Here is a 56182-nt window from a genome sequence, read left to right on the forward strand (position 1 = left end):
ATGCGCGAGCGCCGCGTCCAGCGTCTCGACGTCCGCCGGCGAGGCGCCCTTCTGGGGCCCGTACACCGCGGGCGCGCCCGTGGGCCCGGTCAGGGGGTTGTCGACGTCGCTGGCGAGCACGAACTCCACCGACGACAGCCGCGGGTCCAGTCCGGACAGATCGGCGGACGCCAGCTCGGCGAGCCCCCCGCCTCCCGGCGGCACCGGCTCCCCCTCGGCCGTCAGGAACCGCGCGCCCAGCGCCGAGAGCATCCCGGCCCCGCCGTCCGTGGTGGCACTGCCGCCCACCCCGAACACGATGCTGCGCGCCCCCGCGTCGAGCGCGGCCCGCAGCAGCTCCCCGGAGCCGTACGTCGACGCGGTGAGCGGGGCGAAGACCCCGTCCGGGAGCCGTTGCAGCCCGCTGGCCTCGGCCATCTCCACCACGGCGGTGCCCTCGCGCAGCGCGTACGCCGCGGTCACCGTGTCGCCGAGCGGGCCGGTGACCCGTACCTTCCGCCGCTCGAACCCGGCCGCCACCGCCGCGGCGACGGTGCCGTCACCGCCGTCGGCCACCGGCAGCGCCTCGACGGCCAGGCCCGGTACGACCCGGCGCAGCCCGGCCATCACCCGCTCGGCGACCTCCACGGCCGTCAGCGACCCCTTGAACTTGTCCGCGGCGACGAGCACCCGCTGTGCCGACCGCGTGGTACCCGTGCCGCTCCCTGCAGCGTCCGCCACTTGCATTCCCCTCGCTCTCCGGGCCTCGCGCACGTGTCAAGGCCAGTCGCGCCGCTGCGACCCTAAACCGGCGGGCACCGCCGCCGCCATGCCCGCCCAGCCCGTGGAACGGCGCGGATCCGCCCGGAATCCGGGTACACCGGTCCCATGACCGCCATGAGCGCTGTGGACACGGAGCCAGGACTCGCCGACCGCATCCTCGGAGGCTGGCTGGGCCGGATCGCGGGCAACATGCTGGGCAAGCCGGTCGAGCAGGGCGAGGTGTGGACGCGGGACCGCATCGACCGCTACCTCCGGCGGACGGGCGCGCTCCCCCTCACCGACTACCTGCCCGAGCCGCTGACCGAGAGCGAGAGCCTGGAGCTGCGCCCCGAGTGGCGGTCCTGCGTGCGCGGGCGCATCCACGGCAGCTGCCGCGACGACGACATCGACTACGCGATCCTCGGCCTCGATCTGCTGGAGACCCACGGTTTCGCGTTCACCACCGAGCAGGTCGGCGACCTGTGGCTGCTGCGGCTGCCGTACCTGCAGACGTTCACGGCGGAGCGGGCGGCGTACCGGAACCTCGCGAACGGTCTCCGGCCGCCGCTGACGGCCACGTACGACAACCCGTACCAGGAGTGGATCGGCGCCCTGATCCGTGCCGACATCCACGGCTGGACCTCCCCCGGCGCCCCGCGCCGCGCCGCCTCGCTGGCCCGCCGGGACGCGGTGCTGTCGCACACGGGCAACGGCGTGTACGGGGCGATGTGGGCGGCGGCGCTGATCTCGGCGGCGTTCACGGCGTCCACCGTGCGGCGGGCGGTGGAGGAGGCGCTGACGGTGATCCCGGCGAGCAGCCGTCTCGCCCGGACCGTGCGCCGGGTGGCCTCCCTGCACGAGGCGGGGCTCGCCTGGGAGGACACCCTCACCACGCTCACCGAGGAGACGGCGGGCCTCGGCTGGATCCACACGGTGCCGAACGCGGCCGTGCTCACCGCGGGTCTGCTGTACGGCGACGGCGACTTCACCCGCACCATCGCCCTGACGGTGCGCGGCGGCCTGGACACGGACTCGAACGGGGCGACGGCCGGTTCGGTGGCCGGTGTGCTGTGCGGCGCCGCGGCCGTCCCGGACCAGTGGAAGGACCCGCTTCAGGACACGGTGCGCAGCGCCGTCTTCGGGTTCGACGGGGTGCGGATCAGCGAGCTGGCGGAACGGACGCTGCGGCTGGCCCAGACGGAGCTCTGACGCGCGGCCCCGTCGCCGGTCCTAGGACGGACGGGGTAGGGCGTCCCTGCCTTCCGCCTGAGGCGGCGACGGGGCGTGGCGCCCTACCGTCGGTGCCATGAAGATCACGATTCTCGGGACGGGAACAGTGGGCCGGACCCTGGCCACGGCCTGGGCGCGCGCGGGACACACGGTCGTGCTCGGGTCCCGGCGGTCGGGCGAGGCGCTGTCGCGGACGGACCTGTCCGCCGCACTGGCCGCGGGGGTGGGGGTCACGGACCCGGCCTCCGCCGTCACGGACGCGGACGTGGTGGTGAACGCGACGCCGGGCACCGTCTCGGTCTCCGCGCTCGCCGCGGTCGGCGCGGCCGCGCTGGAGGGGAAGGTGCTGCTCGACGTGGGGGTCGGCTTCGACGAGGAGGGCGGGCTGTCGCACCCCCGGGAGAGCCTGGGCGAGGAGATCCAGCGGACGTTCCCCGGCACACGCGTGGTCAAGACGCTCGTCACCGTCGACCGGGAACTGATGGTCGCGCCGGACTCCCTGGAGGGCCCGAGCACCGTCTTCCTCTCCGGCGAGGACGCGGACGCCAAGCACACGGTCCTCGGGCTGCTGGCCGACCTGGGCTGGCCCAAGGACTCGGTGCTCGACCTCGGGGGCATCTCCACGGCGCGGGGGCAGGAGCACTACGCGCTGCTGTTCATGGGCATCGCCGAGGCCATCGGCTCCTACGGCTTCGGGATCCGGGTGGTGCCGCCGGCCCGTGCCTGACGGGCCATGTCCCGTGCACCCGGCGCGTGCGCCGCCATGTGTCGGTCACGGGACCGGCGTGTGCTGTGGTGCGCCCCGTGAGCCGGTCGCCGTCCCCCGTGGGAGGCCCCGCCCCGCCGTTACCCTTCCCGCATGACCACCACCCAGGACGCCCAGGACTTCGCCGCCTACCTCGCCTCGCTCCCCCGTGTCCTCGCCGGCGCCGCCGCTCTCTTCCGGGACGAGGAGGGCCGGGTGCTGCTCGTCGAGCCGAACTACCGGGAGGGATGGGCGCTGCCCGGCGGGACGATCGAGTCGGACGACGGGGAGAGCCCGCGCGAGGGGGCACGGCGCGAGACGGCCGAGGAGATCGGGCTGGACCGGGAGCTGGGACGGCTGCTGGCGGTGGACTGGGTGCAGGGGGAGGGCCGGCCGCCGCTGGTGGCGTATCTGTACGACGGCGGCGTGCTCGGTGCGGGCGACCTCGCGGCGATCCGGCTGCAGGAGTCGGAGCTGCTGTCGTGGCGGTTCGTGCCGCGCGAGGACCTGGACGGGTACCTCCAGGGCTCGCTTCGACGCCGGGTGTCGGCCGCCCTGGACGTCCTGGCGGACGGTTCGGGCACCGCCGAGCTGGAGGACGGGCGCCGGGTGCACTGAGCCCGCGCACGACGTCGTCACCACGCAAATCCGTTCGCCGGGCGGACGCTTCGCGACCTACCCTCGCCCCATGAGCAAGCCCCTCGTCGCCCTTCTCACCGGTGCCGGTGTCAGCACGGACTCCGGCATCCCGGACTACCGCGGGCCGAACGGACTGTGGCGCCGCGATCCCGAGGCCGAGAAGCTCGTGACGTACGAGTACTACATGGGCGACCCGGAGATCCGCCGCCGGTCGTGGCAGATGCGGCGGGGAACCTTCGCGCTCGCCGCGGAGCCCAACGCCGCACACCGCGCCGTGACCGAGCTGGAGCGGTCCGGAGTGGCGGTGCGGGTGATCACCCAGAACGTGGACGGGCTGCACCAGCTCGCCGGAATGCCGGACCGCAAGGTGCTGGAACTGCACGGCACGGTACGGCACGTGGTGTGCACCGAGTGCCACACGCGCAGCGCGATGGAGGACGCGCTCGCCCGGGTCGAGGCCGGTGAGGACGATCCGCCGTGTACGGACTGCGGCGGCGTCCTCAAGCCGGCGACGGTGATGTTCGGCGAGCGGCTCGATCCCGTGGTGCTCGGCGAGGCGGCGGCGATCAGCAAGGCCTGCACCGTCTTCGTCGCCGTCGGGACCAGTCTGCAGGTGCACCCCGCCGCAGGCCTCGCGGACGTGGCCGCCGACCACGGCGCCCGTCTGATCATCGTCAACGCCGAGCCGACCCCGTACGACGAGCGTGCGGACGAGGTGATCCGGGAACCGATCGGCACCGCGCTGCCCGGACTGCTGCGCCGGATCGCCGCCTAGAACAGGGAAGCTCCCCGCTCGAAGTCGAGCAGGCGCTGCTTGCGGTCCAGGCCGCCGCCGTAGCCGGTGAGGCCGCCGCTCGCGCCGATGACCCGGTGGCAGGGGACGATGATGCCGATCGGGTTGCGGCCGTTGGCGAGACCGACGGCGCGGGAGGCCTTGACGTTGCCGAGTGCGTCGGCGAGCTGGCCGTAGGTGCGGGTCTCGCCGTAGGGGATGCGCGCCAGCTGCTCCCAGACCCGGCGCTGGAACGGGGTGCCGTGCAGGCGCAGTTCGAGCGTGAACTCCTTCAGCTCGCCCGCGAAGTACGCCGCCAGCTGCTCCTCCGTCCCGGCGAAGGGGGTGTCGTCCGGTGCGCCGAAGGTCTCCTCCGGTGGGCGGTGGCGCTGGTCGGTCATGTAGAGGCCGCACAGGACGCCGTCGTCGGCGACGAGCGTCAGCGGGCCGTAAGGGCTGTCGATCACGGTGTGCTGCTTCATCGGCTGGGTGTCCTTGGCTGCTCAGACCGGCAGGAAGTTGATCGGGTGGCTGTCCGTCGCCCAGAGGTACTGCACCGCATACGCCCGCCAGGGCCGCCAGGCCGCCGCGCGTGCGGTGAGGGCCGCCGGGGTGGAGGGCAGGCCGAGGTCGCGGGCGGCGCGGCGGATGCCGAGGTCGGTGGGGAGGAACGCGTCGGGGTCGCCCAGGGCGCGCATGGCGATGACGTCCACCGTCCAGGGGCCGAAGCCCGGGAGGGCGAGGAGCCGGGCCCGGGTCTCGGGCCAGTCGCTCTCGGCCCCGAGGCGGAGGTCGCCTTCGGCCAGGCGGCTGACCAGGGTGGTGAAGGTGGTGCGGCGGGTGCGGGGCATGGCGAGGGTCCCGGGGTCGAGCGCGGCCAGCGCCTCGGGTGCGGGGAAGAGGTGGGTGAGGCCGCCCTCGGGGTCGTCCACCGGTGTGCCGTGCGCCGCGACCAGGCGGGCCGCGTGGGTGCGGGCGGCGGCCGTGGACACCTGCTGGCCGAGGACGGCGCGTACGGCGAACTCGGCCTCGTCGACCGTGCGCGGCACGCGGCGGCCGGGTGCCTTGTCGACCAGGGGCGCGAGCACCGGGTCCGTGCGCAGATGGTCGTCGACGGCGACAGGGTCGGCGTCCAGGTCGAGCAGGCGGCGGCAGCGGCTGATGGCGACGGTGAGGTCGCGGGGGTCGCTGAGGCCGAGACGGCAGGCGATGTGGTCCGGACGGGGGGTCAGCGCCACGATGCCGTGCCCGTACGGCAGCCGCAGCGTGCGTCGGTAGGCGCCGTCCCTCCATTCCTCCACGCCGGGTACGGCGGTGGCGGCGAGGTGGCCGAAGAGGTTGTCGGGGTTGAGCGGGGCGCGGAACGGCAGGCGGAGGCAGAGCACGCCCGGGGTGGCGCGGGCGGCGTTCCTCGGTGCCCGGGTGCGCAGGTCGCTCGGAGAGAGCGCGAAGACCTCGCGCACGGTGTCGTTGAAGGTGCGGACGGAGGAGAAGCCGGCCGCGAAGGCGATCTCCGCCATCGGCAGCTCCGTCGTCTCGACGAGGAGCCGCGCGGTCTGTGCGCGCTGGGCGCGGGCGAGGGCCAGGGGGCCGGCGCCCAGCTCGGCGAGCAGCTGGCGTTCGACCTGCCGGGTGCTGTAGCCGAGGCGGGCGGCGAGTCCGGGGACGCCCTCACGGTCCACGACGCCGTCGGCGATCAGCCGCATGGCGCGGGCCACGAGGTCGGCCCGGTGGTTCCATTCCGGTGAGCCGGGGCTGGTGTCGGGGCGGCAGCGTTTGCAGGCCCGGAACCCGGCCTGCTGGCACGCGGCGGCGCTCGGATGGAAGACCATGTTCTCCGGTCTGGGCGGCACCACCGGACAGCTGGGCCGGCAGTAGATGCCGGTGGTGAGGACGGCGGTGAAGAACCAGCCGTCGAAGCGCGCGTCCTTCGACCGCACGGCGCGCACGCAGCGCTCGGTGTCGGTGTGCATCCCCTTTTGCATGTCTCAAGGATCGGGCACGTCCGGCGCCCCGGTCTGGCGGGAATCCGACATCGACGTCACCTGTCCTGCGGCTGCCCGGATCGCCATGCCGATGGCCGTGCCGGCGATGACGAGGTTCTGCGCCACGAGCCGACGGGCGGTGCGGCAGAGCCGGACGAACACGGGTACGGCGGCCAGTTCGTCGCGTACGACGACCACGTCCGCCGTCTCCAGGGCGAGATCGGAGCGCGCGCCGCCCATCGCGACGCCGGAGTGGCCGCCGGCGAGGGCGGGCGCGTCGTTGACGCCGTTGCCGACGAACAGCACCTTGCGCCCGGTGGCCTGGAGGTCCCGTACGGCGTTCACCTTGTCCTCGGGCAGGGGAGCCCGGCGCGGACGTCCGTGAGGCCGGTGGCGGCCGCGACGCGGGGGCCGCCCGGTGGTGGTCGCCGGTGAGGAGGACGGGGGCGGGGGCGGTGAGGGGATCAGCGACACGGCCGGGTGAGCAGCCCCCGCATGGTCTCGGCCGCGCGTACGGCGGCGTCCGCGCAGCAGTTGTTGAACAGCATGTGCAGTTCGTCGGTCTGCCGGGCCGCGCGACGCAACCGGGGCACCCAGGCGGCGAGTTCGGTCACGTCGTAGTCGTGGCGGAAGCGGTCCTCCTTGCTTCCCCTCCCCCAGGCCGTGTTGCGGCCGTGGAACCGTACGACGGCCGGCGCGCGGCGGGTGACGGGCACGACGCGCGGCAGGGACCCGGTGAGCCCCTGGGCCATGTCCACGCCGACCGCCGCGGCTCCCAGCCCGGACAGCAACGCATGTGTCTCCTCCGCCCGTTCGGGGGCCCACCAGGCCGGGTGCCGGAACTCGACGGCGAGCGGCCAGCCCGCCGTGCGCCGCGCGCAGTCCTCCAGCACCCGCTCGGCGGCGGCTCCCGGCGCGAACCGGGGCGGGAACTGGAACAGCACGGTTCCCAGCCGGCCGGCCCTGCGCAGCGGTTCGACCGCCTCCGCGAACCTTCCCCACACCTCGTCCAGCAGCGTGCCGTCCACCGTCCGGTTCCGCAGGTCGGCGGGGAGCGCCTGCTGCCGGGTGGGGTGGCCGGTCAGCAGCGAGAACGCCTTGACGTCGAAGCGGAATCCGTCCGGTGTGCGCTCCACCCACAGCTCGCTGTTGCGGCGGCTGGGCAACGCGTAGTAGGCGGAGTCCACTTCGACGACGGGCAGCCTGGTGGCGTAGTGCCGCAGCCTGCCCTCGGCGTCCCGCCGCCCGCGCGGATACCAGCCGCTCGTCACGAGCTGACGGTCCGTCCACGAACATGCCCCGACCAGAATGTCACCCATGGAGCCCGGTTACCCCGGGCTCCCGTGCGTGTGTCCCGCTACCGGGTCGCCGTGGGCCGGCGTGAGGCGGCCATGGCCTCGTCCACGTCGGTGAGCGGACGCAGCCGGTAGGTGTACGCGTAGTCCCGGTCGGCGAAGAGCTTGAACTCGTCGTGGGTGTGCGCGCCCCAGCTGTTGTCGCCGCCCACGCCCATCTGGCGGTGGTTGACCCGGAGCACGACCGCGTCCCGCGGGGTCAGCTGGTAGTCGTGCCGCACCCCGGCCGACAGGTCCTCCGGGGTGAAGTGCGAGGCGTTGATCTCCAGGAGGGGTTCGCCCGACACCAGCAGACCGCGCCCGCCGCGATCGGTCAGGGCAGCCCAGCGGACGTCGGTCTTGTTGCCGTTCTCCTGCGGGCGGATGTACGGGGTCCACTGGTCGGCGACGGTGGAGGAGTAAAGGCCCACGTCGGTACCGGTGTTGCGGTCCCAGTGGTTCTCCTCCGGGCCGCGGCCGTAGTAGTGCAGGCGGTCCAGGCGGCGCGGCAGGAACAGCAGCGTGCCCACCTCGGGGATGTACGGCAGGTCCGGGGCACCCGGGTGGAGGGTGTTGTCGACCCTGATCTCGCCGTTGCCGAAGACGGTGTAGGTGGTGGACCAGGTGGATTCCACGGTGGTGGGCAGGGTGCCGGTGACCTTGATCTCGACGGCGCGGTCGTCGAGGGTCCGCACGGTGACGTCCGTGACCTTCCGGCGGGCGCCCGCGTCGCGCCAGGTCTGGTTGCGGAGGTGCTGGCCGTTGCCCTTGTCGTTGTCGGTGGGCGCCCGCCAGAAGTTGGGCACGGGTCCGGAGGTGATCAGGCGAGTACCCCGCGCCTCGTAGGAGGTGATGGTGCCGCTCCTCCTGTCGACGGTGACCGAGAAGCTCGGGCCGGTGATCCTGATGTCCTCGTCGTGGTCCTCATGGCGCAGCGCCGGGACGCGTGCGAGAGGAACGGGGATCACGGCCGGGCTCGCGGCGTCGAGCGGGAACTGGTGCCGGGCCACCTCGAAGCCGGCCTTCGCCCACTTCGTGGACTCCCTGGTGGTGAAGGAGAGCTGGAGGAAGTACTCCGTCCCCGGGTCCGGGTCCTCGGGCAGCCGTACGGGGAGGCTGATCTCCTTGCCGGACCGCGGCGGCACGTCCAGCTGGTCCCGGGTGAGCCGTCCGCGCCGTACGACCTCGCCGTCCGCGACGAGTTCCCACCGGCCGTCGAACGCGCGCAGGCCGGTGAACAGGTACTCGTTGGTGAGGGTGACGTCGCCGGGGCCGCCACCGGGGGTGCGGGCGGCGCCGATGGCCTGGTGGACGCGCTTGACCTCGACGGCCTTGCCGGTGTGCCCGCGGTCGGCGGTGACGATGCCGTCCGCGACGAAGGCGCCGTCGTTGGGGTTGTCGCCCCAGTCGCCGCCGTAGGCGAGGAACGACTTCTCCCGCGGCCGCTTCGTCTCCGTCCGGACGGTGGCCGCGTCGAACCAGAACCGCACGCCGTCGTCGCCGGGCCCCCGGGCGTCGGAGGCCAGTTCGGCGGCGGTGAGGGGGCGGGCGTAGACGCGGGCGCGGCGGATGGTGCCGCTGAACTCCCTGATCTGGTTGTCGGCGTCGGAGGCGAGCGCGAGCGGCGCGGTGTTGCTGCTGGGCCGCCGGTCGGTGGTGCGGGTGGCCCTGACCGCGCCGTCGGCGTACAGGGTCAGGGTGCCGGCGCCGGCGTCGAAGACGCCCGCGACGTGGTGCTCGCGTCCGGTCCAGTCGTCCGGGACCTCCCAGTTCACGGCGATCCACTGCCCCGCGGAGTGGATGAAGAACTCGAGCCTGCGGTCGGTCTGCTTCAGTGCGTACTGGGTGTCGCCCTTGGCGATGATGGGCTGGTGGTATCCCGTCACGTCCGGGGTGATCCAGGCCTCCAGGGTCAGTGAACCCGTGAGGTCGAGGCTGTCGGCGCGTTCGAAGACCGTGATGCCGGACAGGCCCCGGTCGCGGTCGAGGCGGCCGCGGGTGGCGAGGATCTCGCCGCGCAGGCCGGACGGTCCCGACTCGGTGAGCAGGGTGCGGGCGGGGACGGGCGTGTAGAGGGACTGGTCGACGAAGTCCCAGATCCAGCCGCCCTGGAGGACGTCGTGACGGCGGACGATGTCCCAGTATTTCTTGAAGTTGCCGTTGGAGTTCCCCATCGCGTGCGAGTACTCGATCATGACGTACGGCCGGGTGTCGGCGGTGTCCCGGGCGCGCTGTTCGATGCGTGCGGGGCTCTCGTACATCCGGGAGCGGATGTCGCTGATGCCGGGCCGGTCGTCTCCCTCGTACTGGATGACGCGGGTGGGGTCGTAGGAGCGGATCCAGGCGTGCATGGCGGTGAACGTGGAGCCGCCGCCCGCCTCGTTGCCGAGCGACCAGATGACCACCGAGGGGTGGTTCTTGTCGCGGTGGACCATGTTCTGGGCGCGGGCGACGCAGGCCGCCGTCCACTCGGGGTGGTCGCCCGGGTACGAGGAACGGATGCCGTGGGTCTCCAGGTTGGTCTCGTCGACGAGGTAGAGGCCGTACTCGTCGGCGAGTTCGTACCACAGCGGGTTGTTGGGGTAGTGCGAGGTGCGGACGGAGTTGATGTTCAGCCGTTTGATGAGGGTGATGTCCTCGACCAGGTCCTCGCGGGTGAGGGCGGTGCCGCGGGCCGGGTGCATCTCGTGGCGGTTGGTGCCGCGGAAGGAGACGGGTTCGCCGTTGATGCGCATCAGCCCGTCCTTGATCGCGAACTCGCGGAAGCCGACGCGGTGGGACAGCGTCTCGATCACTTCTCCGGCCGGGTCGCGGAGCCTGAGGACGGCCGTGTAGAGGTTCGGCTGCTCGGCCGACCACAGCCGGGGCCGCTTCACGGCCTTCGACGCCCGTACGGTGACGTCCTCGCCGGCGCCGGCCGTGCCGAGGTCGGCGGTCTGCTCCAGCGGCCGGGACCAGACCGCGTGTCCGCGCGCGTCGTAGAGCTGGGTCTCGACGGTGTACCGGCCGCTCGCGCCGTCGCCGTACGCGCGCACGCTCGCGGTGACGGCCAGCTCAGCGTCCGTGTACGTGTCGTCCAGGGGCGTGTCCAGCTTGAAGTCGCGCAGGTGCACGGCCGGGGTGGAGTACAGGTGGACCGAGCGGAAGATGCCGCTCAGCCGGATCATGTCCTGGTCCTCCAGCCAGTCGCCGTCGGCGTAGCGGTACACCTCCACGGCGATCCGGTTGGTGCCGGGCTTCAGCAGGTCGGTGATGTCGTACTCGGACGGTGTGCAGGAGTCCTCGTCGTAGCCGACGAGTTCGCCGTTGATCCACACGTAGTGGGCGGACTTGACGCCCTCGAAGTGGAGGAAGGTGCGGCGGCCCCGCCAGTCGCGCGGGACGGTGAAGGTGCGCCGGTACTGGCCGACGGGGTTGTAGCGGGTGGGGGCGGCGGGCGGCTGCGGGTCCTCGCCGCGGCCGTTGGGGCCCCAGTACGGGTAGGTGATGTTCAGGTAGATGGGGAAGTCGTGGCCGTGCAGCTGCCACACGGACGGGACGGGGATGGTCTCCCAGTCGCTGTCGTCGGTGTCGGTGCGGTAAAAGTCGGGGTCGCGGTCCTCGGGGCGGTCCGCGTAGGCGAACTTCCAGGTGCCGTCGAGGCTCAGCCGGTAGGGCGAGCGGGTGCGGTCCCCGTCGAGGGCCTGTCTCACGTCGGCGTACGGCGTGAGCGTGGTGTGCGGCGGCTGGGTGCCGAGCCGGAAGACACCGAAGTCGTTCCACTCGGGGGGTGCCGCGGCGGCAGCCCGTCGGCCGGCCGCGTGCGCGGCGCCGGTCGGCGCGGACAGGGCGAGGGCGCCGAGCACGGCGGTACCCGACTCCAGGAGACGGCGGCGGCTGACGACGGGCCGGGCGGGGTGGGCGGGCCGGTCGGCGGGGAACTCGTGGGGGTGCGGCATGACCGTGGCCTTCCTCGGTTCGACAGGGCGCTGCACGGACTGAGGGCACGCGGGATTCCCCCTCGGCGCCTCGTTCGTGACGGGGACGTTGCGCCAGGGAAGAACCACAACGGTTGGTGACGGAGTAGCTACTGAGCCAGCCACACCCTAGGACTCGAACACAACCGAAGCAATGATGCCGTCGGACTCTGTGCGGTCCTGATGGTTCCGCCCTTCCCGTCGGCTTCCTCGCGCACGCCTCTCGGAACTCGGCCTACTCGTGGGTAAAATGGGGGCAAAGGTGTCGGTTGTCGTCCGTAGCAGCCGACACCGCGGTTCATGCCCTCGAAACCCGCACCGGTGAGAAGAGGCGCGTCATGGATCCATGGCTGATCTGGCTGATCGTCGCGGCCGTCCTGGTGGTGGCGGAGATCTTCACCCTCACGGCCGCCCTGGGGATGCTGGGCGTGGCCGCGCTGGTCACCGCGGGAGCAGCGGCCGTCGGGCTGCCCGTGGGACTGCAGTTCCTGGTGTACGCGCTCCTCTCCGCCGGCACGCTGCTGTTCGTACGCCCGCTCGCCCTGCGCCACATGCGCCGGCCGCAGACCGCTCGCTTCGGGACGGACGCCCTGATCGGCAAGCCCGCCTACGTCGTCTCCGACGTGACGGGCACCGGCGGCAGGGTCCGTATCGGCGGAGAGGAATGGACGGCCCGCAGCTACGACGAAACCCTCGTGATCGCCTCCGGAACAACCGTCGACGTCATAGAGATCAGCGGCGCCACCGCGCTCGTCTACCCACGGGACTGAAGCCATGGACATCACCGCCTCTCTCATCGCCGGCCTGATCATCGCGCTCTTCGCGATCTTCACCGTCGTGCGGGCCGTCCGCATCGTGCCGCAGGCACGCGCTCGCAACGTCGAGCGACTCGGCCGCTACCATCGGACCCTCACCCCCGGACTCAGCCTCGTCATCCCCTACATCGACCGGGTGCACCCCCTGATCGACCTGCGGGAACAGGTGGTCTCCTTCAAACCGCAGCCGGTCATCACCGAGGACAACCTGGTCGTCGAGATCGACACCGTGCTCTACTTCCAGGTCACCGACCCGCGTGCGGCCTTCTACGAGATCGCCAACTTCCTGCAGGCCGTCGAGCAGCTCACCGTCACGACGCTGCGCAACGTGGTGGGCTCCATGGACCTGGAGAAGACCCTCACCTCGCGGGACACCATCAACAGCCAGCTCCGCGGGGTGCTGGACGAGGCCACCGGCAAGTGGGGGCTGCGGGTCAACCGCGTCGAGATCAAGGCCATCGACCCGCCGCAGTCCATCAAGGAGGCCATGCAGAAGCAGATGCGGGCCGAGCGCGACAAGCGGGCCGCGATCCTCGGGGCCGAGGGGCAGCGGCAGTCGCAGATCCTCACCGCCGAAGGCGACAAGCAGGCGGCCGTGCTGCGCGCGGAGGGCAACCGGACCGCCGCCATCCTCCAGGCCGAGGGCCAGTCCCGGGCCATCGACGAGGTGTTCCAGGCCGTGCACCGCAACGACCCCGACCCCAAACTCCTCGCCTACCAGTACCTCCAGGCACTCCCCCAGCTCGCACAGGGCTCGGGCAACAACTTCTGGGTCATTCCCAGCGAGATCACGTCCGCGCTCCAGGGCGTGTCCAAGGCCTTCACCGAAGTGCTGCCCCCGTCGCCCGCCACCCGGGAGAAGCCGTCGGCCGACGACAGCGCCGCCAAGGCCGCCGACGACACCGCACAGGCGGCCCAGGCGGCGGCGGAGGCCGTGGCGGACGCCGCGGAGGCCGACGCCCCCGGGCGCCTCCGGCACCGGAGCCTGGCCGAGGGGGGCGGGACCGGCGGCGCGTGAGAGACGCCGCGCGGGACGCTTGTCACGCTCACGCCGCCTGTCCGGCGGCCGCGACGAGGGAGGTACGGCTGCCGAGTGCGTCGGCCGTGTCCTGAGTCTCCGTCAGGGTGCCGTCGCCGCCCACTGCACTCCCGCGGTGGCCTGACCCGACCGCGACGGGCGTCAGCGCAGCTGCGCGGCGAACGCCTCGTGGGCGCGGTCGTCGAAGAGGACGAAGACGACCTCTTCGACGGCCGTGTCGGTGGCCCGGACCGTCTCGACGGCGATGCGGGCCGCGTCCTCCATCGGCCAGCGGTAGACGCCCGTGGAGACGGCGGGGAACGCGACGGTGCGGGCGCCGAGTTCGTCGGCGACGCGCAGGGACTCGCGGTAGCAGGAGGCGAGGAGCGCGGAGCGGTCCTCCGTCGCGCTGAACACGGGGCCCACGGTGTGGATCACCCAGCGGGCGTCCAGGTTCCCCGCGGTGGTGGCGACCGCCTGGCCGGTGGGCAGGCCCTTGCCGTACCTCGAGGCGCGGAGTCTGCGGCACTCCTCCAGGATCGCCGGGCCGCCCCGGCGGTGGATGGCACCGTCGACGCCTCCCCCGCCCAGCAGGGAGGAGTTGGCGGCGTTGACGATCGCGTCGGCGCTCTGGCGGGTGATGTCGCCCTGGACGAGCGTGATCGTGGTGGTCATGTCCGGCGGAGCCTCCTCCAGACCGCCTTCGCCGCGTTGTGTCCGGACATGCCGTGCACGCCGGGACCGGGCGGGGTGGCGGACGAGCAGATGAAGACGGCGGGGTGCGGGGTCTGGTAGGGGAACGCGGACAGCTTCGGGCGCAGCAGCAGCTGGAGTCCGGACACCGCGCCGGTGGCGATGTCGCCGCCGACGTAGTTGGCGTTGCCGGCGGCGAGTTCCGGGGGGCCGGCCGTGGCGCGGGCCAGGACGCGGTCGCGGAAGCCGGGGGCGTACCGCTCCAGTTGGCGCTCCATGGCGTCGGTCAGGTCGCCGGTCCAGCCGTTCGGCACATGACCGTAGGCCCAGAAGACGTGCCGGCCGGCCGGGGCACGGGTGGGGTCGACGACTGTGGGCTGCACGGTGATCAGGAAGGGGGTGTCGGGGGCGCGGCCCTCCCGGGACGCGGCACGCAGGGCGGCACCGATCTCGGTGCTGTCCGCGCCGATCTGCACGGTGCCGGCGGCGCGGGCCTCGGGGGCGGTCCACGGCACGGGGCCGTCCAGCGCGTAGTCGATCTTGAAGACGCCTGGGCCGTAGCGGTAGTTCGCGTAGTGGCCGCCGAATCCGGCGATGCGGGCCAGGGCCGTCGGCGAGGTGTCGAAGACGTACGCGCGGGCGGGCGGCAGGTCGTCGAGCCGCTTGACCTCGTAGTCGGTGTGGACGGCGCCGCCGAGGTCCTGGAGATACGCGGCGAGGGCGTCGGAGATCGCCTGGGAGCCCCCGCGGGCGACGGGCCAGCCGCGGGCGTGTGCGGCGAGGGCGAAGACCAGGCCGACGGCGCCGGTGGCGAGGCCGTTCAAGGGGGCCATGACATGGGCGACGAGGCCGGCGAACAGGGTGCGGGCCCGCTCGTCGCGGAAGCGGCGGGTGAGCCAGGTCGAGGGCGGCAGGCCGGTCAGACCGAAGCGGGCGAGGGTCACCGGGTCGCGCGGCAGCGCGGTCAGGGGGAGGGACATGAAGTCGCGGACCAGGGTGTCCCACTTGGGCAGGAAGGGTGCGACGAGGCGGCGGTAGGCGCCGGCGTCGCGCGGGCCGAAGGAGGCGGCGGTCTCGCCCACCGACCGGGACAGCACGGCGGCGGTGCCGTCGGGGAAGGGGTGTGCCATGGGGAGGGCGGGGTGCAGCCATTCCAGGCCGTAGCGGTCCAGCGGGAGCTCGCGGAACGCGGGCGAGTTGACGGCGAGGGGGTGCGCGGCGGAGCACGGGTCGTGACGGAAGCCGGGAAGCGTGAGTTCCTCGGTGCGGGCGCCGCCGCCGACGGTGTCCCTCGCCTCGAACAGGGCCACCGAGAAGCCGCGCCTGGCCAGTTCCACGGCCGCGGTCAGCCCGTTCGGCCCCGCACCCACCACGACCGCATCGAGCATCGACGGCACCTTGGGACTCCTTTGTCAGCCGGCGGCCACTGGGGGATCAGGATATGCCGGGCGCGGAACGAACTTCCGGGGCCTCGTGCCCGGGGTGGGTCACGCCGTCTCCGACAGCAGGGAGACCACCCGCCGCGCGGTGGCCGCGTCCCGGGCCGCCGTGAAGGGCAGGGTGTTGCCTCCCCTGATGTCGAAGGGCCTGCCCGCGCGGGTGAGGTGGGTGCCTCCGGCCTCCGTCACGAGGAGCAGCCCGGCCGCATGGTCCCAGGCGGCCTCCCAGGAGAAGGCGGTGGCGTCCGACGCGCCGCGGGCGACGGCCAGGTACTCCAGCCCGGCCGAGCCGCAGGGGCGCGGGGCCACGCCGTCGGTCCGCAGGCCGAGCAGGGCGCGCTTCTGCTCGTCCGTGGTGTAGTCCGGGTGGGAGGTGGCGACGCGGAGATCGCCGCCGGGGTCCGGGGAGCCGGCGCGCAGCGGCTCGCCGTCGAGTCGGGCGCCCTGTCCCCGGACGGCCGTGGCGAGTTGGTCGTGGACGGGGGCGTAGGTCCACGAGGCGTGCACGACGCCGCGAACGGCGAGGGCGACCAGGGTGCAGAAGCCGGTGTCGCCGTGCACGAACTGGCGGGTGCCGTCGACGGGGTCGACGATCCAGACCGGGGCCTCGCCCCGTATCGCCTCGTAGGACGTGGGATTGGCGTGCACCGCCTCCTCGCCCACGACGGCGGAGCCGGGCAGGAGGGCGGCGAGCGCCTCGGTGAGGTACCGCTCGGCGTTGCGGTCGGCGTCCGTCACCAGGTCGTGCGGGCCGGTCTTGCGGTCCACCTCGTGCTCGGCGAGACGGCGCCAGCGCGGCATGATCTCCTGCGCGGCGGCCTTGCGGACGGCCTCCTCCACGTCACAGGCGTGCCGGGCGAGAAACGCGTCGACGGTTTCACTGTGGTTCTCGATCATGACTCCATGAGAGCACGCCGCACTGACATTCCCGCCCCTCCCGGTGCACTCCGGGTGGAATCGGCGGGAAATCGGGGTGCCGGACCCTCGCTCCGTGGGTTCACCGCCCCTGGCTCCGTGGGTTCAGCGCCCCACCGCATATCCCTGCTGGCCGCGCGGATTGGCCGCCGCGGAGAGGACGCCGGTGGCCGGGTCCCGCGCGACGGCGCACAGACGGCCCTCCGACCAGGCGTCGCCGACCGTCACCTGGTGGCCGCGCCGGCGCAGCGCCTCCACCACCGCCGGGTCCGTGCGGGACTCGACGGTGACGCTGCCCGGGCGCATGCCGCGCGGGTAGAAGGAACCGGGGAAGCTGTCGTTGTGCCAGTTCGGGGCGTCGATGGCGCCCTGGAGGTCGAGTCCGCCGCGCACCTTGGCGCGCAGGGCGACCGCGAGGAAGAAGTGCAGCTGCCACTGGTCCTGCTGGTCCCCGCCGGGCGTACCGAACGCCATGACGGGCACGCCGTCGCGCAGCGCCAGGGACGGCGTGAGGGTGGTCCGGGGACGCCGGCCCGGGGTGAGGGTGTTGGGCAGGCCCTCCTCCAGCCAGGTCATCTGCAGCCGGGTGCCGAGCGGAAAGCCCAGCTCGGGCACGACGGGGTTGGACTGGAGCCAGCCGCCGCTGGGCGTGGCCGCGATCATGTTGCCCCAGCGGTCCACGATGTCCAGGTGGCAGGTGTCGCCGCGGGTGCCGCCGTCGGTGGAGACCTCCGGTTCGCCGGGCACGGGGGACGTGGGGCTCTTGGCGACCGTGGGCTCCCCGACGCCCATCGGGCTGAAGCCGGGATCGTCGGTGGCCACCACGCGCGCGTGGGCGCTCAGCCGGGGCGTGCGTCCGCCGGGGCTGCCCGGCCGCAGGTCGTGGGAGGCGCGGGGGCCGACCTTGGTCCGCCGCTCGGCGTTGTACTCGGCCGACAGCAGGTCGTCGAGCGGCACCTCGGCCGCGTCCCCGTACCAGGCCTCGCGGTCGGCCATGGCCAGCTTGCAGCCCTCGATCAGCAGGTGCATGTAGTCGGCGGAGCCGTGGCGGGGCAGTTCCGACGGGAGCAGGGCGAGCTGCTGGAGCAGCACCGGGCCCTGGCTCCAGGGGCCGGCCTTGCACACGGTCCAGCCGTCGAAGTCGTACGTCACCGGGGTCTCGTAGGTCGCGGACCAGCCGGCGAGGTCCGCGGCGGTCAGCGTGCCGGTGTGGCGCTCGCCGCTGGTGTCCAGGGTCGGGCGTCCTGCCTGCCGGACCAGGGCCTCGGCTATGAATCCGCTGCGCCACACCTCCCGGGCGGCGTCGATCTGCGCCTCCCGGTCGCCGGCCCCGGCGACCTCGGCGAGGAGCCGCTTCCAGGTGGCGGCGAGGGCGGGGTTGCGCAGCAGCTCGCCGGGGCGCGGGGCCCGGCCGCCCGGCAGGTACACCTCGGCCGATGAGGTCCACTCCCTCTCGAACAGCTCGCGCACGGTCTCGACGGTCTCGCCGACTCGCTCCACGGGCGGGTGGCCGTCCTCGGCGTACCCGATGGCGTATTTCAGGACGTCGGCGAGGGGCTTGGTGCCGTGGTCGCGCAGGAGGAGCATCCAGGCGTCGAAGGCGCCGGGCACGGCCGCGGCGAGCGGTCCGGTACCGGGGACGAGGTCCAGGCCGAGCCCTGTGTAGTGGGCGACGGTCGCCCCGGCCGGGGCGACGCCCTGCCCGCACAGCACCCGTACCTCTCCGCCGGCCGGCGCGAGCAGGATCGGCACCTCGCCGGCCGGGCCGTTGAGGTGCGGCTCGACGACGTGCAGGACGAAGGCTCCGGCCACGGCCGCGTCGTAGGCGTTGCCGCCGTCCTCCAGCACCGCCATCGCCGACTGCGAGGCCAGCCAGTGGGTGGAGGACACCATGCCGAAGGTGCCCTGCAGGGTGGGGCGGGTGGTGAACCGCATGCATCACCTCGGTGCTCGCGCGTGCCGGACAACGTTTCCCGTCTGTTCGGCCCTGATCGGACAGCAGGCTACCGATCGGCGGGGAACAACGCCGCCCCCGGCGGTGTTGGTCCGGGCGGCGGAAGGGAAGGCGGAGTCGTGCACGGTGAGTACAAGGTCCCCGGCGGCAAGCTCGTCGTGGTGGACGTGGACGTGGAGGACGGCGTGCTGCGGCACCCCCGGGTGGCGGGCGACTTCTTCCTGGAACCCGACGAGGCGCTGGACGCCGTGAACATCGCGCTGGACGGCGCCCCCGCCGGCACCGACGCCGCCGGCCTGGCCGCACGGATCGACGCCGCCCTTCCCGAGGGCACCGTGATGTACGGGCTCACCTCGGAGGGTGTCGGCGTCGCGGTGCGCCGTGCGCTGGCGCACGCCACCGACTGGACCGACTACGACTGGCAGTTCATCCACGAGGGACCGCAGTCCCCCGCGCTCCACATGGCGCTGGACGAGGTGCTGACCGCCGAGGTCGCGGCCGGCCGCCGTCCCCCGACGCTGCGGGTGTGGGAGTGGGGCGCCCCGGCCGTGATCATCGGCAGTTTCCAGTCGCTGCGCAACGAGGTCGACGCCGAGGGCGCGCGGCGGCACGGCATCGAGGTGGTGCGCCGGATCTCCGGCGGGGGCGCGATGTTCGTGGAGCCGGGCAACACCATCACGTACTCGCTGTCGGTGCCCGAGGCGCTGGTGCAGGGGCTGTCGTTCCAGGACAGCTACGCCTACCTCGACGACTGGGTGCTCGGCGCGCTCGGCGAGATGGGGATCCGGGCCTGGTACCAGCCGCTGAACGACATCGCCACCGAGCAGGGCAAGATCGCCGGCGCCGCGCAGAAGCGGGTCGTGGGGCCCGACGGCGGCCCCGGTGCGGTGCTGCACCACGTGACGATGGCGTACGACATCGACGCCGACAAAATGCTCGAGGTGCTGCGCATCGGGCGGGAGAAGCTGTCCGACAAGGGCACCAGGAGCGCGAAGAAGCGGGTGGATCCGCTGCGCCGGCAGACCGGCCTGCCGCGCGAGGCCGTCATCGAGCGGATGGTCGATTCGTTCCGCGCGCGGTACGGTCTCGCCGACGGCAAGGTGACGGACGAGGAGCTCGCTCGCGCGCAGGAGCTGGCGGGGAGCAAGTTCAGCGCGCCGGAGTGGATCGCGCGCGTGCCCTGACCCCTCACATCGCCTGTTTTGCAGAGGAATCGAGGCAACCGGCCGTCCCGGACGGTCCGCCCCCGTCACCGCGCGCCTACGGAGCGAGTTGCCCCTTCCGCACCACTGCGATGCGTGTGACACTGGCGTCCCGTCCGCAGTGCGGACTCCCTCCGCACCTTCCCCCACGAGAAGTGCGCCGTGCCTTCCTTTTCTCTGCCGATCGCCCTGACCGCGCGCCTGTCCCCGGTGGTCGTCCTCGCCGCCGCGGGCTGGGCCCTGTCCTCCGGCCCGCTGGCCACTCAGGAAGCCGCCGCCGACAAGAGCCCCACCGAGAAGACGAAGACCCAGTCGGCCTCCGCCCCGTCCCGGACCCAGGCGGTGAAGACGTACGCCGCCGCGCCCGCGCCGTGCGACAGCATCGCCGAGAAGAGCGTCAAGTCCCTTGTGCCCGGCGCCAAGACGGCCGGCAAGGAGATACCGTCCACGGACTCCAAGCTGCGCCGCACCTGCTCCTGGAACGCGCTCAAGGGCTACGAGTACCGCTGGCTCGACGTGTCCTACGAGGTGCTGGAGTCGGACGAGGCGGCCGAGCGGTCGTACCAGGGCCGGCTGGAGGAGAAGAGCGGCGGGGGCGCGGTTCCCGGGCTCGGGGACGCGGCGTACTCGGTGGTGAACCTGACCACCGAGGACAAGCAGCAGACCCGCGAGGGCGTGGTGGTGGCGCGCGCCTCCAACGCGCTGGTGATCGTGACGTACAACGGCAGCGACTTCGAGTCGAAGAAGGCGCCGGGCACGGACGAGATCAACAAGGGCGCCATCAAGGCCGCCAAGGAGGCCGTGGCCGCCCTGGGCAAAGCCTGACGATGATCCGGAATTGATGGTTCCGTGACATCTGTCACACCGGTTTCGTGATCTGACCGGGTCGCTTAGTAGGAACCGCGGCGAAGACATAGGGGACTTGTCCGGCTTGCCGGGGAAGGGTGCCGGGCCGGAACGGGTGGTGACCGGGCGGGGAGCCGCAGGCTTCGCCTTCTTCGCCGCATGAGGCTTTCTGACGGAATGGCAGACGTCCCGAGGAGCCCCTCACCAGGAGGTCGGCACGCTCCCCGGCCCGCCGCAAGACCCCTGTGGAGCTACGAAGCCCGGTAGGAGAAGAGCCCTTTGCGCCCGGCGCCGGGCCGTCCGAAGAATGACCAGCCTCCGGACAGCAGGGGTGAGGTCACTCATGGGAAAGCACCGCCATCAGCAGCAGTACCGCCGCACGGTCGTCGCGGCAGTCGCCATCGGCGTCATAGGCATACCCTCGGTCGCCATGGCCTGTACGGACTGGCCCGGCGGTGAGGAACGGCAGGACCGGGACACCGCCGCCTCGGTCGCGGACCGCGACCGGTGGGACGGTCCCGACTGGTACCGCCAGTGGAGCAGCCAGCAGCACCGCCGGCCGTCGGCGGCACCGTCGGACACACCGGCCGCCACCCCCAGCCCCTCGAAGCCCGGCACGGCGAAGCGCGGCGCCGAGAAGTCGCACAAGCCGGAGAAGAAGACGACGGCCCCCGAGGCGCCCGCCGCCAAGCCGACCACCGCGGCCCCCAAGCCCACCACGGCCGCCCCGAAGCCCACCACGGCCGCTCCCAAGCCCTCCGCCACCGCCTCGAGCCCCGCCGCCCCGACGGGCGGCGCCCAGGCCTCCGGCGCGGTCGCCAGGGTCGTGGAACTCGTCAACGCCGAACGCGGCAAGGCGGGCTGCTCCCCGGTGAAGGTGAACGCCACCCTGACCGAGGCCGCGCAGAACCACAGCGAGGACATGGCGGCGAGCGGCACCATGTCGCACACCGGCTCCGACGGCTCCTCCCCCGGCGACCGCATCACCCGCGCCGGCTACAGCTGGAGCACCTACGGCGAGAACGTCGCCTACGGCTACTCCACCCCGGAGCAGGTGATGCAGGGCTGGATGACCAGCCCCGGCCACAAGGCGAACATCCTCAACTGCGCGTTCAAGGAGATCGGCGTCGGCCTCGCCCAGCCCGGGTCCTACTGGACCCAGGACTTCGGCACGGCCCGCTGAGTCACCGTACGCACGCTCACACGCGGCGGTGCCGGGCCATCAGCGCGACGTACACCACGAGCGACGCGGCCAGGCCCACCGCCCAGCCGTAGTCCGCGAGGGGCTTCAGGAAGGGGATCAGCCCGTCCTGTGGGAAGGGTCCCTTGCCGGGGGCCGAGTGGGAGCCGCCGACCGCGAGCACCCCGCCGGTCAGGAAGGCGGCGACGGCGCGCAGGTTCCAGCCCGAGGTGTACCAGTAGCGTCCGCCGGGGGTGTACAGGTCGGGCAGGTCCAGGGCGGTGCGGCGGACCAGCCAGTAGTCGGCGATGAGGATGCCGGCGACGGTGCCGAGGAGTCCGCCGACGAGACCCAGCCAGGTGAAGATGTACAGCTCGGGCGTCTCGGTGAGCTTCCACGGCATGATCAGCACGCCGACGACACCGGTGACCAGGGCGCCGGTGCGGAAGGTGATGAACCGGGGCGCCAGGTTCGCCAGGTCGTACGCGGGTGAGACCACGTTGGCCGCGATGTTCACCGAGATGGTGGCGACGAGCACCGTCACCAGGGCGAAGAGCAGCCCGAAGACGTTGTCCGTCCGCCCGGCGAGTGCGACGGGGTCCCACACCGGGGCCCCGTACACCGCCTGCGAGCCCGACGTGACGAACACGGACAGCAGCGCGAACAGGGTCATCGTCGTGGGCAGTCCGAGGGTCTGGCCCCACACCTGGGCGCGCTGGCCCGCGCCGAAGCGGGTGAAGTCGGGAATGTTCAGGCTCAGGGTCGACCAGAAGGCGATCATGCCCATCAGGGACGGGAAGAACACCGGCCAGAAGTCCGCGCCCCAGCCGAGCTGCGAGGGCTGGTCGAGGAGCGGTCCGAGGCCGCCCGCCTTGTTCGCGATCCAGGCCAGCAGCACCAGCGCGCCGACGATCACGAACGGGGCGGCCCAGTTCTCGAACCGGCGCAGGGTCTCCATCCCCCGGTAGATGATGGCGAGTTCCAGCGCCCAGAACAGCACGAAGCACACCCACAGCGTCCACGGCTGCCCGCCGACCTCCGACGCCTCGGCCCAGCCGCCGAAGAGCTTGCCGAGGAGGACGAAGATGCCCTGGCCGCCGATCCAGGTCTGGATGCCGAACCAGGCACAGGCCACCGCGGCCCGGATCATCGCCGGCAGGTTGGCGCCGCGCAGCCCGAACGAGGCCCGGGCCAGCACGGGGAACGGGATGCCGTACTTGGGGCCGGCGTGACCGGTCAGCAGCATCGGCGCGAGCACGATGACGTTGGCCAGCGCGATGGTGAACACGGCCTGCTTCCAGTCCATGCCCAGGGCGACGAGACCGGAGGCGAGCAGCCAGGAGGGGATGTTGTGCGCCATCCCCACCCACAGGGCGGTGAAGTTGTACGTCGTCCAGCGGCGGCGGGCCAGCGGCACCGGCAGCAGGTCGTCGTTGACGAAGCGGCCGTCGGTCAGGGCGACGCCCGGCGGGAGCTCGACGCGTCCCGCCGGGTCGGGTATGGGGTTCTCGGACGGCACGGGCGGGACGGTCGCGGTCATGGGCGGGTCCTTCGGTGGTACCGGTCAGCGGTTGAGTGCCGGGATGATCTCCGCGCCGTACGCGTCGATCGTCGTTTCCTGCGCGTCGTGCATGTCGTAGACGGCGAACTGGTCCACGCCCAGGTCGCGCAGCGCCTTCAGCTTCTCGATGTGCGCCTCGGCCGGGCCGAGCAGGCAGAACCGGTCGACGATCTCGTCGGGCACGAAGTCCGTGGACGGGTTGCCGGCCCGTCCGTGGTGGCTGTAGTCGTAGCCGTGCCGTTCCTTGATGTACGCCGTCAGCGCCTCGGGGACCAGGTCGGAGTGCTCGCCGTAGCGGGCGACCAGGTCGGCGACGTGGTTGCCGACCATTCCGCCGAACCAGCGGCACTGCTCACGGGCGTGCGCCAGGTCGTCGCCGACGTACGCGGGGGCGGCTACGCAGATGGTGACGGACGCGGGATCACGCCCGGCCTCCACGGCGGCGGCGCGCACCGCCTTCACCATCCACTCCGTGAGAAACGGGTCGGCGAGCTGGAGGATGAACCCGTCGGCCTTCCGCCCGGCGAGGGCGAGCGCCTTGGGTCCGTACGCCGCCATCCAGACGGGCAGCTTCCCCTCCCGCACCCACGGAAGCCGCAGCGGCTGTCCGTCGACCTCGGTCTCCCGGCCCTCGGCGAGGTCCCGGATCACACCGATGGCCTCGCCGAGGCGGGCCAGGGTGTTGGGTTTGCGTCCGGCGACGCGCATCGCGGAGTCGCCGCGTCCGATGCCGCAGACGGTGCGGTTTCCGAACATGTCGTTGAGGGTGGCGAAGGTGGAGGCGGTGACCTCCCAGGTGCGGGTGCCCGGGTTGGTGACCATCGGGCCGACCTTCAGCTTCGTGGTGTTGGCCAGGATCTGGCTGTAGATGACGAAGGGTTCCTGCCACAGCACGGCGGAGTCGAAGGTCCAGCCGTGGGTGAAGCCGTTGCGCTCGGCGCGCTTCATCAGGCCGACCACCCGCGACGCCGGCGGGTCGGTCTGCAGGACGAGTCCGAAGTCCATGGGCAGGGCTCCTAGGTGAGGTACTGACAGGTGGAACGCGGGGTGTACACGCCGTGCCCGGCGCGCCCGGTGTACTCGCGCTCGGTGATGACGGGGACTCCGCGTGAGAGGACGGTCTCGACGCGGCCGGTGATCCGTTTGCCCTCGTAGGCCGAGTAGTCGACGTTCATGTGGTGGGTCTCGGCGGAGACGACCTGCTCGGCGCCGGGGTCGTAGATCACGACGTCGGCGTCGGCGCCCGGCGCGATGGTGCCCTTCTTCGGATACAGACCGAACATGCGGGCCGGGGTCGCGCAGGCGATCTCGATCCAGCGCCGGCGGGAGATGTGTCCGTCGACGACGGCCTGGTGGAGCAGGTCCATGCGGTTCTCCACGCCCGGCAGACCGTTGGGGATCCTGGAGAAGTCGCCGCGGCCGAGTTCCTTCTGGCCGGTGAAGCAGAAGGGGCAGTGGTCGGTGGAGACCACCTGGAGGTCGTTGGTGCGCAGGCCCCGCCACAGCGCCGCCTGGTGCTCCTTGGGCCGCAGCGGGGTGCTGCACACGTACTTGGCGCCCTCGAAGTCCGGCTCGGCGAGGTTGTCGGTGGACAGGAACAGATACTGCGGGCAGGTCTCCCCGAAGACGTTCAGGCCCTCGTCGCGGGCCCGGGCCAGCTCGGCCACCGCCTCGGTGGCGGAGACGTGGACGACGTACAGCGGGGCGCCGGCCACCTGGGCGAGCCGGATGGCGCGGTGGGTGGCCTCGGCCTCGAGCAGCGCCTTGCGCACCTCGCCGTGGAAGCGTGGGTCGGTCTCGCCGCGTGCCAGGGCCTGCTCGACCAGCACGTCGATCGCGATGCCGTTCTCGGCGTGCATCATGATCAGCCCGCCGTTGTCGGCGGAGCGCTGCATGGCGCGCAGGATCTGGCCGTCGTCGGAGTAGAAGACCCCCGGGTACGCCATGAACTGCTTGAAGCTGGTCACGCCCTCCTCGACCAGCAGGTCCATCTCCTTCAGCGTCTCCTGGTTCACATCGGAGACGATCATGTGGAAGCCGTAGTCGATCGCGCAGTTGCCCTCCGCCTTGGCGTGCCAGGCGTCCAGCCCCTCGCGCAGGGAGCGGCCGACGCCCTGCACGGCGAAGTCGACGATCGTGGTGGTACCGCCCCAGGCGGCGGCCCGGGTGCCGGTCTCGAAGGTGTCGGAGGCGAAGGTGCCGCCGAACGGCAGCTCCATGTGGGTGTGGGCGTCGACGCCGCCCGGGATGACGTACTTGCCGGTGGCGTCCATGGTGCGGTCGGCCGTGAGGACGCCTGCGGCGCCCACGGCGGCGATGCGGCCGTCCTCGATGAGGACGTCGGCGTGGATCTCGTCGGAGGCGGTGATGACGAGGCCGCCGTGGATCAATGTCCGGCTCATTGGTCGCTCCTCGCGGTGGGTGGGTGCCGGTTGTGCGGTCCTTAGGGTGCCGTCAGGGGGCCGTAGGCGCCCGGGGCGCGGTCCCGGTAGAACTGCCAGCGGTCGCGGACCTCCCTGAGCTTGGCCATGTCCAGGTCGCGGACGACGAGTTCCGTCTCCTTGTCGCTCGCCGGCTCGCCGACGAACTGGGCCTCCGGGTCCACGAAGTAGCTCGTGCCGTAGAAGTCGTTGTCCCCGTACTCCTCCACGCCCACCCGGTTGATGGCGCCGACGAAGTACTCGTTGGCGACGGCCGCCGCCGGCTGTTCCAGTTGCCAGAGGTAGCCGGAGAGGCCGCGTGAGGTGGCCGAGGGGTTGAAGACGATCTCGGCGCCCGCGAGGCCGAGCGCGCGCCAGCCCTCGGGGAAGTGGCGGTCGTAGCAGATGTAGACGCCGATCCGGCCGGCCTTGGTGTCGAAGACGGGCCAGCCGCTGTTGCCGGGACGGAAGTAGAACTTCTCCCAGAAGCCCTTGACCTGGGGGATGTGCGTCTTGCGGTACTTGCCGAGGTAGGTGCCGTCGGCGTCGATCACGGCGGCCGTGTTGTAGAGGACTCCGGGCTGTTCCTCCTCGTACATCGGCAGTACGAGGACGATCCCCAACTCCCGTGCCAGGGACTGGAAGCGCCGGACGACGGGCCCGTCCGGGATGCGTTCGGCGTACTCGTAGAACGCCGGGTCCTGCACCTGGCAGAAGTACGGCCCGTAGAACAGTTCCTGGAAGCAGAGCACTTGGGCGCCCTGGGCGGCGGCGTCGCGGGCGGCCTGCTCGTGGACCTGGATCATCGACTCCTTGTCGCCGGTCCAGGCGGTCTGGAAGACGGCGGCACGGATCATCGGACTCATCGGGACCTCCGGTCGCTCGGTGTGCGGCGAGCCTAGGGAGGGGACGAGCCTGCTGTGAGTTGCACCGTGTCACGTCTGCCGGGGTGCGGCGTGTCATCGTGTCACCCGTCGACGATCCCATGTGTCACCGCCGTTGTCGCAGGTGGGTCGCGTGTTTCAGCGCTGTTGCGCGTCGTGTGCGAGGAGCGCGATGTGGACCGAGGCGGCCTGTTCGAAGTCGTCGAGGTCCACGCCCAGCCGGGTCTGTATCGCCTCCAGCCGGCGGTAGAGCGCGGGCCGGGAGACATGGTGGAGCTGCGCGGTGCGGGACTTGTTGCGGCCGGTGGCGAGGTAGGTGCGCAGCACGGACAGCAGATCTTCGGCCGGGTCGCCCAGCAGACCGTCCAACTCCCGCTCCGCGAAGGACTGCACCTGGGGATCGTCCCGCAACAGCCGGATCAGACCACGGAGATGGACATCCCGGAGCCGGACCACGGGCGGCAGGTCCAGTGCGGCGGCGGAGTCCGCCACGGCGTCGGCCACATGCCGGGCCTCGCGCAGTCCGGCGGGCACGTCGTCGAAGTCGGTGCGGGCGCCGGCCGCCGCCACCACCGCGGGCCCGGCTCCCTGCTCGGCGCGCAGCCGGGCGGCGAAGTGGCCGGTGAGGGCGTCGGCGTCCTGGTCGCGGGCGAGGCTCAGCAGCACGGCGGTCGCCGTGTCGCCGAGTTCCGCGGCGATGCCGGGGAGCCCCAGCAGGCGCAGTACGCGGTCCAGCCGGGCGGCGCCTGGGCCCCGTACGACGAGCGGCACGAAGGTGCGCCGGTTCACCGGCAGCCCGGCCGCGCGCGCCCGGGGCAGCAGTTGTCTCGCCGGCACGACGCCGCTGACCAGGTCGGTCAGCAGGCTCTGTGCGGACTGTTCCTCCCAGGAGCAGGCGGTGGTGCCGCCGAGCATGCGGTGCAGCACGAGGGCCTCGGCGGCGCGGCCGGCGAGCAGCCGCCCGGTGGCGGTGTCGCCCCGGTAGCCGCACAGCACGATACGGCCCCACCGCTCGCCCCGCCCGCCGAGCTCGGCGCGGACCCAGCCCTCGCCCTCGCCGCGGCCGGCCTGCCGGGCGATGCGTTCCCAGTCGCGCAGGACGTCGTCCACGGCCGGCCGCTCGCCCGCCGTGCCGAGGACGCGGTGGGCGAGGTTGGTGACGACGACGGGGCAGCCGCTGTGCCGGGCCACCTCGTCGAGCAGGCGCTGCAGCGGGGCGCCGGCGGTGATCAGCGCGGTGAGTTCGGTGCGGACGGCCTCGGAGAGGCTCACGGCGGCGAACTTGCGCCGTACCAGCCGGGACTGCACCTCCTCGGTCAACTGGGCGAAGGGGAAGGGCCGGTGGAGGACCACGAGGGGCATGCCGCACCGCTCCGCCACCCGCCGCATGGCCTCCGGCGGGGACGGGAAGGCGCGGCCGAGGCCGAGGACCACCGCGGACGCCTCTGCGCGGTGCATGGAGCGGACGTACTCGGCCTGCTTCTCCTCGTCACCGGCGAGCAGCACCCCGGTGGTGAGCACCATCTCGCCGCCGCTGAGCATCACCCCGACGTCGGCCGCCTCGGCGACGTGCACCCAGCGCACCGGGCGGTCCAGCCGTCCCGCGCCCGCCACCACCTCGGGCTCCCCGGCGAGCACCCGCTCCAGGGCGAGGACCTGCCGGACCGACAGGGCCGGTGCGGATGCCTCCCAGGTCGTCATGGCAGCGTCCTTCTGCTCGGTGTACCGCTCCTACCGGATGCTCCGCAGGGCGCGTTCGAGGATGTCCGCGCCCTCCTCGGCCTCCGCGACGTTGAGGGACAGCGGCGGGGCGATGCGCAACGCGCTGGTGTTGTGCCCGCCGCCCTTGCCGATGAGCAGGCCGCCCTCGCGGGCCGCTTCCAGGACGGCGGAGGCCGCCTCGGGGTCGGCCTCGTCGGTGCCGGGCCGGCTCAGCTCGATCCCGATCATCAGCCCGCGTCCGCGCACCTCCCGTACGGCGGGCACCTGGGCGGCGACGGCCCGCAGCCGCTCGATGAGCAGGCCGCCGACCCGGCGGGCGTTGCCCTGGAGGTCGTGCTCCAGCAGGTAGTTGAGGTTGGCCAGGCCCGCCGCCATGGTGATCTGGGTGCCGCCGAACGTCGAGATGCTGTTGGCGTCCAGGCAGTTCATGATCTCGGAGCGGGCGACGACCCCGCCGATGGACATGCCGTTGCCGATGCCTTTGGCAAAGGTGAGCATGTCGGGCGGTCCGCCGCGGCCGTGTGCCTGCCAGCCCCAGAAGTGCTCGCCGGTGCGGCCCCAGCCGGTCTGCACCTCGTCGGCGATCCACAGGACGCCCCGCTCGTGGAGCACCTCGCGGAAGGCCGCGTACAGCCCGTCGGGCGGGGAGGTGAAGCCGCCGACGCCCTGGATCGGTTCGGCGATCAGCGCGGCGGGCGGACGGGTGTGGCCGAGGAGGTCCTTGAGGTCGTCGACGCAGGCCGCGACGAAGTCGTAGTCGTCGAGTGCGGCGAACGGGCCCCGGGTGCGCACGCCGCCGTGCACGTACAGCGTCTGGAGCGGGGACAGCGAGGTCGGGGACCAGCCGCGGTTGCCGGTGATCCCGACGGAGCTGAAGGAGCGGCCGTGGTAGCTGTTGCGCATGGCCAGGATCGTGTTGCTGCGCCGGTAGGTGGTGGCGAGCAGCAGGGCGGTGTCGTTGGCCTCGGTGCCGGAGGTGGTGAAGAAGACCCGGGCGTCCGGGATGCCGCTCAGCTTGGCGATGCGCTCGGCCAGTTCCACCATCGGCCGGTTGAGGTAGAGGGTGGAGGAGTGGACGATCCGCCCGGCTTGTTCGCTCACCGCCTTGGTGATCTCGGGGAGCGCGTGGGCGGTCATGGTGGTGAGGATGCCGCCGAAGAAGTCGAGGTAGCGGTTGCCCTCGGAGTCCCAGACGTGGCGTCCCTCGCCGTGGGTGATCTCGAGGGGCTGCTCGTAGTAGAGGGCGAGCCAGTCGGGGAGCACGGAGCGGTGGCGGCCCAGCAGGTCGTCGGTCACGGCCGCACCAGCCCCTCGTAGGCGTCGGGGCGGCGGTCGCGGTAGAAGGCCCACTGCTGCCGCACCTCTTCGATGAGGTCGAAGTCCAGGTCGCGTACCACGAGTTCCTCCTTGCTGTCGCTGGCGACGTCGCCGACGAACTGTCCGCGCGGGTCGACGAAGTAGCTCGTGCCGTAGAAGTCGTTGTCCCCGTACTCCTCCACGCCCACGCGGTTGATCGCGGCGACGAAGTACTCGTTGGCGACGGCCGCGGCCGGCTGCTCCAGCCGCCAGAGGTGGGACGACAGGCCCCGGTGGGTGGCGGACGGGTTGTAGACCAGCTGGGCGCCGTTGAGGCCGAGCTGCCGCCAGCCCTCGGGGAAGTGGCGGTCGTAGCAGATGTAGACGCCGACCTTGCCCACGGCGGTGTCGAAGACGGGCCAGCCGAGGTTGCCCGGCCGGAAGTAGAACTTCTCCCAGAAGCCCTTCACCTGCGGGATGTGGTGCTTGCGGTACTTGCCGAGGACGGTGCCGTCGGCGTCGATCACCGCGGCGGTGTTGTAGTAGTGGCCCGACTGCTCGATCTCGAACACCGGCACGACGACCACCATGCCGGTCTCCCGGGCGAGCGCCTGCATCCGCCGGGTGGTCGGGCCGTCGGGGACGGGTTCGGCCCAGCGGTAGTGCTCGGGGTCCTGGACCTGGCAGAAGTAGGGGGCGTTGAACACCTCCTGGAACCCGATGACCTTCGCGCCCCGCCGGGCCGCCTCGCGGGCGTGCTCCTCGTGTTTCGCCAGCATGGACTCGGTGTCGCCGGTCCAGGTCGCCTGGACCAGAGCGGCACGTACGACGTGGGTCATGAGCTGCTCCTTCGACGCGACGTCAGCGCCTCTACGCCCGTAGAAACGGTCGTAGAGGGACGAACGTAAGCCTCTCGGACGGCCTTGCCAAGACCATCGTCGTCGAGGCCGTGGAGTCGATCGTGTTTGACACCCCGGTGGGTGAGTCGGTCCGGCCGCCGGCCGCCGGTCAGGCGGCTAATCCCGCGACGCGGAGCGCGTGCAGCAGGTCCCGGTGCCGCTCGTCGGACACGCCCTGTGCGGCGGTCAGGAGCAGCGGGACGAGACGGTGCGGGTCCGGGGCGGCCGTGCGGGCGGCGTCCTCGGGGGTGCGGGTCCGCACGCAGGCGTCGAGCAGCGCCCGCGCCTCGCGGTGCCGCGTCCCGGCGGTCAGGGTGAGCACCGCCCGGCCGATCTCGTCGGCGGGCCGGACGACGCCCTGCCGCAGGACCTGCTCGGCGTCCTGCGCGCGGCCGGCCGCGGAGAGGGCCCCGGCGACGGCGACGAGCCGGTCGGTGGGCAGCGAGGCGGCGGCCTCCCACAACAGCGTCGCCCAGTCGGCGCCGAGTCCGGCCCGCCGCATCTCGTCGGCGAGCAGTGGGAAGCGCACGGCGGGCGCGTACGCGGTCTCGGTCAGCAGTGCGTGCGCCTCCCCGCCGCGCGCCTCGCGCCGCAGGCGCGCGAGGGCGGCCACGACCCGGCCGGCCGCCTGCCGGTCCGCCGGGCCGGGGCGCAGCTCGGGCCGGGGCTCCTCGACCGCTTCCGGTTCGGCGCCTCCCGCGAACCGCGCGCCGCGCGAGGCGGCGGGGGCGGCCGGAAGGCTCGGCACGGCGGCGGGCGGTACGACTACGGGGCCGCTCCCCTCGTCGTCCGCCACCCCGGCGAAGCGCGCCCCTCCCCGACGGCGCTTCCGCCCCTTGGAACCCGCCTGCCCGCCCCCGGCGGCCCGTGCGGCCTCCGGCGGGCCGGGGACAGCGGCGGCCTGCCCACTTCCCACACCGCGCACCGCATCCCCCGGTCCGGGGCCACCGACGTCCCCGCCCCCCGCACCCCGCGCCGACTCCCCCGCGACCCCCTCGCCGACACCCCAACCCGCCACAGAAGCCCCAGGCCCGTCCCCCGAGCCGGAGCCACCGACGTTCCGGTCTTCCGCACCCCCGCCCCGGGCCGACTCCGCCACGCCGCCCTCGCGCCGGTCCCGCCCCCGCGCAGGAGCTGCCCGGCCGGCGGAGTCGGAGCCGTATCCGGTCGGCGTCGGGGCGGGGGTCGGAACGGGTTCGTGGCCGGGTCGCGGGGGCGCCGGACGGAAGGCATCCGGCACGCCGTCCTCACCGGGGGCATGCCTCGCCCCTCCCTGGGCGCCGGGGGCCGGGTGGAGATCGGCGTACCGCCCGCGCGGGTGTCCCGTCGACCGGGCGCGGTGGTCGACGGCGGCCAGGCGGGCGTGGATCTCGGCGCACCGCGCGGTGGCGCGCGCGTGGTCGTCCTCGGCCCAGGCGAGGTCGGTGCGCAGCGCGCCGGCCTCCTCGCGGGTCGCCGCTGCGGCCAGCCGGCGCGTCAGTTCCGTCCGGCGCTCCGCCGCGTACCGCTGTTCGCGCAGCATGACGTCGAGCCGGTCGCTCAGGGCTTCCCGGGCACCGCGCCGGGCGTCGTACGCCTCCAGCGCGGCCGTGTGCAGGGCGCGGGCCGTCGGTGTCTCGGCCTCGGCGGCTCCGGGGCCGTACGCGGTGGCGAGGTCCTGGAGCAGGGACTCCAGCACGTCCCAGGGCGGGGGCTCGCGCCCTTCGAGGCACGCCCGCATGCCGTCGGGGTCCCGCTGCCAGAACACCAGGCACCAGCCGCCGTACCGGTCCAGGCTCGCCAGCAGATCCCGCAGGTAGTCCGTGAACTCCCGGACCGCGTCCGGGAGTCGCTCCGCCGCCATAGTCAACTCCCGCCAGATCCGGAGTACTCAGCTCCGTAGGCAACACCCGTCGTGTTACAGCGGCGCTACGGAGAGTTTTCCGGCGGGATGCGAACCCCGTGCCCGGGCCCGGACGGACGGAGCTCAGGCGGCGATGGACGTGTCCGGCGCGCAGCGCTCCGCCAGCGCGTCCATCGACAGCCCGAGCGCGCCGGCCAGCGCGGCCACGGTGAAGAACGCCGGGGTCGGCGCCCTCCCGGTCTCGATCTTCCGGAGGGTCTCCGGGGAGATCCCGGCGCGCGCCGCGACCTCCGCCATGCTGCGGTCGCCGCGCGTCTCGCGCAGCAGCCGGCCGAGCCGCTCGCCGCGTTCGCGCTCTTCGGGGGTCAAGGGGGTGCGCACCATGCGGACCATTCTAATACCGGTATAGTAATTGGCATGGTGGAACTCAAGACCGACACATCGATCGATGCCATGTACGAGGCCGGCCAGGTCGTCGCGAGCGCGCTGACGGCCGTACGGAAGACCGCCGACGTGGGCGTCGCCCTGCTCGAACTCGACGAGGTGGCGCGGGACGTGCTGCGCGCGGCGGGTGCGACCTCACCCTTCCTGGGCTACCGGCCGTCCTTCGCCCCGACCCCGTTCCCCGCGGTGATCTGCGCGTCCGTGAACGACGCCATCGTGCACGGCATCCCGGACGGATACCGGCTGCGCGACGGGGACCTGGTCTCCATCGACTGCGGCGCCCAGCTGGGCGGCTGGGCCGGGGACTCGGCGATCAGCTTCACCGTGGGCACGCCACGCCCGGCCGATCTGCGCCTGATCGAGACCACCGAGCGGGCGCTCGCGGCGGGCAGCGAGGCCGCCGTCGTCGGCAACCGCATCGGCGACATCGCCCACGCCATCGGCACGGTGTGCCGCGGGGCCGGCTACGGGATCATGGAGGACTACGGCGGCCACGGCATCGGCCGCCGCATGCACGAGGACCCGCCGGTGCCGAACGAGGGTCGTCCGGGCAGGGGCATGCCCCTGCGGCACGGCATGTGCCTCGCGATCGAACCCATGCTGATCGGCGGCGGCACGGACACGTATCACGCCGCGCCGGACGGCTGGACCCTGCGCACCGACGACGGCTCGCGCGCGGCGCACGCGGAACACACGGTGGCGATCACGGAGAACGGACCGCGCGTACTGACGGCCCGCCACACCGCGTGAGACCGGACCCCCTTCACCTCGCACGAAGCGGAAGCAGTGTTGCGCGGTGACGTTCCTCGAACGCGCCCCGGTGGCTCCCTCCCGCGCTCGCGTCAGGCCCGATGCGCCGGGTAAGCAGTCCGGCGTTGCAGTGAAGGTGAAAACGTTTCTGCTCACGAGCACCCGACGCATTCGCACACACGCGCACCCGCAGCGAGGAGGGGATCGGGCCGGCGGCAAACGGAATCCTCGACTGTTTCCACATAGTCCTATTTTTTTCCACCTTCTTGCCCTGCCCGCCGGTTCTGGCGCTAGCTGGGTGCCGCGCCGCTCCTCGACCGGGGCTCCCGATGAGCCACGGACACGTCGACGAGGGGAGTGGTGCAGAGCCATCGGCACGCGAGGAGAGTCATGAAGAAGGCATACGAAGCGCCGACCCTCGTCCGTCTCGGGACGTTCCGGAAGGAGACCGGGCTCCTGCTGAAGAGCGGCAACGACCGGCTGATCTTCAGCAAGAACTGACGGACGCGGCAACGACCCGACGTCATGACACCACTGCACGCACGTGCGGGGACGGGCCCCGGCGACGCGCACTTCGCGGTCTTCACCGACAGCGAGGACGCGGCCGCCGTGGCCCGCTCCTTCGCCCGGCCGGACCTCCGGACCGTGAACCATCCCTCGGGCCGGCCCTGGCTGGTCGGCCACTGGCACGACGACGAGTCCGTCACGGTACGCGCCAAGGACACTGCCCTGGCCGTCATCGGGTGCTGTCCCGTGGAGGAGGACGAACTGCGGCGCAAGGCAGCGCGGTTGCGCGACCTCGCGGAGGTCGGCACGCTGGCCCGCAGCCTCCCCGGCAGCTTCCACCTCGTGGCCGCCCTCGGCGGGAGGATCCGCGTCCAGGGCACGGCCTCGGGCCTGCGGCTGGTCTTCCACGCGAAGATCGCCGGTACGCGGGTCGTCGCCACCCGTGCCGACGTACTCGCCGACGCACTGAACCTCGATCCGGATCCCGCGGAACTGGCCGTCCGGCTGATGTGGCCCGTCCCGTATCCGCTCTACGAGACGTCCCTGTGGCCCGCGGTCACCGCCGTACCTCCGCACGAGGCGGTGACCGTCGCACCCGACGGGCGCACCGCACGGCACACCCGCTGGTGGACGCCACCGGAGCCGGACGTGCCGCTGGCCGAGGGGACCGGCCCGGTGCGGGCGGCGCTGGAAGAAGCCGTCGGCGCACGGACCCGGCGCGGCGGTGTGGTCAGCTGCGACCTGTCCGGCGGGCTGGACTCCACCTCCGTCTGTTTCCTCGCCGACCGCTCCCCCGCCCGCGTGGTGGCCTCCACCTGGCCGGGACGCGACCCCGCGGACACCGACCTGTACTGGGCCGAGCAGGCCGCCCGGTACCTCCCGGACATCGAGCACCTGGTCTGGGACGCGGACGCCTCGCCCCTCGTCTACGACGATCTGCTGCAGATCGACGACATGCTGGACGAGCCCACCGTCGGTGTCATGGACCGCGCCCGGGCCCTGCACCACCTGCCCGAACTCGCCGCGCGGGGCAGCCGTGTGCACCTGACCGGCATCGGGGGCGACCACGTGACCTGGTGCGCCGAGGCCTACTACCACCGACTGCTGCGCACCCGCCCGCTGCACGCCCTGCGGCATCTGCGCGGGTTCCGGGCGCTGTGGCAGTGGCCGCTCGGTGGCACCGTCCGCGCCCTGGCGGACACACGGCCGTACGGGAAGTGGCTCGCCGACGCCGCCGGCCGGCTGCGCGCGCCGGGCCCGTCCTCCGTTTCCTCGGGACTCGGCTGGAGCGTGGCCCCCCGCCTGTTCGGCTGGGTGACCGCCGACGCCGAGCGGCTGGCGCGTCGAGCACTGCTCGACGCCGCGGAGTCGGCCGCACCCCTGCATCCCGACCGGGGCATGCACGCGGACCTGGAACAGATCCGGGTGACCACCCGCGTCATCCGGCAGTGGGACCACATGGCGGCCCGGGCCGGTCTGCCCATGGCCTCGCCCTTCTTCGACGACCGGGTCATCGAGGCGTGCCTCGCCGTACGCCCGGCCGAGCGTGTCACACCGTTCCGGTACAAACCGCTGCTGACCGCCGCGATGAGCGGGGTGGTCCCCGAACCGTGCCTGCGCAGGACGAACAAGGCCGCGGCCTCCATGGACGCCGCCAACGGACTGCGCGAGAACCGCGCCGACCTGCTGGCGCTCTGGGAGGACTCCCGCCTGGCGCGGATGGGCCTGGTGGACACCGCCGAACTGCGCCGTCTCGCCCTGCGGCCGGCCTCCCCGGGGCTGTCCGACGCCATCCTCTACTCGACGATCGCCGCGGAGGTGTGGCTGCGCGGGCAGGCCCGCAGCCGTGGCGGCACCCGTATCCCGTAGTCCGCCCCGTGACCCGGGGCCCTTCGCGGCCGTGCGGTCCTGCCCACGGCGCAGAAAGGCGATGCCATGCCCCTGCGTTTCGACGCACACGTCTCCACGGCCGAAACCGACTACGGCACCGTGCTCCTGGACGAACGGGCCGGTTCCTACTGGGAGTTGAACCCCACCGCCACCCTGGTGGTACGGACGCTGCTGGACGGCGGCGAGATCTCCGACGCGGCCGCCGCCCTGGTCCGCGAGTTCGACATCGAACGCGCCCAGGCACTGCGGGACGTCGAGGCACTCGTCGGGGGCCTGCGCGAGGCGGGGCTGGCCTCATGACGACGCCCAGCGCGCTGGAGCGCCCCACCGGTGTGCCGCTCGGGCACCGACTGGCCGCCCGGCTGGTCCTGGTGCCCGCCGTGGTGCTCACCCTGCTGCCGCCGCGCCGTATCCGTGCCGTGCTGGGCGTGCTGCGGCGCGGCGCGGCGCCGGCCACCGCCGTACAGGCGCGGGCCGCGCGCGACGCACTGTGCAGCGTCAGCCTGCGCTGCGCCGGACCGAAGGGGTGCCTGCCGCGCTCCCTGGGTGCCGCACTGCTGTGCCGGCTGCGGGGGACGTGGCCGACCTGGTGCGCCGGGGTCCGTGTCGTGCCGCCCTTCACCGCGCACGCCTGGATCGAGGCCGAGGGGCACCCCGTGGGCGAAGGCTTGCCCGACGGCTACTTCGCCCGGCTGGTCTCCGTGGAACCCGTCTCCCGGCCGCCTTCCCGATGACCGGCGACCTCGCACTCCCCGACCCGACGCGCCCCGACCGGCCGGCCGACGGCCCCTCGCGTGCCGGGGCGTCGAGTGGTGCCCCGGGCGGAGACGGGGAACAGCGGGCCGGCGCCCCGGGCGGGGACGGGCGGCGGGCCGGGGACGCCGGGCTCCCGACGGGCTCGGGCGGGGACCGGTCCACCCGGGCGGCGGTTCGTACGCTGTACGGCCTCACCGCCGGACACCGGCGGGCCATCGGTCTGGCCGTACTGCTGACCCTCGCGGGCTCCGCCTTGGGGCTCGCCCAGCCACTCGTGGCCCGGGAGGCCGTGGACGCGAGCGGCCGCGGTCAGGTGGTCTGGCCGCTGCTGGGGCTGCTCGGCGCGCTGTTCGTCGCCGAGGCCGCCACCGGCTCCGTGGGCCGGTTCCTGCTGGAGCGCACGGGCGAGGGCGTCGTGCGACAGCTCCGTCTCGGCCTGGTCGACCGGCTGCTCCGGCTGGAGATGCGCGAGTACGACCGTCACCGCGGCGGCGACCTCGTCTCGCGCGTCACCGCCGACACGGCCCTTCTGCGCGAGGTCGTCTCCCAGGCCCTGGCCGACCTGGTGACCGGGAGCATCGTCGCCGTCGGAGCCCTGGTCCTGATGGCGTTGCTCGACCCGCTGCTGCTGCTCCTCGTCGTGCTGACCGTTGCCGTCGCGGCCGGTGTCGTCACCTCGCTGCTCAAGGCGATCCGGTGCGCCTCGGAACGCATGCAGCACGCGATCGGTGCCATCGCCGCCGACCTGGAGCGAGCGCTGGGCGCGCTCCCCATGGTCCGGGTGCACCGCGCCGAGGCGCGGGAGTCGGCCCGCGTCGGGACCCGGGTGGCCGAGGCCCACGACGCGGGCGTGCGCACCGCCAAGCTCGCCTCCGTGATGGGTCCCGCCGTCGAGCTCGCCGTCCAGGGCTCCTTCCTCCTCGTCCTGGTCGTCGGTGGCCTGCGTGCGGGCGGACGGACGGGCTCCCTGGGTGACCTCGTCGCCTTCCTGCTGTACGCCTCGTACCTCGTTCTTCCGCTGGCCTCGCTGTTCGACGCGGTGGGCCGGATCCAGCGCGGTACGGGCGCCCACCGGCGGGTCCAGGAGGCGATGCGCCTGCCCGTCGAGCACACCGGACCGGCCGCCGCACCGGCCCGCCCCCGGGCGCCGGGCACGCCCGGCGAGTCGCCCGCCCTCGCGCTCGACGACGTCCACTTCGGCTACGAACCGGACCGGCCCGTCCTGCGAGGCGTGTCCTTCTCCGTCGGCCCGCGAGGACAGGTCGCCCTGGTGGGTCCCTCGGGCGCCGGGAAGAGCACGGTCTTCGCACTGGTCGCGGGCTTCTACGAACCGGACGCGGGTGCCGTGCTCTTCGACGGACGGACGGCAGGTGAACTGGGCCGCGACGCGTGCCGGCGCCGCGTCGCCGTCGTGGACCAGAACACCCACGTCATGCACGGCACGCTGCGGGAGAACATCGCCTACGCCGTGCCCGACGCCCCGGAGAGGGAACTTTGGCGCGTAGTGGAACTGGCCCGGCTCGAAGAGGTGGTCGGCCGGCTGCCCGGCGGCCTGGACTCCGTCGTCGGTGAGCGCGGGAGCACCCTCTCCGGCGGCGAACGCCAGCGCGTGGCACTGGCCAGGGCCCTGCTCGCCCGCCCCGCCCTGCTGTTGCTCGACGAACCCACCTCCCACCTGGACGCGATCAACGAAGCGGCGCTGACCGCGGTGATGAAGGAGGTGGCCCGGGAGTGCGCCGTGCTGGTCGTCGCCCACCGTCTGTCCACGGTGCGGCACGCCGACCGGATCGTCGTCCTGGACGGGGGCCGCACGGTCGGCCAGGGACGGCACGAGGAGCTGCTGGCGGCGCACCCCCTCTACCGGAAGCTGGCCGCGAGCCAGATGCTGCGTGAGGGCGACCGCCGTTCCGCGGGCCGTGCTCCGTCGCCTTCCTGACATGCCCGCCCAAACGGATCGTGTCATCGTGGGCATGAGCGAGCCCCGGCCGGGTTACCCGGCCCCGGCACGTCGACCCAGCGAAGGAACGGATGACGATGACGAGTGGTTTCGTCGGCCCGGAGGGTGACCCGTTCGCCGAATTCCTCGCCCGCTTCTTCGGCGGACAGCGCCCCCGCCAGATCGACATCGGCAGGCTCCTCAGCCAGCCCGCCCGGGAGCTGGTGCGCGGCGCCGCCCAGTACGCCGCCGAGCACGGCAGCCGTGACCTGGACACCCAGCACCTGCTGCGCGCCGCCCTCTCCGCCGAGCCGACCCGGAGCCTGCTCAGCCGGGCGGGCGCGGACCCCGACTCGCTGGCGTCCCAGATCGACGACCGGTCGGGCCCGGTGCAGCACAGTCCGGGCGAGGCCCCGCCGCCGACCTCGCTGTCCCTGACCCCCGCCGTCAAACGCGCCCTGCTGGACGCCCACGAGATGGCCCGGGCGAGCGGCGCCGGCTACATCGGCCCCGAGCACGTGCTCAGCGCGCTCGCCGCCAACCCCGACTCGGCCGCCGGGCACATCCTCAACGCCGCCCGCTACGCCCCCTCCGGCCCGCCGGAGGCGTCGGAGGCCACCCAGCCCCGCGCGGAGCGCCCGCGGCCCGCCACGGGCACCCCGACGCTGGACAAGTACGGCCGTGACCTCACCTCGCTGGCCCGGGAGGGCCGCATCGACCCGGTGATCGGGCGGGACCAGGAGATCGAGCAGACCGTCGAGGTGCTCTCCCGGCGCGGCAAGAACAACCCGGTGCTGATCGGTGACGCGGGGGTCGGCAAGACCGCCGTCGTGGAGGGGCTGGCCCAGCGGATCGCCGAGGGGGACGTGCCCGACATCCTCCTCGGACGGCGCGTGGTCGCCCTGGACCTGACGGGGGTCGTCGCCGGGACCCGCTACCGGGGCGACTTCGAGGAGCGGATGAACAACATCGTGGAGGAGATCCGCTCCCACTCCGAGCAGTTGATCATCTTCATCGACGAGCTGCACACGGTCGTCGGCGCCGGAGGCGGAGGCGAGGGCGGCTCGATGGACGCGGGCAACATCCTCAAGCCGGCCCTCGCCCGCGGCGAGCTGCACATCGTCGGGGCGACCACGCTGGAGGAGTACCGCCGGATCGAGAAGGACGCCGCGCTGGCCCGCCGCTTCCAGCCGATCATGGTGCCGGAGCCGACCCCGGCGGACGCGGTCGAGATCCTGCGCGGTCTGCGGGACCGGTACGAGGCCCACCACCAGGTCCGCTACACCGACGAGGCGCTGGTGGCCGCCGTCGAGCTGTCCGACCGGTATCTGAGCGACCGCCGGCTGCCGGACAAGGCCATCGACCTCATCGACCAGGCGGGCGCCCGGGTGCGGCTGCGGTCCCGGACCAAGGGCACGGACGTACGGGCGATGGAGCGCGAAGTCGAGCAGCTGACCTGCGACAAGGACCAGGCGGTCGCCGACGAGCAGTACGAGCAGGCCACCCAGCTGCGGGACCGGATCGTGGAGCTGAAGCAGCGGATCGCGGAGACCGGCGGCGACGACGAGGTCGACGAGGGCCAGAGCCTGTGGGTGGACTCCGAGGCGATCGCCGAGGTGGTAGCCCGGCAGACGGGCATCCCGGTCAGCCGCCTCACCGAGGAGGAGAAGGACCGGCTGCTGGGCCTGGAACGGCATCTGCACCAGCGGGTCGTCGGCCAGCAGGAGGCGGTACGCGTCGTCTCGGACGCCGTGCTGCGCTCCCGTGCGGGGCTGTCCAGTCCCAACCGGCCGATCGGCAGCTTCCTGTTCCTCGGACCGACGGGCGTCGGCAAGACGGAGCTGGCGCGGGCGCTGGCCGAGGCCCTGTTCGGCAGCGAGGACCGGATGGTGCGGCTCGACATGAGCGAGTACCAGGAGCGGCACACGGTCAGCCGGCTGGTGGGCGCCCCACCCGGCTACGTGGGCCACGAGGAGGCCGGGCAGCTGACCGAGGTGGTGCGTCGGCACCCGTACTCGCTGCTGCTGCTGGACGAGGTGGAGAAGGCGCACTTGGACGTCTTCAACATCCTGCTCCAGGTCCTGGACGACGGCCGGCTGACCGACTCCCAGGGCCGCACGGTGGACTTCACCAACACCGTGATCGTGATGACCAGCAATCTCGGGTCCGAGGCGATCACCCGGCGCGGCGCGACCCTGGGGTTCGCGACGGGCGGCGCGGAGGCGGACGAGGAGGCGCGGCGCGAGCAGATCCTGCGTCCGCTGCGGGAGCACTTCCGGCCCGAGTTCCTCAACCGGATCGACGAGATCGTGGTGTTCCGCCAGCTGACCGCCGAGGAACTGCGGCAGATCACCGACTTGTTGCTGGAGGCCACGCGGCGCAACCTCAAGGGCCAGGACATCTCGGTCGACTTCACCGACGCGGCGGTGGACTGGCTGGCCGAGCGCGGCCACCAGCCCGAGTACGGTGCCCGGCCGCTGCGCCGCACCATCCAGCGCGAGGTGGACAACCAGCTCTCCCGGCTGCTCCTCGACGGCCGGGTCCGGGAGGGCGGCCGGGTGACGGTGGACGCGCAGGACGGGCGCCTGACGTTCCGTACGCAGGAGACGCCGGCGCCCGAGCTGTGAGCCGGACGCGGGGCGCCCGGGTGATCCGGGGCGCCCCGTCGGGCTTTCCAGGGGGTGTCCGACGCCCCCTAGCGCGCCGGACGGACCACCATCGCCGAGCCGCCGCCCCTGCGGACCTTCTCGGCCGCCGCCAGCCAGGCGCCGCCGGGCAGCCGCTGGACGGCCGTGGCGGCGCCGATCTCCGGGTTCTCGCGGAAGGAGTGCCCGATGGCCTCCAGGTGCCGGCGCACCTCACTGTCGTACAGGCCGGGTTCGAGGTCCGTCTGCGCCGTGTTGCGCTGGCTGGCGCGCGGTGCGGCGATCGCGTCGACCAGGGGCAGCCCGCGGTCCAGGAAGCCGGTCAGGGTCTGCAGCACGGTGGTGATGATGGTCGAGCCGCCGGGCGAGCCGAGCGCCACCACCGGCCGGTCGTGCCGGTCGAGCACGATCGTCGGTGAGATCGACGACCGGGGCCGCTTGCCGGGACCGGGCAGGTTCGGGTCGTGGACGGCCGGGTTCGCCGGGGCGAACGAGAAGTCCGTCAGCTCGTTGTTGAGCAGGAACCCGCGCCCGGGCACGGTGATGCCGCTGCCGCCCGTCTGCTCGATCGTGAGGGTGTAGGCGACGACGTTGCCCCACCGGTCGGCGGTGGTCAGGTGGGTGGTGTTCTCGCCCTCGTACGTGGCCGGCGCGGCCTCGCCGCCCGTCGCGCAGGGCCGCGGGTCGCGGGGGTCGCCGGGGGCGAGGGGGCTGGTGAGGACCGCGTCGTCCCTGATGAGGCAGGCGCGGGAGTCGGCGTACCGCTGGGAGAGCAGTTCTCTTGTCGGTACGTCCTCGAAGGCGGGGTCGCCGACCCAGCGCCCCCGGTCCGCGAACGCGATGCGGCTCGCCTCGATGAACCGGTGCAGGTACCGGACGTCGCTCGCGTCGGAGAGGCCGGTGCGCTCCAGGATGTTGAGGGCCTCGCCGACCGTGGTGCCGCCGGAGGACGACGGCGCGATGGAGTAGACGTCCAGGCCGCGGTACGAGGTCTTCGTGGGCGGCTGGAACTTCGCGCGGTAGGCGGCGAGATCGCGGGCGGACAGGTCGCCGGGGCGGGCGTTCCAGCCGGAGTCCGGGTCCACGGGCGGCTTGTCGACCGTGTTCACGATGTCCCGCCCGATGTCGCCCCGGTACAGGGCGTCGACGCCCTTGCGGCGCAACTCCCGGTAGGTGCGGGCCAGATCGGGGTTCTTGAAGGTGGAGCCGACGGCCGGGAGCTTCCCGCCGGGCAGGAACAGCTCGGCCGTGTCGGGGAAGTACCGGAAGCGGGTCTCGTTGGCGGCGGTCTGCGCGCGGAAGGTGCCGTCGACGGTGAAACCCTCGCGGGCGAGGCGTTCGGCGGGCTTGAGGACCGTGCCGAGGCCACGTCTGCCCCATGCGTCGAGCGCCCGCTGCCAGGTGGCGGGCGTGCCGGGGGTGCCGACCCCGAGTCCGCTGCTGACGGCCTCGGCGAACGGGATCGGCTGCCCGTTCTCCAGGAACAGTCCGGCGTCGGCGGTGAGCGGGGCGGTTTCGCGGCCGTCGAGGGTGTGCACCGTGCGGGAGCGGGCGTCGTAGTAGACGAAGTAGCCGCCTCCGCCGATGCCGGCCGAGTAGGGCTCGGTGACGCCGAGCGCGGCGGCTGTGGCGACGGCCGCGTCGACGGCGTTGCCGCCCTTCCTCAGGACCTCGATCCCGGCGGCGGAGGCGTCGGCGTCGACGCTGGAGACCGCGCCGCCGTGGCCGACGGCCACCGGGACCTTGGGGGCGTGCGGGGCGGGCCGGGCGTGCCCGGTGGGCGGCGCGGCCGCTCCCACCGACACGACGGCGGCACCGACCGCCAGGACTGCGAGACTCCGTGCGACAGGGCGACGCATCCGCACCTCCGGTAAAGGGCCGTCCGGCGCAGCTTAGTTCGTCGCCATGCCCTCGTCAGGTACCTCGCCGGGTGTGCCGTACCGGCGGTCCCGGCCCCTCGGCGGACTCCGGTCGAACACGGGTTTGCGTCGGCCCGCTAGCATGCGCGCCCATGACTGACGACGTACGCAACATCGTTCTGGGTGTGGTGGCCGCGGGCATCAGTGCCGCGCTGGGCTGGATCGCCCGTACCTATCTGTGGAAGCGGAAGCTCCGGCGCAAGCAGAACTTCTTCGGCCTGCCGGCGAACTCCGAGTCGCTGCTCGTCGTCAACCGCGATCCGGCGACGGCGGAACCGGCCGTGCACCGCTTCGACGTGTTCGCGCTGCTGGAACTCTCCGCGCTGATCAAGGACTGCGGGGCGCATGTGCAGATGGTCACCCAGGACGCGGCGCACCAGGGCTTCGGGGAGCGGACCGAGTTCTGCGTCGGCGGTCCTGGCTCGAACCGCAGAATGGTCGCCCACATGGCGGCCATGCTGCCGGGGGTGCGGGTCAATGTCGATCCGGAGCCGGGACCGGACCGGGGGGCCTTCCAGATCGGCTCCGAGCGCTACCGCATGGAACCGGGCGTCACCGAGTACGTCCTGCTGGCCCGGCTGACGGCCGGTGAACGGCGTGAGACGCGGCCGGTGTTCCTGTTCTGCGGCCAGCGCGCGATCACCAACCAGGCCGCCACGCGCTATCTCGCCCGCAACCACGAGCGGCTGGCCCGCAAGTACGGGTCCCACTCCTTCGTCCTGCTGCTGAAGGTGGTCAGCTCCCAGGCCTACGGCCCCGATGTGGTCGAACTCGTCGCGGACGTGACCAAGCCGGCCCAGACCCCGCTGCCCGCCCCGGCTCCGGCGTCCCACAAGGCACAGGGGGCGGACTGACCGGCCCGGCACCACCCGTCCGGCGCGCAGCTGACCTTCTCCTCGCCGGCGGACGACCCGTCGTGCGGGTCGGGTCGCCGTGCGAGCAGTGATCTCCGGCTGCCGCCGGACGGGACTGGCCTGGGTTGACCGCCTCCTCCGCGGGCGGGTCCGCGGCGGGTCCCTCCCGGCGGCGGTGTCCGCTCTCCTGGCGCGAAGTCCCCTCCCCCACCGGGATGGAGGGAACATCGTAGTCGAGGTCCGGCCGGACGGGTCCGTGGGCGTCACCCGCTCAGTGCTTGAGGATCTTCGAGAGGAAGTCCTTGGCCCGGTCGCTGCGCGGACTGTTGAAGAACTCGTCCGGTGTGCGGTCCTCGACGATCCGGCCGTCGGCCATGAAGACCACCCGGTTGGCGGCCGACCGGGCGAAGCCCATCTCGTGCGTGACCACGATCATGGTCATGCCCTCGTCGGCCAGTTGGCGCATGACCTCCAGGACCTCGCTGATCATCTCCGGGTCCAGCGCGGAGGTCGGCTCGTCGAAGAGCATCGCCTTGGGTTCCATGGCCAGCGCCCGCGCGATCGCCACACGCTGCTGCTGGCCTCCCGAGAGCTGTGCCGGGTACTTGTCGGCCTGGTCGGCGACGCCGACGCGGTCGAGGAGCGCACGTGAACGCCGGTCGGCGTCCTCCTTCTTGCGTCCGCGGACCTTGACCTGGCCCAGCGAGACGTTCTGCAGCACGGTCCTGTGGGCGAAGAGGTTGAACGACTGGAAGACCATGCCCACGTCGGCGCGCAGCCGCGCCAGCGCCTTGCCCTCGTGCGGCAGCGGCTGCCCGTCCAGCACGATCGTGCCGGACTGGACGGTCTCCAGCCGGTTGACGGCCCGGCACAGGGTCGACTTCCCCGACCCCGAGGGGCCGATGACGACCACCACCTCCCCTCGGCCCACGGTGAGGTCGATGTCCTGCAGGACATGCAGGTCCCCGAAGTGCTTGTTGACGTTGCGCAGCTCGATGAGCGGATCGAAGGCCATACCCACCCCTACTCGTTCTCAGCCGTGTGGTGGTCGCCGCAACGTATCCAGGCAAGATCGCCGGGAGGGGTGCGACACGCACTTTCCGATCATTAGCCGTATTTACAGCGGGCGGTGGGGCGGGGCGGGGACGGGGCGTCAGGCCTCCGCGACCTCCGCGTACAGCTGCGACAGCTCGGGCACTCCGTTGGCCGCCCACTCGTGGCCCGAGTCCACGACGTCGAACTCCCGGCCGGAGGCGAGCCGTACGACCGGCTGCCCGTCGGAACGGATCTCCCAGGCGGCTCCCGCGACGGTGCGCACGATGACGGTGCCGAGGTACAGCCCCGCGTCGTTGCCCAGCCAGTCCGACGTCTCCTCGTCGTCCCGCCAGCCCGGCACCAGCTGGTCCAGCGCCTCCAACGAGGCCGGGGAGTCGTCCAGTCGGACCCCCGCCCGGTACGCCTGGGAGCGCAACAGTTCGCATTCGGCGAGCAGTTCGGCGATGCCCTCGGAGTCGGGGAACCCGACCTTCCGGCGCCGATTGCCCAGGAATGGGATGTTCATACCTCCAGCCTGTCATCCGTACCGCCCCGCGCACCACAGGGCGCGCGGGGCCGGCCGGCGGCCGGGGGCGACCGGCTACACGTCCAGGTCCACCACGACCGGTGCGTGGTCCGAGGCGCCCTTGCCCTTGCGCTCCTCGCGGTCGACGTAGGAGTCCGTGACCGCCTTCGCGAACGGCGCGTTGCCGTACACCAGGTCGATGCGCATGCCCCGGTTCTTGGGGAAGCAGAGCTGACGGTAGTCCCAGTACGTGAACGGGTGCTCGTACTTGAGGGGGCGCGGCACCACGTCGGTCAGGCCGGCCTCACGCAGGGAGGCGAGGGCGGCGCGCTCGGCTGGGGTGACATGCGTGGAGCCCTCGAAGGCGGACCGGTCGTAGACGTCGTCGTCGGTCGGCGCCACGTTGTAGTCGCCCATGACCGCGAACGGGCGGCTGCCCGCCGCGTCGCCGGCCACGGCGGCCTTCAGTGCCTCGAACCACTGGAGCTTGTACGCGTAGTGGGGGTGGTCCACCTCGCGGCCGTTCGGCACGTACACCGACCAGACGCGGACCGGGCCGCAGGTCGCGGAGACGGCGCGGGGTTCGACGGAGCCCTCGTAACCGGGGTCGCCGGGCAGCCCCTTGACGACGTCCTCCAGGCCCACCTTGGAGAGCACCGCCACGCCGTTCCACCGGCCGGTGGCGTGCACCGCCGACTCGTAACCCAGTTCGCGCAGCTGCTCCGCCGGGAACTGTTCCTCGGCGACCTTGGCCTCCTGGAGGCAGAGCACGTCCGTGCCGCTGCTCTCCAGCCAGGCCAGGAGCCTCGGCAGGCGGGCGGTGATCGAGTTCACGTTCCAGGTCGCGATGCGCATGCTGCACAACCTACCCGGCGGGTCCGACAACGCCCGCCCGCCGTCCGTCCGCCTACAGCTCGGCGGAGCCGCCCGGTGCGAGCCGCAGGTGCTCCGCGCCGCCCAGGGCGCCGATCTGGCGGTCGTAGACCGGGCGGGCGAGGTCGGTGAGCGAGGCGTCGTGGATGTCGTAGGCGCGCGCCGGACGTACCTCGCGTACGTAGTCGATGACCTCGGAGATCTTGTTCCAGGGGGCGACGACGGGCAGCATCAGCGTCTCGACCGGGGTGTCGGGAACGGTGAACGCGTCACCGGGGTGGAAGAGCTTCCCGCCGTCGAGGAGATAGCCGACGTTCGTGACGCGCGGGATGTCCGGATGGATCACCGCGTGGAGTTCGCCGTGCACCTGGACGTCGAAGCCGGCGGCGGTGAAGGTGTCGCCGTGGCCGACGGTGTGCACGCGTCCCGGGAACGCCGCCGAGATCCGGTCCGCGACCGACTTCAGGGTCCAGATCTCGGCCGCCGGATCTGCCTCCAGGGCGGCCCGCAGCCGCCCCTCGTCGAAGTGGTCGGGATGCTCGTGCGTGATGAGGACGGCCTCCGCCCCGAGGGCGGCGTCCTCCTCGCTGAACCCTCCGGGATCGACGACGAGCACACGTCCGTCCTTCTCCAGGCGGACGCAGGCGTGGGACTTCTTCGTGAACTTCATACGTCCATCCTGCCCCCGGTGCCACTGCCGTGCGGAACGGCCGGGGCTCACTCCTGGGGCGTGGTCTCCTCGCGGACGACCTGCTGCGCCACCCGGAAGGCGCTGTTCGCCGCCGGGACGCCGCAGTAGACGGCCGCCTGGAGCAGCACCTCCTTGATCTCGGCAGGGGTGAGCCCGTTGCGCAGGGCGGCCCGGGTGTGGAGGGCGAGCTCCTCCAGATGACCGCCGGCGACGAGGGCGGTGAGGGTGACACAGCTGCGGGTGCGCCGGTCGAGTCCGGGGCGGTCCCAGACCTCGCCCCAGGCGTAGCGGGTCACGAGCTCCTGGAAGTCGCCGGAGAAGTCGTCGGTCGCCTCCAGCACCCGGTCGACGTGCGCGTCGCCGAGGACCGCGCGGCGCACCTTGATCCCGGCGTCGTAGGGGTCGGGTCTGCCCTGCGGCGCCTGCGGTACGGCCGCCGGGGCGATCTCGGCGACCGGGGCGGGCTGGGCGGGGGCGACGGCCTGCGCGGGCTGTACCGGCGCCGCGGGCAGGGCGACCTGGCCGGTGGCGGACTCGAAGACGGGCTGCCAGGCGGTGGAGAAGTGCCGGACCAGCAGGTCGGTGACGGCGGCCGGCTGCTCCACCGGCACCAGGTGGGAGGCACCGGGCACGACGGCGAGGCGGGCGTCCGGGACGCCCGCGACGAGGGTGCGGGCCTCGGCGGGGCCGGTGACCTGGTCCTCGGAGCCGACCAGCACCAGGGTCGGCACGCCGACGCTGCCGAGCTCCGCGCGCACGTCGAACGAGGCGAGGGCCTCGCAGGCGGCGATGTAGCAGCCGGGGTCGGTGGTGCGCACCATCTGCACGGCCCACTCGGTGATCGCGGGCTGCGCGGCGGCGAAACCGCCGGTGAACCAGCGTTCGGGCGCGGAGCGGGCGATCGGGTCGAGTCCGTTCGTCCGCACGATCACCCCGCGCCGGCGGAACTCGTCCGCCGTGCCGAAGCGGGGCGACGCGGCGATCAGCGCGAGGGACGCGAGACGCTCGGGATGGCGCAGGGCCAGCTCGATGCCGACGGCACCGCCGAGCGCGCAGCCCGCGTATCCGAAGCGCTGCACGCCGAGGCTCTCGAGGGTGGTGAGCAGCCGCGCGGTGAGGTCGGCGACGGAGACCGCGGGGCGGGCGGGGGCGCCTCCGTGTCCCGGCAGGTCGAACCGGAACACACGCCACTGCTGCGTCAGCTCGGGGACCTGGCGGTCCCACATGTGCCATGTGGTACCCAGGGAGGGGCCCAAGATCAGGACGGGAGCCTCTTCTGGCCCGTCAAAGCGGTATTGCAGGGTGTTCGACGGTGTCTCACTCACGCCTCAGACCCTCTCACGTCTCACAAAATCTCACAGAGCCCGGGGAACCCGGCGGCTCTTGCCCCTCTCGGCGCGGCACTGCCGGAACCCTCGGGGATCCAGATACGAGTTCTCCAGCGTGTACGCGTGGCCGTGGGGACGGTGCGTCCTCCTGGCTCGCGCGCTCTCCCAGTCCCTGCGCCGCAGCACTTCCTTGTGCGGCACGGCTTCCAGGTGGCCCGGGTTGCAGCAAAGCGTAAATTGCCGCCCCCAAGGATCGGCACGACGCACCTGGAAGCCCTCCGGAGTCTCACCGACCAACAACCTGAACACCACACGGTGGACAAGCTGTGTCCTTCCCTCGTAGGAGACCTGGCCGTAACCTGACTGCTCCTCCCCGATGCAGCTACCGGTCCACAGCCAGCAGCCGGTCTCCGGGTCCACCTCGATCTTGGCTGCCACGCAGGTGGGCAGGTCGCTCCGTCGGTAGGCCGCCCGGCTCACGCTTGCCCCTCCGTCGCAGCACCGTGCAGGCCATCCCACGTTGTGGCGGCTTCGCGAAGGTCTTCGACGTCCGGCTTCACGTACCACTTCTTGGTGGTCTTCACATTCGTGTGTCCGGCCCACCGCGCAAGGATGTGATCCGGCACGCCGTTGTTGGCCAGAAACGTGAGGCACGACGCACGAGCATCGTAGAGACGGACTCGGCGGAGACCGAGGATTTCCATGAGCCGATACGCGCGTCGACGAAGCTGCTTGATCGTGAAGGCTGCTCCGGTCTGGTGCACCAAGACGTAGCCGGACTCTGCGTATGCCTCACCCAGGGCCAGCTTCTCCTTGGCCTGGAGGGCCTTGAACGACTTGAGAGCAGCCAGCACCGGAGCCGGCAACGGAAGGTCCCGTTCACCGGCCAGGGACTTGGTGTCCTTCTCCACCACGTACCGATTGCCCATCATCGTCCGTGTGTTGGCTATTGTGATCGTGGCGTTGTCCAGGTCGACGTCTTCCCACCGGAGTCCGCAGACTTCAGCCGGACGTAGACCCATGAGGGACAGCAGGAGTGGAGCGTAGAGCCGTTCTTCGCTGACGCCACGGACGAACGTCTGAACCTCCAGGACGTTCCAGGGCTTCACCTCCTGCTTGTTCTTCCTCTCTTCCTTGCGTGCTCTGCGCGGAATGGTCACGTGCTGGGCGACATTTATGGGCACCAGCCGACGCGTCACGGCTCGGTTCAGAGCGTCCTTCAGCCGAGCAAGGCTCATGTCCACGCTGGTCACTCCGAGCGGAGTGCCGGCCTTTCCACCGCGTACGCGCCCGTGCTTCAGAGCCCAGTGCATCCACCCTTCTACGTCCTCTTCGGTGAGTTCCTGAAGACGGATGTTGCCCAACTTCCCCCGCACCCGGTCCAGGGTGATGCGGTAGTTGTAAATTGTGGTCTCTTCCAAGTCGTCAGCCTTCATGGCCAGCCACTGGTCGAGCCACTCATTCACGGTGAGCTTATTTGGCGGTGCGAGCGTCCCTTCCTGGTGACGGTTGGTGATGCGGGCATACTCGGCCTTCGCTTCCTTCAACGTGCCGAATGTGCGAGTTAGCTGCTTGCGCTTCCCGGTGGTGGGGTCGATGCCTATATCGACTACGAACCGGTACCGGATCTGCCCCTTCGTGTTCGGCGGCAACTTCTTGATCGGGTCGGACAGGGTTCCTCACTCTCCTTGAGGCCGCGAAAATTCCACATTGACGGAGGGCCGCAACGCTTCAGGGAAGGGACGCCGCGGACGTCAAGGCACCAGCAGACGGTGCCGTTCTCTACGGTTTGCGACGCCTCATTACTGCATCCGCTACTGCTCCACCGCCAGGCGCAGCCGCATGCGAACGCCCTCAATGGTCGTCAGGATCGCCGGTTTGGCTAACCGGCGATTGTGGGCTATGTTGCGGGCCTGCACAGGCAATCTTGTTAGTGGACGAAATGCAGGAGATCAGCCAGTGCGACCGGAGACGGCGCGTCGAGCCGTCCGTCACGAGCACCGGGAGCTCGTCGCCTTGAGCCGAGATTCGCCCGCCACGACGCGCTCGGGAGCATCGGCGGCCCAGGCGATGTGTTCCAGGTTCTGAGAGCGGCCTTCGGCAGGTAAAACTCCCTTTGATCAGGGACTCGACGCGGAGGCCAAGGAGCATAAGAGGTACCGACCGCCGTCATTACCAATCCGTCTCCTGGTCGGCCCGGAAGCGTGAGCCCTTTGCTGACCTGGTATTTTCCCAGACGTTGTACGTTGACATGCTCTCGGAGCAGGTTCCAGTCCTTCGGGGCTCTTTCTCGTCTGCCGTGGGCGAATCAAGGCTGCAAGGCGCGGCACACGGTAGATGACCGGAAAGCGGCCTGCCCGGCTCGCTGCCTGATCGGTACTGCTGCAGGAGACCCTTCCTACGGCCAAATGATCGGCGTGTGAGCGGCAAAGAGCTGCTCGGCTGAAGTACGTGAAGGGTGAGTTGGGGCGTATGAGCGGGTCCCACGCGGATCGGCGATTAGACCGTGGCACGTCGGCTGGGCTCGGGCGAGCAGTACTGGCCCTTCTGGCGTGCGTGCGTCGTTGCCGGCCTCCGGGCATCGTGATGCTGGAGCAGGCCGACATCGAGCCGGCGTGAAGGAAGGTCCTTCGGTGCTCCCCCTCTCGCGTTCATCAAGCAACGCACGGCCAGCGCATCGAGCCGGTATCCGCCCATCCGGGCTGCGTCTGGGCGCGGCGACCCTCACCATTACCCGGAACCGTCCGGCCGAGACCCATCAGCGCGTCGACCGCGCCAAGCGGCCTCCCGTGGAAGGATTCGACCTGGTCCAGGGCCTGTCGGGGCTGGGGGCGTACCACCTGAGCTGCCAGCCGAACGCGAGGTGACCCGGGTCGTCCTGGCCTGCGTGGTGCACCTGACCGGCCCCTGCTCGATCCGGCCGGACTGCCGCCGTGGCGGATGAGCGTCGCGCCCACTGGCTGTCCCCACACCGGCTACCCCGCCGGACACGGGAACTTCGGGCTCTCCCACGGCATCGGCTCCGTCCTATGCGTACTGCCCCTGTCCCTGCTGCGCGACGTGGCAGTGCCGGGAACAGTCGACGCGGTCGAACCGACCCGGGTCCTTGTGAGCGTCACAGGCGCTGCTTCGGGTACGGATTCCCCACCCTCAGACATGCAGCGATCGGGTGCCAGCTCAGGCCGTCGCCTGACCTGCTAGGCCCCCGCGCACGGCGCGCCGGAGAGGCGGGCGAGTACGAGAGGCGGCTGGGTAGGGTCGTGGTACACGAGCTGGAGAGGTAGTTGCATGGCCAACGGGATTGTGATCGCGCAGACAACCATCGACACCGAGGACCAGGCAAGGGAGCTGGCACGGGGTGCGGTTGAGAGCAAGTTGGCAGCGGGTGTTCACATCGACGGGCCGATCACCGCCGTCTACTGGTGGAAGAACGAGGTCGAGACGGCGCGAGAGTGGCGTATCTCGTACATGACGACGACAGACCGTCTCCCGCAGCTGGAGGCGTGGCTGTCCGAGAGGCACCCGTATGACGTCCCCCAGTGGATCACGCTGCCCGTGACCGGCGGGTCGGAGGCGTACCTGTCGTGGGTTGTTGAGGAGACAACGCGGGACTGACGAGCGACGTGTCGCGTGACGGCGCTCGTGTCCTTAGCTGAGCTCGCCCGTGTACGAGGGGATCGATTCAGGACGCGAACTGCCGCAAGTGATGGGCGAGTTCCCGCTCACTGTCGGGGAGCCAAGCGGCTATTTTCGCGGCGCGTTCCTTGCCCATCGTGTTGGGCTTGGCTTGGGAGGCGGCCGTGAACTGGCGCGACACGTAGACGCCTTGTTCGACGTCGCCTCCGCACAGCAGGGCCGCAGCGAGATCACCGAGGACGACGACGCCGCCATCCGGTAGTTCGTCCCCGAGGCGGTCGACCGCGGTGTCGGCCGTGGCGGTGAGTTCGGATCGACCCAATTGCCCGTACACGGAAAGGGCCAACGAATCCATCCGGTACGGCGTCACGAAGCGGACCCATGCCTGTTCGCTGGTGTGGTCCGCGAAGTCGTACGCGAAGCGTGCTCGGTCAAGCGCACGCAGCGCTCCTGTCTCGTCGCCGGCCGCGGCTGCTTCCTCCGCGTGCCTTCCGAGGACCCAGGCTGCGGCCGTGGCGTTGCCGTGGCCCCGCACATCCTGGGAAGCCTGGGACAGGAGTTCCAGCTTCCTCTTCGGTGTTGGAGCCCCGTAGCTGGCGTAGGTGAGGGCCAAGGCTCTGAGGGGAGGATGCCCGGCCTTCGCCGCGCACTCAGTCGTGACGTTGTAGTAGGCGCCAGCCTTGTCGTACTCGCCCAGGTCCCAGGCCACCCATCCGGCAAGGGCGGCGGTTTCCCCGGCTGCGATGGTGAGCGCCCGTTCGTGCTTGCCGGCGTGAGGCAGGGCTGCGGTGATCGCGTCAAGGTGGGACTCAACGGTGCTTTGCAGGCGGCGGGCACTGAGATTGAGTTCCTGGACGTGCAGGTCAGCAGCTCGGTTGATGAGCGCGATCGCAGCGGGCGTGTCGATGCGGGAGCCCTTGCTGAGCGCGAAGGCGAGCCGCCCCCAGGGCTCGGCAGCCGCGCTGACGCCGATGGTGGCGCTGCCCAGCAGCTTGCGGCGCTTCACGTCGTCCTGGTCCTCCTCTTCACGGACGTTCCCCCTCCTCCGTCGGGCGCGGGCGGCCTTGGCCTCCCGTAGTAGTTCTCCGAAGGGGACGCCGGAGGCCGCTGCGATGTGGGCGAGTGTGTGGTTCGTAGGGACGTTCTCGAACTTCTCATAGCGGCTGATTTCCCGGCGAGTCATGGTGTCCCGGCCGGAGACAGCGTTGATCGCGTCTGCCTGCTGCTCTTGCGTCCGGCCTGCGTCCGTCCGGAGCCGGAGCAACAGTTCGGCGAACGGATCTGGCATGAGTGTGACCTCTGTCGTGGGCGGAATCCAATCATGGCCCCAATTCCCCCCTGGCTTTCCCCCCTTGACAGATTTTTCCCCCTCTGGATTCCCCTGGTAGACGGCCTCGCAGCGCGGTGCGATGGGCCCATGACCACGTTCCTCAAGTCGGGCAACCGAGGCCAGCAGGTGCTGCTCCGGGACGAGATCAAGTTAGGCGGCCAACTCTTGCCGAATCCGGTCCAGGGCATGGTCCGCGACTTCCCTGATCTCCGGCAGCCGGCGGTGCGCCGCGCGCACGATGCGCTGCAATTGGTGAGGAAGGCGCTGGCGGACCGCTTCCTCGACGGCGGTGTGCAGGGACTGCGCGGCGCCGCCGCAGTCGTCAGCGGCCAGCCGTACCTGGGCCACGGTGATGAGCTCGATCACGCGCCATTGTGGGGCGACCGTGGTCGTCGGAACAGGACTGCCCTTCTCGACCAGTTGTACGGCGATGTCGGTCCTGCCGGTGGCCATCAGCCCTCGAAGTCGGATCTCGTGCAGGGCGTAGGGGTTGAACAACGACGTGTGTTTGGTCTCCTCGAGGAGCCGGTTCGTCTCCTGCATTGCCTCGTCGAACAGAGACTGGTTCTGGAGGGCGCCGGCCGCACGAGCGAGCAGTGGAAGTACGGCTGCTTTCGCCTCGTGGTGCGGTGCGATGGCAGCCGCGTGCTGCAGACGGTCGACAGCGGCTCCGTGGAGGCGAGCCTTGCGCAGCTCGTTGCCGTGCATGCGCAGCACGTAGGAGGTGAAGGCCGGTTCGCCGAAGTAGCGCGCGATGTCGATGCTCTTCGCGGTCCAGCGGGCGGCGGTGCTCAGTCGTTCCTCCGGCAGGACGTTGCCCAGGGCGACGCCGAGGCCGACACGGGCTCGGGCCAAGAGGTGGAGGACGTCCCGCTCCGTGTGCCCGTCCTCCATGCGTGCTTCGAGCCGGGCGACCAGTGGCCACAGCTCGGCGACGGCTTCGGAGGCGTGTCCGGACTGTCGTGCGATCTCGGCGAGGCGGACGGTGGACTCGCCGAACTGGAGCATGGCTCGGTGGTCGGTGTCGGCAGGATCGGTGACGCCGACGATGTGCGGGGGCAGACGCAGGATCTCGGCGATGTGCCGTCTGGAGCCGATGTCGTCGAGGCTCCGTCTGCCGAGTTCGAGGAGCGAGATGTACGTCTTGTCGTAGCCAAGGAGCTGCCCGAGTTCGGACTGGTTCATACCGTGTACGGCGCGGTGGAAGCGGAGGATGGCACCGAGATCACGGGTGGCGAGGATGGCCTCGGCCTGCGGGGTTGCCCAGTGCCACAGGGTGTGTTGCGAGCGCCGTGCCACCATCGCGCTGTCCATGGTCGGTCACATCCGCGCGTACCAGGCGGCGATGGACTGCTTGTATCCGTCCGGCATGGTCAGACCGGGCACTTCGTCGGCGGTGAACATGCCGAGCTGCTTGTGCTCGTGACTCACCACGGGGGTCTTGTCCGGGGTCAGGACGGCGCAGCCGTAGGTGACGATCACGACTCGCCGCTCCGGCATGGTCACGGGCAGGGGCTGGTAGATCCACACGTCCAGGAGAGGACCGGCCTTGACCGCCCAGCCGGTCTCCTCCTCGATCTCCCTCTCCACTGCCAACTCCGGTGTGGCATCGGGGGGTTCGAGTCGGCCGCCGGGCAGTTCCCACTCCTCGCGTTCGTTCTTCAGCAGCAGTACGCGTCTGTGGCTGTCCACGGCTACGCCCTTGACGGAGACGGGCCAGGTGGGGGGCGTGTACGCCATCGCTCTCCTCGGATTGCACGTACGGCCGGGGGTGGTCGGAACGTAGCACGCGGCCCGTGGCGCGAGTTGGGCGTGGGCGAATTGCCCGAGTCGACAATCTGTCGCTTTACCCCGGGTCCAGCGGCGCCGAACAGTGGGACCAATCCATCGCAGGCAAGGAGATCCGTGATGCGCCGAGTTCATCAGCCGTACGCCGACGTCTTCGTGCGCAACCATGTCGATCTGGCTGTACCGGGAGCCAAGGAGAAGATCGCAGGGCGGCTGCGGGACACGGGCTTGGTCACTGTCGACGGTCTCGCTTCGCGCACTGCCGTGCTCTCCTTCGCGACCCGGATCATGAATCTGGTGCCGCACCGCGACAGCGACTCGGACGGCCTCACCACCATTCGCGACACCCGCCGTCACGCGCATCGGGCGGGCTTTGCCGGATTTGGCAACGGCCCGCTTGCCCCGCACACCGAACGCTCCGGCACCCCCAATCCGCCCCGTCTGATGCTCCTCGTGTGCGGGCAAGCCGCCGAAACGGGTGGGGAATGCCTGCTCACCGACGGGCAGGCCGTGCACGCCGACCTCTTCAGTGGTGAAAGGGAGGCCGCGGTTGCGCTAGCTCAACCGCGCTCCGCGTTCTTCGGCGCCGGAGACGGTCATGCCACGCAGGTGTTCACCGTCCACGACGAGCTGAGGGTGTCGATGCGCCTGCGGCTCGACGGGCTGGCGCGCTGGAACCCGATCGTTCAGCCCTACCTCCCGCGACTGCGGGCGGCAGCCGGACGTCACCAGGTGCGTCTCGACCTGGCTCCCGGTCAGGGATACCTGCTGGACAACGAACGCTGGCTTCACGCGCGTCGTGCCTTCACTGGCGATCGGCTCTTCTGGCGCGCCCTTGGGCAGCCCCTGTTTCCCATGCTGCCAGGGTTCGCGCCCGCCGCCTCAACCTCCGCCCGTACACCCATGCTCTCGGAGGCGGGATGATGACGGACCGAGCCCAAACGCTCGCCACGGTAGCGACGACGTCCCCCACGTCTCTCGCCGCAGCCGCTGCGGCCGCAGTCCGGGACCAGGCGGACGAAGGCGGTTTCGAGGTCGACTTCCTCCCAGCTGAGCACCTCATCAGGCAGATGAGGCGGATCACCAGAACCCAGCTGTGCCATTGGGACCTGACCACGCTGAGCGACGACGCCACGCTCGCCGTCTCCGAGTTGGTCACCAACGCCATCAAGCACGGCAAAGGAC

General features: G+C 71.8%; 48 protein-coding genes and 1 pseudogene (2 of these 49 cut by a window edge). 20 read left to right on the forward strand and 29 right to left on the reverse strand.

Going from position 1 to position 56182, the window contains the following annotated elements:
- Positions 1-720, reverse strand: partial view of a glycerate kinase gene (locus ACZ44S_RS03265; RefSeq protein ID WP_466924018.1) — the 5' portion only. The gene continues 450 nt to the left of window position 1, outside the view; 720 of the gene's 1170 nt are visible here — the first part of the coding sequence; its start codon is at positions 718-720; the stop codon falls past the left edge of the window.
- A gap of 156 nt (positions 721-876) precedes the next feature.
- Between ACZ44S_RS03265 and ACZ44S_RS03270 the strand changes: the two genes are divergently transcribed.
- The 4 genes from ACZ44S_RS03270 to ACZ44S_RS03285 all read left to right on the forward strand — a co-directional run bounded on the left by ACZ44S_RS03270 (position 877) and on the right by ACZ44S_RS03285 (position 4130).
- Entirely contained in the window at positions 877-1950 is a 1074-nt protein-coding gene (locus ACZ44S_RS03270; RefSeq protein ID WP_466924021.1) for an ADP-ribosylglycohydrolase family protein, read from the forward strand.
- Between the two features lie 97 nt (positions 1951-2047).
- Entirely contained in the window at positions 2048-2698 is a 651-nt protein-coding gene (locus ACZ44S_RS03275) for an NADPH-dependent F420 reductase (RefSeq protein WP_466924024.1), read from the forward strand.
- 132 nt (positions 2699-2830) lie between these two features.
- Positions 2831-3334, forward strand: coding sequence for an NUDIX domain-containing protein (locus tag ACZ44S_RS03280; protein ID WP_466924026.1), 504 nt, complete (start codon positions 2831-2833; stop codon positions 3332-3334).
- 70 nt (positions 3335-3404) lie between these two features.
- Positions 3405-4130, forward strand: a complete 726-nt coding sequence (locus ACZ44S_RS03285; protein WP_466924029.1) for an SIR2 family NAD-dependent protein deacylase — start codon at positions 3405-3407, stop codon at positions 4128-4130.
- Here ACZ44S_RS03285 and ACZ44S_RS03290 read toward each other — a convergent pair.
- From ACZ44S_RS03290 to ACZ44S_RS03310, 5 genes and pseudogenes are all read right to left on the reverse strand, one after another.
- Positions 4127-4609, reverse strand: coding sequence for a methylated-DNA--[protein]-cysteine S-methyltransferase (locus ACZ44S_RS03290; protein ID WP_466924032.1), 483 nt, complete (start codon positions 4607-4609; stop codon positions 4127-4129). The two genes, ACZ44S_RS03285 and ACZ44S_RS03290, sit on opposite strands and share 4 nt — an antisense overlap.
- Before the next feature lie 21 nt (positions 4610-4630).
- The gene (locus tag ACZ44S_RS03295; protein ID WP_466924035.1) at positions 4631-6112 is read right to left on the reverse strand and encodes an AlkA N-terminal domain-containing protein; all 1482 of its coding nucleotides are present in this window, start codon (positions 6110-6112) and stop codon (positions 4631-4633) included.
- Between the two features lie 78 nt (positions 6113-6190).
- Positions 6191-6572, reverse strand: a pseudogene (locus tag ACZ44S_RS03300) (HAD family hydrolase); the annotation flags it as partial.
- A 4-nt stretch (positions 6573-6576) separates the two neighbouring features.
- Positions 6577-7431 (reverse strand): DUF72 domain-containing protein, encoded by an 855-nt coding sequence (locus ACZ44S_RS03305; protein WP_466924037.1) that lies wholly within the window; start codon positions 7429-7431, stop codon positions 6577-6579.
- A 38-nt stretch (positions 7432-7469) separates the two neighbouring features.
- Complete coding sequence (locus tag ACZ44S_RS03310) at positions 7470-11384, reverse strand: glycoside hydrolase family 2 TIM barrel-domain containing protein (RefSeq protein WP_466924039.1); 3915 nt, start codon at positions 11382-11384, stop codon at positions 7470-7472.
- A 356-nt stretch (positions 11385-11740) separates the two neighbouring features.
- Between ACZ44S_RS03310 and ACZ44S_RS03315 the strand changes: the two genes are divergently transcribed.
- Positions 11741-12172, forward strand: a complete 432-nt coding sequence (locus ACZ44S_RS03315; protein WP_466924042.1) for an NfeD family protein — start codon at positions 11741-11743, stop codon at positions 12170-12172.
- 4 nt (positions 12173-12176) lie between these two features.
- Positions 12177-13235: an SPFH domain-containing protein gene (locus ACZ44S_RS03320; RefSeq protein WP_466924046.1), complete on the forward strand. Its 1059-nt coding sequence runs from the start codon at positions 12177-12179 to the stop codon at positions 13233-13235.
- A 162-nt stretch (positions 13236-13397) separates the two neighbouring features.
- On the opposite strand, the gene ACZ44S_RS03325 is transcribed toward ACZ44S_RS03320, so the two are convergent.
- From ACZ44S_RS03325 to ACZ44S_RS03340, 4 genes are all read right to left on the reverse strand, one after another.
- Positions 13398-13910 carry an O-acetyl-ADP-ribose deacetylase gene (locus ACZ44S_RS03325; protein ID WP_466924048.1) on the reverse strand — a complete coding sequence of 171 codons (513 nt, stop codon included), beginning with the start codon at positions 13908-13910 and terminating at the stop codon, positions 13398-13400.
- Positions 13907-15316, reverse strand: a complete 1410-nt coding sequence (locus ACZ44S_RS03330) for a phytoene desaturase family protein (RefSeq protein WP_466924052.1) — start codon at positions 15314-15316, stop codon at positions 13907-13909. The genes ACZ44S_RS03325 and ACZ44S_RS03330 overlap by 4 nt, the downstream gene beginning before the upstream one ends.
- Positions 15317-15415: 99 nt before the next feature.
- A complete protein-coding gene (locus tag ACZ44S_RS03335; protein ID WP_466924054.1) occupies positions 15416-16264 on the reverse strand; it encodes an inositol monophosphatase family protein in 849 nt (282 codons plus the stop codon).
- A gap of 123 nt (positions 16265-16387) precedes the next feature.
- Positions 16388-18217, reverse strand: a complete 1830-nt coding sequence (locus ACZ44S_RS03340; RefSeq protein WP_466924056.1) for a gamma-glutamyltransferase family protein — start codon at positions 18215-18217, stop codon at positions 16388-16390.
- A 138-nt stretch (positions 18218-18355) separates the two neighbouring features.
- On the opposite strand from ACZ44S_RS03340, the gene ACZ44S_RS03345 reads away from it, so the two are divergent.
- The 3 genes from ACZ44S_RS03345 to ACZ44S_RS03355 all read left to right on the forward strand — a co-directional run bounded on the left by ACZ44S_RS03345 (position 18356) and on the right by ACZ44S_RS03355 (position 21467).
- Complete coding sequence (locus tag ACZ44S_RS03345; RefSeq protein ID WP_466924059.1) at positions 18356-19420, forward strand: lipoate--protein ligase family protein; 1065 nt, start codon at positions 18356-18358, stop codon at positions 19418-19420.
- Between the two features lie 180 nt (positions 19421-19600).
- A complete protein-coding gene (locus ACZ44S_RS03350; protein WP_466924062.1) occupies positions 19601-20263 on the forward strand; it encodes a hypothetical protein in 663 nt (220 codons plus the stop codon).
- 364 nt (positions 20264-20627) lie between these two features.
- Entirely contained in the window at positions 20628-21467 is an 840-nt protein-coding gene (locus ACZ44S_RS03355) for a CAP domain-containing protein (RefSeq protein ID WP_466924066.1), read from the forward strand.
- A gap of 16 nt (positions 21468-21483) precedes the next feature.
- Here the strand turns inward: ACZ44S_RS03355 and ACZ44S_RS03360 are convergent, their stop codons facing one another.
- The 9 genes from ACZ44S_RS03360 to ACZ44S_RS03400 form a co-directional block, all read right to left on the reverse strand.
- Positions 21484-23004, reverse strand: coding sequence for an NCS1 family nucleobase:cation symporter-1 (locus tag ACZ44S_RS03360; RefSeq protein WP_466924069.1), 1521 nt, complete (start codon positions 23002-23004; stop codon positions 21484-21486).
- 24 nt (positions 23005-23028) lie between these two features.
- Positions 23029-24030: a TIGR03842 family LLM class F420-dependent oxidoreductase gene (locus ACZ44S_RS03365; RefSeq protein WP_466924071.1), complete on the reverse strand. Its 1002-nt coding sequence runs from the start codon at positions 24028-24030 to the stop codon at positions 23029-23031.
- An 11-nt stretch (positions 24031-24041) separates the two neighbouring features.
- Complete coding sequence (hydA, locus tag ACZ44S_RS03370; RefSeq protein ID WP_466924074.1) at positions 24042-25427, reverse strand: dihydropyrimidinase; 1386 nt, start codon at positions 25425-25427, stop codon at positions 24042-24044.
- 41 nt (positions 25428-25468) lie between these two features.
- Positions 25469-26311: a nitrilase-related carbon-nitrogen hydrolase gene (locus ACZ44S_RS03375; RefSeq protein ID WP_466924077.1), complete on the reverse strand. Its 843-nt coding sequence runs from the start codon at positions 26309-26311 to the stop codon at positions 25469-25471.
- A gap of 156 nt (positions 26312-26467) precedes the next feature.
- Complete coding sequence (locus tag ACZ44S_RS03380) at positions 26468-28030, reverse strand: PucR family transcriptional regulator (protein WP_466924079.1); 1563 nt, start codon at positions 28028-28030, stop codon at positions 26468-26470.
- A 30-nt stretch (positions 28031-28060) separates the two neighbouring features.
- A complete protein-coding gene (locus ACZ44S_RS03385) occupies positions 28061-29347 on the reverse strand; it encodes an aspartate aminotransferase family protein (RefSeq protein ID WP_466924082.1) in 1287 nt (428 codons plus the stop codon).
- Positions 29344-30186 (reverse strand): nitrilase-related carbon-nitrogen hydrolase, encoded by an 843-nt coding sequence (locus tag ACZ44S_RS03390; RefSeq protein ID WP_466924084.1) that lies wholly within the window; start codon positions 30184-30186, stop codon positions 29344-29346. The genes ACZ44S_RS03385 and ACZ44S_RS03390 overlap by 4 nt, the downstream gene beginning before the upstream one ends.
- 169 nt (positions 30187-30355) lie before the next feature.
- Positions 30356-32089: a hypothetical protein gene (locus ACZ44S_RS03395; RefSeq protein WP_466924086.1), complete on the reverse strand. Its 1734-nt coding sequence runs from the start codon at positions 32087-32089 to the stop codon at positions 30356-30358.
- Between the two features lie 123 nt (positions 32090-32212).
- On the reverse strand, positions 32213-32473 hold the full coding sequence (locus tag ACZ44S_RS03400) for a helix-turn-helix domain-containing protein (RefSeq protein ID WP_466924088.1): 261 nt from the start codon (positions 32471-32473) through the stop codon (positions 32213-32215).
- 33 nt (positions 32474-32506) lie between these two features.
- Here ACZ44S_RS03400 and map point away from each other — a divergent pair, with 33 nt between their 5' ends.
- From map to ACZ44S_RS03435, 7 genes are all read left to right on the forward strand, one after another.
- Positions 32507-33283, forward strand: coding sequence for a type I methionyl aminopeptidase (gene map, locus ACZ44S_RS03405; RefSeq protein WP_466924092.1), 777 nt, complete (start codon positions 32507-32509; stop codon positions 33281-33283).
- A 390-nt stretch (positions 33284-33673) separates the two neighbouring features.
- Entirely contained in the window at positions 33674-33784 is a 111-nt protein-coding gene (locus ACZ44S_RS03410; protein WP_466924095.1) for a keywimysin-related RiPP, read from the forward strand.
- 24 nt (positions 33785-33808) lie between these two features.
- Positions 33809-35659, forward strand: coding sequence for a lasso peptide isopeptide bond-forming cyclase (locus ACZ44S_RS03415; RefSeq protein WP_466924098.1), 1851 nt, complete (start codon positions 33809-33811; stop codon positions 35657-35659).
- 66 nt (positions 35660-35725) lie between these two features.
- Positions 35726-35980: a lasso peptide biosynthesis PqqD family chaperone gene (locus ACZ44S_RS03420; protein WP_466924102.1), complete on the forward strand. Its 255-nt coding sequence runs from the start codon at positions 35726-35728 to the stop codon at positions 35978-35980.
- The gene (locus tag ACZ44S_RS03425; protein WP_466924105.1) at positions 35977-36414 is read left to right on the forward strand and encodes a lasso peptide biosynthesis B2 protein; all 438 of its coding nucleotides are present in this window, start codon (positions 35977-35979) and stop codon (positions 36412-36414) included. The genes ACZ44S_RS03420 and ACZ44S_RS03425 overlap by 4 nt, the downstream gene beginning before the upstream one ends.
- Positions 36411-38372, forward strand: coding sequence for an ABC transporter ATP-binding protein (locus tag ACZ44S_RS03430; protein ID WP_466924108.1), 1962 nt, complete (start codon positions 36411-36413; stop codon positions 38370-38372). Before ACZ44S_RS03425 ends, ACZ44S_RS03430 begins: the two co-directional genes overlap by 4 nt.
- A 98-nt stretch (positions 38373-38470) precedes the next feature.
- Positions 38471-40999: an ATP-dependent Clp protease ATP-binding subunit gene (locus tag ACZ44S_RS03435; RefSeq protein WP_466924110.1), complete on the forward strand. Its 2529-nt coding sequence runs from the start codon at positions 38471-38473 to the stop codon at positions 40997-40999.
- A 68-nt stretch (positions 41000-41067) separates the two neighbouring features.
- Here the strand turns inward: ACZ44S_RS03435 and ggt are convergent, their stop codons facing one another.
- Entirely contained in the window at positions 41068-42876 is a 1809-nt protein-coding gene (gene ggt, locus ACZ44S_RS03440) for a gamma-glutamyltransferase (RefSeq protein WP_466924112.1), read from the reverse strand.
- 152 nt (positions 42877-43028) lie between these two features.
- Here ggt and ACZ44S_RS03445 point away from each other — a divergent pair, with 152 nt between their 5' ends.
- Positions 43029-43790 carry a hypothetical protein gene (locus ACZ44S_RS03445; protein ID WP_466924115.1) on the forward strand — a complete coding sequence of 254 codons (762 nt, stop codon included), beginning with the start codon at positions 43029-43031 and terminating at the stop codon, positions 43788-43790.
- A gap of 271 nt (positions 43791-44061) precedes the next feature.
- Here ACZ44S_RS03445 and ACZ44S_RS03450 read toward each other — a convergent pair whose 3' ends face one another.
- The 6 genes from ACZ44S_RS03450 to ACZ44S_RS03475 form a co-directional block, all read right to left on the reverse strand.
- On the reverse strand, positions 44062-44805 hold the full coding sequence (locus ACZ44S_RS03450) for an amino acid ABC transporter ATP-binding protein (RefSeq protein WP_466924118.1): 744 nt from the start codon (positions 44803-44805) through the stop codon (positions 44062-44064).
- 138 nt (positions 44806-44943) lie between these two features.
- Positions 44944-45351, reverse strand: coding sequence for a DUF6278 family protein (locus tag ACZ44S_RS03455; protein ID WP_466924121.1), 408 nt, complete (start codon positions 45349-45351; stop codon positions 44944-44946).
- Between the two features lie 75 nt (positions 45352-45426).
- Positions 45427-46206 (reverse strand): exodeoxyribonuclease III, encoded by a 780-nt coding sequence (locus ACZ44S_RS03460; protein ID WP_190163784.1) that lies wholly within the window; start codon positions 46204-46206, stop codon positions 45427-45429.
- 52 nt (positions 46207-46258) lie between these two features.
- On the reverse strand, positions 46259-46894 hold the full coding sequence (locus ACZ44S_RS03465) for an MBL fold metallo-hydrolase (protein ID WP_466924123.1): 636 nt from the start codon (positions 46892-46894) through the stop codon (positions 46259-46261).
- Between the two features lie 47 nt (positions 46895-46941).
- On the reverse strand, positions 46942-48240 hold the full coding sequence (pcaDC, locus tag ACZ44S_RS03470; RefSeq protein ID WP_466924126.1) for a bifunctional 3-oxoadipate enol-lactonase/4-carboxymuconolactone decarboxylase PcaDC: 1299 nt from the start codon (positions 48238-48240) through the stop codon (positions 46942-46944).
- A 479-nt stretch (positions 48241-48719) separates the two neighbouring features.
- The gene (locus ACZ44S_RS03475) at positions 48720-49895 is read right to left on the reverse strand and encodes a tyrosine-type recombinase/integrase (RefSeq protein ID WP_285514758.1); all 1176 of its coding nucleotides are present in this window, start codon (positions 49893-49895) and stop codon (positions 48720-48722) included.
- A gap of 1636 nt (positions 49896-51531) precedes the next feature.
- Here ACZ44S_RS03475 and cutA point away from each other — a divergent pair.
- Positions 51532-51858 (forward strand): divalent-cation tolerance protein CutA, encoded by a 327-nt coding sequence (gene cutA, locus ACZ44S_RS03480; protein WP_285514759.1) that lies wholly within the window; start codon positions 51532-51534, stop codon positions 51856-51858.
- 67 nt (positions 51859-51925) lie between these two features.
- Here cutA and ACZ44S_RS03485 read toward each other — a convergent pair whose 3' ends face one another.
- From ACZ44S_RS03485 to ACZ44S_RS03495, 3 genes are all read right to left on the reverse strand, one after another.
- Positions 51926-53167, reverse strand: coding sequence for a helix-turn-helix domain-containing protein (locus ACZ44S_RS03485; protein ID WP_285514760.1), 1242 nt, complete (start codon positions 53165-53167; stop codon positions 51926-51928).
- A 192-nt stretch (positions 53168-53359) separates the two neighbouring features.
- Positions 53360-54523, reverse strand: a complete 1164-nt coding sequence (locus ACZ44S_RS03490; protein WP_285514761.1) for a helix-turn-helix domain-containing protein — start codon at positions 54521-54523, stop codon at positions 53360-53362.
- Between the two features lie 6 nt (positions 54524-54529).
- Positions 54530-54949 (reverse strand): NUDIX hydrolase, encoded by a 420-nt coding sequence (locus ACZ44S_RS03495; RefSeq protein ID WP_285514762.1) that lies wholly within the window; start codon positions 54947-54949, stop codon positions 54530-54532.
- A 168-nt stretch (positions 54950-55117) separates the two neighbouring features.
- On the opposite strand from ACZ44S_RS03495, the gene ACZ44S_RS03500 reads away from it, so the two are divergent.
- Positions 55118-55921 carry a TauD/TfdA family dioxygenase gene (locus ACZ44S_RS03500; protein WP_285514763.1) on the forward strand — a complete coding sequence of 268 codons (804 nt, stop codon included), beginning with the start codon at positions 55118-55120 and terminating at the stop codon, positions 55919-55921.
- Positions 55918-56182, forward strand: partial view of an ATP-binding protein gene (locus tag ACZ44S_RS03505; protein ID WP_285514764.1) — the 5' portion only. It continues 215 nt past the right edge of the window; the window shows 265 of its 480 coding nt (coding positions 1-265); it begins with the start codon at positions 55918-55920; the stop codon falls past the right edge of the window. Before ACZ44S_RS03500 ends, ACZ44S_RS03505 begins: the two co-directional genes overlap by 4 nt.

The sequence above is a fragment of the Streptomyces malachitofuscus genome, from assembly GCF_055571035.1.

Coding starts and splice junctions, on each gene's coding strand:
- ACZ44S_RS03270 (WP_466924021.1), top strand. CDS start 877: ATGAGCGCTGTGGACACGGAGCCAGGACTCGCCGACCGCATCCTCGGA.
- ACZ44S_RS03275 (WP_466924024.1), top strand. CDS start 2,048: ATGAAGATCACGATTCTCGGGACGGGAACAGTGGGCCGGACCCTGGCC.
- ACZ44S_RS03280 (WP_466924026.1), top strand. CDS start 2,831: ATGACCACCACCCAGGACGCCCAGGACTTCGCCGCCTACCTCGCCTCG.
- ACZ44S_RS03285 (WP_466924029.1), top strand. CDS start 3,405: ATGAGCAAGCCCCTCGTCGCCCTTCTCACCGGTGCCGGTGTCAGCACG.
- ACZ44S_RS03290 (WP_466924032.1), bottom strand. CDS start 4,609: ATGAAGCAGCACACCGTGATCGACAGCCCTTACGGCCCGCTGACGCTC.
- ACZ44S_RS03295 (WP_466924035.1), bottom strand. CDS start 6,112: ATGCAAAAGGGGATGCACACCGACACCGAGCGCTGCGTGCGCGCCGTG.
- ACZ44S_RS03305 (WP_466924037.1), bottom strand. CDS start 7,431: ATGGGTGACATTCTGGTCGGGGCATGTTCGTGGACGGACCGTCAGCTC.
- ACZ44S_RS03310 (WP_466924039.1), bottom strand. CDS start 11,384: ATGCCGCACCCCCACGAGTTCCCCGCCGACCGGCCCGCCCACCCCGCC.
- ACZ44S_RS03315 (WP_466924042.1), top strand. CDS start 11,741: ATGGATCCATGGCTGATCTGGCTGATCGTCGCGGCCGTCCTGGTGGTG.
- ACZ44S_RS03320 (WP_466924046.1), top strand. CDS start 12,177: ATGGACATCACCGCCTCTCTCATCGCCGGCCTGATCATCGCGCTCTTC.
- ACZ44S_RS03325 (WP_466924048.1), bottom strand. CDS start 13,910: ATGACCACCACGATCACGCTCGTCCAGGGCGACATCACCCGCCAGAGC.
- ACZ44S_RS03330 (WP_466924052.1), bottom strand. CDS start 15,316: ATGCTCGATGCGGTCGTGGTGGGTGCGGGGCCGAACGGGCTGACCGCG.
- ACZ44S_RS03335 (WP_466924054.1), bottom strand. CDS start 16,264: ATGATCGAGAACCACAGTGAAACCGTCGACGCGTTTCTCGCCCGGCAC.
- ACZ44S_RS03340 (WP_466924056.1), bottom strand. CDS start 18,217: ATGCGGTTCACCACCCGCCCCACCCTGCAGGGCACCTTCGGCATGGTG.
- ACZ44S_RS03355 (WP_466924066.1), top strand. CDS start 20,628: ATGGGAAAGCACCGCCATCAGCAGCAGTACCGCCGCACGGTCGTCGCG.
- ACZ44S_RS03360 (WP_466924069.1), bottom strand. CDS start 23,004: ATGACCGCGACCGTCCCGCCCGTGCCGTCCGAGAACCCCATACCCGAC.
- ACZ44S_RS03365 (WP_466924071.1), bottom strand. CDS start 24,030: ATGGACTTCGGACTCGTCCTGCAGACCGACCCGCCGGCGTCGCGGGTG.
- hydA (WP_466924074.1), bottom strand. CDS start 25,427: ATGAGCCGGACATTGATCCACGGCGGCCTCGTCATCACCGCCTCCGAC.
- ACZ44S_RS03375 (WP_466924077.1), bottom strand. CDS start 26,311: ATGAGTCCGATGATCCGTGCCGCCGTCTTCCAGACCGCCTGGACCGGC.
- ACZ44S_RS03380 (WP_466924079.1), bottom strand. CDS start 28,030: ATGACGACCTGGGAGGCATCCGCACCGGCCCTGTCGGTCCGGCAGGTC.
- ACZ44S_RS03390 (WP_466924084.1), bottom strand. CDS start 30,186: ATGACCCACGTCGTACGTGCCGCTCTGGTCCAGGCGACCTGGACCGGC.
- ACZ44S_RS03395 (WP_466924086.1), bottom strand. CDS start 32,089: ATGGCGGCGGAGCGACTCCCGGACGCGGTCCGGGAGTTCACGGACTAC.
- ACZ44S_RS03400 (WP_466924088.1), bottom strand. CDS start 32,473: ATGGTGCGCACCCCCTTGACCCCCGAAGAGCGCGAACGCGGCGAGCGG.
- map (WP_466924092.1), top strand. CDS start 32,507: ATGGTGGAACTCAAGACCGACACATCGATCGATGCCATGTACGAGGCC.
- ACZ44S_RS03410 (WP_466924095.1), top strand. CDS start 33,674: ATGAAGAAGGCATACGAAGCGCCGACCCTCGTCCGTCTCGGGACGTTC.
- ACZ44S_RS03415 (WP_466924098.1), top strand. CDS start 33,809: ATGACACCACTGCACGCACGTGCGGGGACGGGCCCCGGCGACGCGCAC.
- ACZ44S_RS03420 (WP_466924102.1), top strand. CDS start 35,726: ATGCCCCTGCGTTTCGACGCACACGTCTCCACGGCCGAAACCGACTAC.
- ACZ44S_RS03425 (WP_466924105.1), top strand. CDS start 35,977: ATGACGACGCCCAGCGCGCTGGAGCGCCCCACCGGTGTGCCGCTCGGG.
- ACZ44S_RS03430 (WP_466924108.1), top strand. CDS start 36,411: ATGACCGGCGACCTCGCACTCCCCGACCCGACGCGCCCCGACCGGCCG.
- ACZ44S_RS03435 (WP_466924110.1), top strand. CDS start 38,471: ATGACGAGTGGTTTCGTCGGCCCGGAGGGTGACCCGTTCGCCGAATTC.
- ggt (WP_466924112.1), bottom strand. CDS start 42,876: ATGCGTCGCCCTGTCGCACGGAGTCTCGCAGTCCTGGCGGTCGGTGCC.
- ACZ44S_RS03445 (WP_466924115.1), top strand. CDS start 43,029: ATGACTGACGACGTACGCAACATCGTTCTGGGTGTGGTGGCCGCGGGC.
- ACZ44S_RS03450 (WP_466924118.1), bottom strand. CDS start 44,805: ATGGCCTTCGATCCGCTCATCGAGCTGCGCAACGTCAACAAGCACTTC.
- ACZ44S_RS03455 (WP_466924121.1), bottom strand. CDS start 45,351: ATGAACATCCCATTCCTGGGCAATCGGCGCCGGAAGGTCGGGTTCCCC.
- ACZ44S_RS03460 (WP_190163784.1), bottom strand. CDS start 46,206: ATGCGCATCGCGACCTGGAACGTGAACTCGATCACCGCCCGCCTGCCG.
- ACZ44S_RS03465 (WP_466924123.1), bottom strand. CDS start 46,894: ATGAAGTTCACGAAGAAGTCCCACGCCTGCGTCCGCCTGGAGAAGGAC.
- cutA (WP_285514759.1), top strand. CDS start 51,532: ATGGCCAACGGGATTGTGATCGCGCAGACAACCATCGACACCGAGGAC.
- ACZ44S_RS03485 (WP_285514760.1), bottom strand. CDS start 53,167: ATGCCAGATCCGTTCGCCGAACTGTTGCTCCGGCTCCGGACGGACGCA.
- ACZ44S_RS03490 (WP_285514761.1), bottom strand. CDS start 54,523: ATGGACAGCGCGATGGTGGCACGGCGCTCGCAACACACCCTGTGGCAC.
- ACZ44S_RS03495 (WP_285514762.1), bottom strand. CDS start 54,949: ATGGCGTACACGCCCCCCACCTGGCCCGTCTCCGTCAAGGGCGTAGCC.
- ACZ44S_RS03500 (WP_285514763.1), top strand. CDS start 55,118: ATGCGCCGAGTTCATCAGCCGTACGCCGACGTCTTCGTGCGCAACCAT.